The 57,671-nt window shown below is 71.0% G+C and carries 35 protein-coding genes and 1 pseudogene (2 of these 36 running past the window's edge); 27 read left to right on the forward strand and 9 right to left on the reverse strand.

The genetic code is table 11. The features are described from left to right. From WMF17_RS03230 to WMF17_RS03250, 5 genes are all read right to left on the reverse strand, one after another. Window positions 1-433, reverse strand: partial view of a hypothetical protein gene (locus WMF17_RS03230; protein ID WP_437648032.1) — the 5' end (the start) only. The gene continues 608 nt to the left of window position 1, outside the view; 433 of the gene's 1,041 nt are visible here — the first part of the coding sequence; its start codon is at window positions 431-433; the stop codon falls past the left edge of the window. Beyond that, window positions 426-1,655 carry a tyrosine--tRNA ligase gene (gene tyrS / locus WMF17_RS03235; protein ID WP_437600510.1) on the reverse strand — a complete coding sequence of 410 codons (1,230 nt, stop codon included), beginning with the start codon at window positions 1,653-1,655 and terminating at the stop codon, window positions 426-428. Before tyrS ends, WMF17_RS03230 begins: the two co-directional genes overlap by 8 nt. A gap of 70 nt (window positions 1,656-1,725) precedes the next feature. Beyond that, window positions 1,726-2,067 carry an HU family DNA-binding protein gene (locus tag WMF17_RS03240; protein WP_437648034.1) on the reverse strand — a complete coding sequence of 114 codons (342 nt, stop codon included), beginning with the start codon at window positions 2,065-2,067 and terminating at the stop codon, window positions 1,726-1,728. A gap of 135 nt (window positions 2,068-2,202) precedes the next feature. Further along, complete coding sequence (locus WMF17_RS03245; RefSeq protein WP_437648036.1) at window positions 2,203-4,629, reverse strand: hypothetical protein; 2,427 nt, start codon at window positions 4,627-4,629, stop codon at window positions 2,203-2,205. Window position 4,630: 1 nt separating this feature from the next. After that, the gene (locus WMF17_RS03250) at window positions 4,631-6,955 is read right to left on the reverse strand and encodes a hypothetical protein (protein ID WP_437648038.1); all 2,325 of its coding nucleotides are present in this window, start codon (window positions 6,953-6,955) and stop codon (window positions 4,631-4,633) included. Window positions 6,956-8,033: 1,078 nt separating this feature from the next. Between WMF17_RS03250 and WMF17_RS03255 the strand changes: the two genes are divergently transcribed. From WMF17_RS03255 to WMF17_RS03360, 22 genes are all read left to right on the forward strand, one after another. After that, window positions 8,034-9,842 carry a GAF domain-containing protein gene (locus tag WMF17_RS03255; protein WP_437648040.1) on the forward strand — a complete coding sequence of 603 codons (1,809 nt, stop codon included), beginning with the start codon at window positions 8,034-8,036 and terminating at the stop codon, window positions 9,840-9,842. A 12-nt stretch (window positions 9,843-9,854) separates the two neighbouring features. After that, window positions 9,855-11,537: a sensor histidine kinase gene (locus WMF17_RS03260; RefSeq protein ID WP_437600515.1), complete on the forward strand. Its 1,683-nt coding sequence runs from the start codon at window positions 9,855-9,857 to the stop codon at window positions 11,535-11,537. After that, on the forward strand, window positions 11,534-12,454 hold the full coding sequence (locus tag WMF17_RS03265) for a TIGR02757 family protein (protein ID WP_437600516.1): 921 nt from the start codon (window positions 11,534-11,536) through the stop codon (window positions 12,452-12,454). Before WMF17_RS03260 ends, WMF17_RS03265 begins: the two co-directional genes overlap by 4 nt. An 836-nt stretch (window positions 12,455-13,290) precedes the next feature. After that, on the forward strand, window positions 13,291-14,490 hold the full coding sequence (locus WMF17_RS03270) for an alpha/beta fold hydrolase (protein ID WP_437648042.1): 1,200 nt from the start codon (window positions 13,291-13,293) through the stop codon (window positions 14,488-14,490). A 219-nt stretch (window positions 14,491-14,709) separates the two neighbouring features. Then, window positions 14,710-17,634, forward strand: a complete 2,925-nt coding sequence (locus tag WMF17_RS03275; protein ID WP_437648044.1) for an MXAN_6577-like cysteine-rich protein — start codon at window positions 14,710-14,712, stop codon at window positions 17,632-17,634. 111 nt (window positions 17,635-17,745) lie between these two features. Then, on the forward strand, window positions 17,746-20,244 hold the full coding sequence (locus tag WMF17_RS03280; protein ID WP_437648046.1) for an MXAN_6577-like cysteine-rich protein: 2,499 nt from the start codon (window positions 17,746-17,748) through the stop codon (window positions 20,242-20,244). A 501-nt stretch (window positions 20,245-20,745) separates the two neighbouring features. Then, window positions 20,746-21,867, forward strand: coding sequence for a hypothetical protein (locus tag WMF17_RS03285; RefSeq protein WP_437600520.1), 1,122 nt, complete (start codon window positions 20,746-20,748; stop codon window positions 21,865-21,867). A gap of 246 nt (window positions 21,868-22,113) precedes the next feature. Beyond that, window positions 22,114-22,470 (forward strand): NADH-quinone oxidoreductase subunit A, encoded by a 357-nt coding sequence (locus WMF17_RS03290; RefSeq protein WP_437600521.1) that lies wholly within the window; start codon window positions 22,114-22,116, stop codon window positions 22,468-22,470. Next, window positions 22,458-23,042: an NADH-quinone oxidoreductase subunit B gene (locus WMF17_RS03295; protein WP_437600522.1), complete on the forward strand. Its 585-nt coding sequence runs from the start codon at window positions 22,458-22,460 to the stop codon at window positions 23,040-23,042. The genes WMF17_RS03290 and WMF17_RS03295 overlap by 13 nt, the downstream gene beginning before the upstream one ends. After that, window positions 23,039-23,719, forward strand: coding sequence for an NADH-quinone oxidoreductase subunit C (locus WMF17_RS03300; RefSeq protein WP_437600523.1), 681 nt, complete (start codon window positions 23,039-23,041; stop codon window positions 23,717-23,719). The genes WMF17_RS03295 and WMF17_RS03300 overlap by 4 nt, the downstream gene beginning before the upstream one ends. A gap of 3 nt (window positions 23,720-23,722) precedes the next feature. Then, window positions 23,723-24,937, forward strand: a complete 1,215-nt coding sequence (locus WMF17_RS03305; protein ID WP_437600524.1) for an NADH-quinone oxidoreductase subunit D — start codon at window positions 23,723-23,725, stop codon at window positions 24,935-24,937. A 69-nt stretch (window positions 24,938-25,006) separates the two neighbouring features. Next, a complete protein-coding gene (locus WMF17_RS03310) occupies window positions 25,007-26,701 on the forward strand; it encodes a 2Fe-2S iron-sulfur cluster-binding protein (protein WP_437600525.1) in 1,695 nt (564 codons plus the stop codon). Then, entirely contained in the window at window positions 26,698-28,464 is a 1,767-nt protein-coding gene (locus tag WMF17_RS03315; protein ID WP_437600526.1) for a complex I subunit 1/NuoH family protein, read from the forward strand. Before WMF17_RS03310 ends, WMF17_RS03315 begins: the two co-directional genes overlap by 4 nt. Before the next feature lie 11 nt (window positions 28,465-28,475). Continuing rightward, complete coding sequence (locus tag WMF17_RS03320) at window positions 28,476-29,150, forward strand: NuoI/complex I 23 kDa subunit family protein (RefSeq protein WP_437600527.1); 675 nt, start codon at window positions 28,476-28,478, stop codon at window positions 29,148-29,150. Window positions 29,151-29,216: 66 nt separating this feature from the next. After that, window positions 29,217-30,674 (forward strand): Asp-tRNA(Asn)/Glu-tRNA(Gln) amidotransferase subunit GatB, encoded by a 1,458-nt coding sequence (gatB, locus tag WMF17_RS03325; RefSeq protein WP_437600528.1) that lies wholly within the window; start codon window positions 29,217-29,219, stop codon window positions 30,672-30,674. A 28-nt stretch (window positions 30,675-30,702) separates the two neighbouring features. Then, on the forward strand, window positions 30,703-31,554 hold the full coding sequence (locus WMF17_RS03330; protein WP_437600529.1) for a lysophospholipid acyltransferase family protein: 852 nt from the start codon (window positions 30,703-30,705) through the stop codon (window positions 31,552-31,554). 121 nt (window positions 31,555-31,675) lie between these two features. Beyond that, complete coding sequence (locus WMF17_RS03335) at window positions 31,676-35,068, forward strand: GAF domain-containing protein (protein ID WP_437648048.1); 3,393 nt, start codon at window positions 31,676-31,678, stop codon at window positions 35,066-35,068. Window positions 35,069-35,399: 331 nt separating this feature from the next. Beyond that, window positions 35,400-37,181, forward strand: a complete 1,782-nt coding sequence (locus tag WMF17_RS03340) for a DUF2169 domain-containing protein (RefSeq protein ID WP_437648050.1) — start codon at window positions 35,400-35,402, stop codon at window positions 37,179-37,181. Between the two features lie 208 nt (window positions 37,182-37,389). After that, a complete protein-coding gene (locus WMF17_RS03345; RefSeq protein WP_437648051.1) occupies window positions 37,390-37,800 on the forward strand; it encodes a hypothetical protein in 411 nt (136 codons plus the stop codon). Between the two features lie 11 nt (window positions 37,801-37,811). Beyond that, complete coding sequence (locus WMF17_RS03350) at window positions 37,812-38,792, forward strand: DUF2169 family type VI secretion system accessory protein (RefSeq protein ID WP_437648053.1); 981 nt, start codon at window positions 37,812-37,814, stop codon at window positions 38,790-38,792. An 8-nt stretch (window positions 38,793-38,800) separates the two neighbouring features. After that, window positions 38,801-39,874, forward strand: a complete 1,074-nt coding sequence (locus tag WMF17_RS03355; RefSeq protein ID WP_437648055.1) for a hypothetical protein — start codon at window positions 38,801-38,803, stop codon at window positions 39,872-39,874. Next, a complete protein-coding gene (locus WMF17_RS03360) occupies window positions 39,874-41,031 on the forward strand; it encodes a DUF2169 family type VI secretion system accessory protein (protein WP_437648057.1) in 1,158 nt (385 codons plus the stop codon). The genes WMF17_RS03355 and WMF17_RS03360 overlap by 1 nt, the downstream gene beginning before the upstream one ends. Window positions 41,032-41,035: 4 nt before the next feature. Here the strand turns inward: WMF17_RS03360 and WMF17_RS03365 are convergent, their stop codons facing one another. Further along, on the reverse strand, window positions 41,036-41,959 hold the full coding sequence (locus WMF17_RS03365; protein ID WP_437648059.1) for a hypothetical protein: 924 nt from the start codon (window positions 41,957-41,959) through the stop codon (window positions 41,036-41,038). Between the two features lie 9 nt (window positions 41,960-41,968). Further along, window positions 41,969-44,137 carry a type VI secretion system Vgr family protein gene (locus tag WMF17_RS03370; protein ID WP_437648061.1) on the reverse strand — a complete coding sequence of 723 codons (2,169 nt, stop codon included), beginning with the start codon at window positions 44,135-44,137 and terminating at the stop codon, window positions 41,969-41,971. A gap of 914 nt (window positions 44,138-45,051) precedes the next feature. On the opposite strand from WMF17_RS03370, the gene WMF17_RS03375 reads away from it, so the two are divergent. Together WMF17_RS03375 and WMF17_RS03380 are read left to right on the forward strand one after the other, a co-directional pair. Next, window positions 45,052-46,635: a serine/threonine protein kinase gene (locus WMF17_RS03375; RefSeq protein WP_437648063.1), complete on the forward strand. Its 1,584-nt coding sequence runs from the start codon at window positions 45,052-45,054 to the stop codon at window positions 46,633-46,635. Window positions 46,636-46,794: 159 nt separating this feature from the next. Continuing rightward, on the forward strand, window positions 46,795-47,868 hold the full coding sequence (locus WMF17_RS03380) for a hypothetical protein (protein ID WP_437648065.1): 1,074 nt from the start codon (window positions 46,795-46,797) through the stop codon (window positions 47,866-47,868). A 1,596-nt stretch (window positions 47,869-49,464) separates the two neighbouring features. Here the strand turns inward: WMF17_RS03380 and WMF17_RS03385 are convergent. Together WMF17_RS03385 and WMF17_RS03390 are read right to left on the reverse strand one after the other, a co-directional pair. After that, the gene (locus WMF17_RS03385; RefSeq protein ID WP_437648066.1) at window positions 49,465-50,943 is read right to left on the reverse strand and encodes a hypothetical protein; all 1,479 of its coding nucleotides are present in this window, start codon (window positions 50,941-50,943) and stop codon (window positions 49,465-49,467) included. Beyond that, window positions 50,930-51,940 (reverse strand): hypothetical protein, encoded by a 1,011-nt coding sequence (locus WMF17_RS03390; protein WP_437648068.1) that lies wholly within the window; start codon window positions 51,938-51,940, stop codon window positions 50,930-50,932. Before WMF17_RS03390 ends, WMF17_RS03385 begins: the two co-directional genes overlap by 14 nt. A 155-nt stretch (window positions 51,941-52,095) precedes the next feature. On the opposite strand from WMF17_RS03390, the gene WMF17_RS03395 reads away from it, so the two are divergent. The 3 genes and pseudogenes from WMF17_RS03395 to WMF17_RS03405 form a co-directional block, all read left to right on the forward strand. Continuing rightward, window positions 52,096-52,530: a DDE-type integrase/transposase/recombinase gene (locus WMF17_RS03395; RefSeq protein ID WP_437648070.1), complete on the forward strand. Its 435-nt coding sequence runs from the start codon at window positions 52,096-52,098 to the stop codon at window positions 52,528-52,530. Between the two features lie 87 nt (window positions 52,531-52,617). Beyond that, on the forward strand, window positions 52,618-53,895 hold the full coding sequence (locus tag WMF17_RS03400; protein WP_437648071.1) for a PAS domain-containing protein: 1,278 nt from the start codon (window positions 52,618-52,620) through the stop codon (window positions 53,893-53,895). Window positions 53,896-54,315: 420 nt separating this feature from the next. Next, window positions 54,316-57,671 (forward strand): annotated as a pseudogene (locus WMF17_RS03405) (AAA family ATPase); it runs 1,887 nt beyond the window's last position.

Raw genomic sequence — 57,671 nt, forward strand, 5'->3', positions numbered from 1 at the left:
TGCCCGTGAGCCGCCGCCGGAAGCGGCGCTCGATCGCCCGCGGATCGCCGCTGTGACGCGCCACGTAGAACCTGGCCTCGCCCGCCGCCCCCGCGTACGACGCGATCGCGGCCTCGCGCACCTGCCGCAGGTCGACGCCGGTCGCGCGGGCGTGCCGGGCCAGGTTCTCCTCCGGCGCCACGAGCGCGATCGACGGGATGAGCCACGGCACCGCCGCGAGCTCGCGGGGCCGGACGAGGATCAACCACCGGAGCCCCGCCTGCGGCAGGAGGCGCGCGAGGTCCGCCGTGCCGAGCGGCGTGAGCGGCGGGCTCGTCCGGGCGGGCGGCCGCGGCGCGCCGCCGCACGACGGCAGCGCGAGGCCGAGGACGCAGCCCAGGACGCCGCCGAGCGCGCCGCGACGGTGGAGCCCCCGCCCGGGCGCGTCAGCCAACGACGAGGTAGGCGAAGCGGCGGTTCTTCGAGCCGACGCGGACCAGGAATCGCTTCCCACGCTCGAGCTTGAGCTGCTCGTCCTTGACCACCTCGCCGTCGAGGTGCACCGCGCCGCCCTTCACGAGGCGCCGCGCCGCGGAGGTCGACTCGGCGAGCCCCGCCTGCGCGAGCGCGTTGCCGATGGGGATCGTGTCGCGGTCGCTCGCCACGTGGAGCTCCTCGATGACCTCGGGCAGGCCGCCGGCCGCGACGCTGCGGCGCCGCTCCAGGGCCGCGCGCGCGTCCTCGGCCGCGTGGAAGCGGGTGACGATCTCCTGCGCGAAGAGCTCCTTCACCTCGATGACGCTCTGCTCGCCGCGCCGCACCGCGTCCCGCAGGCGGGCGACCTCCTCGGGCGGGCGCGACGACAGGAGCTCCATGTACCGCCAGATGACCCCGTCATCGACGAGCATCAGCTTCTGAAGCATGTCGAACGGCGGCTCGGTGATGCCGACGTAGTTGTCGGCGCTCTTCGACATCTTGGCGCCGACGACCTTGCCGTCCTCCACGCGGGCGTTCGTGCCCTCGAGGAGCGGCATCGTCATCACCATCTGGGCGCGCTTGCCGTAGCGGGGCATCAGATCGCGCGCCACGAGCAGGTTGAAGAGCTGATCGGTGCCGCCGAGCTCGATGTCGGCCTCGAGCTCGACCGAGTCGTAGGCCTGGAGGAGCGGGTACATGAACTCGTGCACGTAGATGGGCCGCGCCTCCTCGTAGCGCTTCTTGAAGTCGTCGCGCTCGAGCATGCGGGCCACGGTGTACTTCGCGCAGAGCTCGATCATCTGCGTCGGATCGAGCTTGTTCAGCCACTCGGAGTTGTAGCGGACCTCGGTCTTGTCCCGGTCGAGGACCTTGAACGCCTGCGCCTGGTAGGTCTCGGCCGCGGCGACGACCTCCTCGCGCGAGAGCCGCGGGCGCAGCTCGTTCTTGCCGGTCGGATCGCCGACCATCGCCGTGAAGTCGCCGACCACGAAGATGACCGTGTGCCCGAAGTCCTGGAACTCCCGCATCTTCTGCATGACCACCGTGTGGCCGAGGTGGAGGTCGGGGCGGGTCGGGTCGAAGCCGGCCTTGACGCGCAGCGGCTTGCCCTCGCGGAGCCGCTCCTCGAGCTCGGCGCGGACGTGGAGGTCGACGGCACCCTTGCAGAGGATCTCGAGCTGACGTTCGGCGGGGACCATGGGGCCCCGCTTCTACCGCGCAGCGGAACGGCCCGCCAGGGGGGGCGAGCGCGCGCCGGAGCGCGCCGCCTCATTCGTCGTCGGCGTCCTCGTCGTCGTCGTCATCGTCGTCGTCGCCCGAGATGGCGTACGCGCGGCTCGCGTTGACGAGCTCCTTGAGCTCCTTGCCGACCTTGAAGAACGGGAGCCGCTTGGCGGGCACGGGCACCGGCTGGCCGGTGCGCGGGTTCCTGCCGCTGTACGGCTTGTAAGGCCTGACCGTGAAGCTACCAAACCCGCGGATCTCGATGCCTTCGTTGCGCTGGAGCGCCTGCGTCATCGCGTCGAAGACGCAGTTCACCACGAGCTCGGCTCGAGCTTTGGTGAGCTCGCCACGTCCCGCGATCGCGTCGATGAGCTCGCTTTTCGTCATGGTCCACCTCCCCCACCCGAGCGGACCGCCGCCGGCGCGCGGCTTGCCGCTTTCCCACCGCAAAGCTCCAGGGGCTGCGCCGGTCCAGGAGCCGCATGACAACAGAATCCTATGAAAAGCTCGCATGTTACGGGACTAGCGGTCAACCGAATTCCCGCCCGCGACCGAGACCGCATCGAGCGCGAAGAGGCCGCCGGTCGCGGGGCGGTCCGGGCCCCGCGGAGCGCGCTCGGCGGCGGCCTCGACGCGGATCCGTGCGGCATCGGCGACCGCCAGGGCGGGGGCGCGGGCGGCGGCGGCCTTCCCGCGCGCGTCGCCGGGCGAGAGGGAGAGCTCGATTCCGACGGCGTCCTCGGGGATCGGGTGGGGCGGGAGCTCGGCGCAGGCGAGCGGCGCGCCGGGGGCGTCCGCTGTGGCGGGCTCGACCCGCCAGACGTGGAGCAGGGCGCCGTCGACGACGAGGCGCACCTCGCCCGCGCCATCGCCCGCGACCGCCACGCGCGGGCTGATCCGGGCGCCGCGGAGCCACGGGGCGGGCAGACCGACGCGGACGACGGCCTCGCCGCTCGCCGCCGCGTGCACCGCGAGGAGACGCCCTCCGGACGCGCACGTGCCGCCGGCGTGCTCGGGCAGCGCCCAGGCGCCGCGCTGGGCGCGCGGCGGCCACAGCGACTCGCCCTCGATGAGGTGCTCGCGGGGCGGCGCTGCGTCGAAGGCGAGCGGCGCGATCGAGACCGACGCGAGGCCGCCGTCGTCCGGGATCGCGAAGCCGTAGCGGTAGGCGGGGGGGCGACCGCGGGCCTCCCAGGCCATCCGGTCGAGCGCGTCGCCGCGGTAGCGCAGCACCGCGACGTCGCCCGGGGCGGGGTCGAAGCCGAGGTTGAAGCCGTGGTCGGTGTCGACGAACACGAGGCCGCGCGCGACGCCCGCGCGCGCGACCGCGGCGGGGTCGAACATGGGCAGGCCGCCTTCGCGATCGCGGAGCGCGGCGTGGTCGAAGCCCGCGCGGAAGGCGAAGCCGGCGAGGGGGAGCGCCGCCGCGAAGAGCGCCGCCGGGAGGAGCGCGGTCGGGACGAGCGACCCCGGGACGAGCGACCCCGGGACGAGCGCGCGCAGTCGTCGCGCGAGGCCGCCGCGCGCGGCCGGCGACCCCGCGCGCTCCGCGAGCGCGGCGCAGGCCATGGCGGCGAGGACGTGCTCGACCGGCAGCACGTCGGCGAGGAAACGAGCGCCGCCGCCGGGGTAGTTGCCATCGAAATAGAAGGGGGCGTAGGCGGCGATCTGGAGGAGCGGGGCGACCGCGAGGGCGCGCGAGCGCGGCCGCCGGAGGGCGAGCGCGGCGCCGGCGATCACGAGCAGCACCAGCGGCTCGGCGTTGAGCGCGTCGACGAGGTGGAGCTTCAGGCGGCGCAGCGTCGTGCCGGCGGCGGCAAGAAAACCGTATCCTTCCGATAGGTTATGGCGGACGAAGTCGCCGTGCTCGCCGAGGCAACCGACGCCGGCGCCGAAGCCGTAGCGGAAGCAGCCGAGCGGGCCGTCGGAGACGGCGTAGTAGGCGCTCTGCGACGAGGCGAAGGCGCCCGTCGCGGCGCGCTGGTGCGCGGCGAGCAGCGCGAGGCCCGGGAGGGCGCCGATCGCGAGCGCGGCGGCGAGCCTCCCGAGCCGCGGCGACGGGCGCGGCGCGGGGTCGCCGTGGCGAGGGCCGGCCGGCGCGCTGACCGGCAGCACCACGAAGAGCAGCGCCGCGGCGAGGGCGAGCGCGCTCGGCGGGCGCGTCGCCGCGAGCCAGCCGGCCGCGAGGCCGGCGAGCGCGGCGGCGCCGACGGCCGGATCGAGCCGCCTCCTCGAGGCCCCCGCCGTGGGGATGGCGCGGGCGTGGTCGAGCGCGCGCCGCGCCGACGCGAGCGCGACCGTGAAGCAGAGGGCCGCGAGCCCGTGCGACATCGTGTCGGCCGTGTGGTAGCGGAGCGCGGCGCAGAGCGCCGAGAAGAGCGCGGCGAGGAGCGGCACGAGGGGGATCCGCGCGGCGCTCCCGGCCGGGGCCGGGGCCTCCGGCGCGAACCGCGCGGCGAGGTCGTATGTGGCGATCGTCAGCGCGGCGGCGAGCAGGGGACCGACCGCGAGCGGCGCGCCCGCGAGGAAGCCCAGCGAGAGGAGGGCGGGGTAGCCCGGCGGGAAGATCACCGCGACCTCGCCCGCGCCTTGCTGAGCCGCCGCGCCGCTGCGGACGAGGAAGCGGCCGAGCACGGAGGCCTCGGGCTCGTCGAGCGGCCACGCGAGGTACCCGGCCGCCATGGCGCGCGCCTCGAGCCAGTAGCTCGTCGCGTCGATGATGCGGGGGCCGCCCCGCAGGTAGACCGCGACGTACGCGGCCGAGATCAGCGCCGCGAGGAGCGCGAGGGCTGCGGCGACGGCGACGCCGGGGCGCGGGGACGCCCGGCCGGAGCGCGCGACGCCGGGCGAGCGGCCGCGGCGGAGGAGCCAGGCGCCGCCGAGCAGCGCGGCGACCGAGAGCGCGAGCGCGAGCCACTGCGCGGGGTCGCGGGGCAGGCCGGCGCGCACGTCACGGCCCGGCGAGCGAGCGCGACTCGGAGCGCGCGGCGCGCTCGAGGACCCAGATGTGGTGATCGATCCACTCGCCCTCGACCGGCGTGAGCGTGAGCGTGAACGTCTCGGGCAGCCCTTCGGGCAGGTCGAGCGACGCCTCGGTCCAGCCATCGCTCTCGCGGATGGCGAGCTGGCCGAGCTCCCGGCCGTCCGCGGTCGCGCGGATCGCGGCGGGGCGGGGCGCGGCGGTGCGGACCACGAGCCTGCCCGGGCCCACGCGCGGGGCGCGCAGGCGGGCCGTCTCGCTCCTGCCGCCCGGGATGACGCGCCCCGCGTCGAAGCGATCGCGCCCGGATCCGTGCGGATCCGGCAGGACGCTGAAGCCGACGAAGCCGGCTTGCGGCTGCGGGAAGGTGTAGCCGTGCGCGCGCTCGCTCACGAGGTCGGCGACGTCGAGCTCGTCGAGGACCTGCTCGCCCGCGCGCATCGACGCGGGCGGCTCGCCGTGCGCGAGCGGGCTCCAGTCGGCCTGGTAGATGACCTTCTCGATGCCGCCGCAGATGACATTCCCGAAGACGGGGATCCCGACGATCCGCTTGCCGAAGATGGCCGGGAACTCGCCCCACCAGGTCGGATAGATGGCCAGCGCGTCGGGGCGGTCCTCGGCGGGGATGCGCTCGATGAGCTCCAGCGACGCGCCGAGGCCGTGGACGCCCGCGCGCGCGAACGGGAGGTCGTGGTAGCCGCCGAGCCCGATGAGGTCGAGCCCGGGCCGGTCCGACGCGTAGAGGAGCGCGCCCGCGTCGCCGACGAGGACGCGGCGCACGTCGAGCTGGGCGAGGACCTTGCCGGCGACGAGGTGCTGATCGCGGATGTTGCGGCTGGCGCGGCCGAAGAACCAGATCTGGTCGCGCATCCTGGGCAGCTGGTGGACCCAGAAGAGCGCGGCGAGGGCGAGGGCGAGCGCGACGCGCGCGCCCCAGAGGCCGCGGGCCGGGCGGCTCGTCTCGCCCGCTCCGCCGCCCGGCGCGGTCCATGCGGCCCGCGCGACGAGCAGCGCGAGCCCCATCGCCGTGAGCACGAGCAGCCAGGCGACCGAGGGCATGGTGTAGCGCTCGTTCTGCCAGCGCACCTGGCCGTTCAAGGCCACCAGCGCGAGCCAGCCGGCCACCTGCACCCAGAGCAACGCCGCGATCCCGCGCGTCCTGCGCGAGGCGAGGGGAACGAGCGCGAGGGCGGGGACGATCCACCCCCAGGGCAGGGCGTCCGAGAAGTGGTGGTTTGCGTTGCGGCCGATGACGTAGCTGACGAGGGACACGTAGGTGTCCCATTTCTCCTGCGACGTCATGTACGGGTTGTTCAGCGCGAGCTTGGCGATGGCGCCGCTCGCCGCCCACTCGCCGGTGAACACGCGGTTGGCGACCGCCTGGGCGACGCACACGATCGCGCCGGGCACCGACGTCCGGAGCAGGGTCGCGATCGCGGCGCGCGCGCCGTGGGCCCGCCCCACGGCCACGGCCGCGTAAACGCCGAGGGCCGCGACGCAGACGACCGACTCCGGCCGGGTGGCGTAGAGGAGCGCGCCGGCGAGGCCCGCGGCCCAGCCGAGGTGGGCGAGGCGCGCCGGCGGCGCCGCGGCCCGCTCCCCAGCGCCGGCCGGCCCGCGCGGGGCGCCGGCCGCGCGGGCGACCGAGAGCGCGGCGAGGGTGGCGAGGGCCCAGACGCCGAGGTGGAAGGCGTTCTCCATCCCGCTGAACAGCGACCAGTCGAGCGCGCCGATGGAGAGCGCCACGGGCGGCAGCAGGTACTTCGCCCAGCGCCCGATCGGATCGAGGAGCCGCGCGCCGACGAGCAGGAAGCCGAGGGTCGAGACGCACGCGACGATCGCCGCCCATTGCATGAGCAGGAGGCCGCGGAAGCCGATGAAATAGCCGAACGCGAGGACGAACGGATAGCTCAGGCTTGTGTTCCCGCTCGAGAAGCCGTTGCCCTCGGACCACTCGAACGGGTACCCGCGCGCCGTCGCGCGGGCGTAGTCGAAGTGGATGAAGACGTCGTCGAGCGGCGCCGACCACATGCCGCCCGTCTGCTGGTGCATCGCGCTGTAGAACGCGACGGCGGCGTAGAGCACGCATGCGCCCGCATAGACGGCGAACAGGACCGGATCGATGCGCGGCCAGGCGGCGACCACGCGATCGAGCCGGCCGGGGGGCGTCGCCGGGCCGGCGCCCTGCGAGGCCGCAGCCTCCGTTTCGCCGGGGGAGTCGCTGCTCGGCCGGAACGGAGGCGCAGCTCCTCCGGGCGGCGCGGAGGGCACGGGGTCGGCGCTGGACGGTGACACGCGGCTCTTTTACACGACTTTCACGCGACCCGAGCCCGCGGAGCCCCGTCCGCCGGGAAGCCGGCCCCGGCCGCAGCCGTCCAGCACCCGCCCCGAGGAGCACGGCGGGGCGGGTGAAGGCGAGCGCTCCCGAGGCCACGTCGGGAGCGTCCCAGGCGCGTCCGTCCGGCGGACATGAAAGCGTTCGTTTCAAGGCTGAACGACGCAGACCGTCCTTCCAGGAAGATCTCCATGAAATATGGAGAGAATGCTCTTGGTCCGCGACGTGCTTGATGTCTGGACCAGAGCGCCCGTGACGGTCTCCCCCCCCGACCGTCGAATGGGCGCTCTGTTTTTTGTGCTGGTTCCTGCCAGCAGGTGCTGAGAGACGCGCCCGCCCGCGGTTGCGGCGCGGTCCGGGCGACCTGAGCCTTGGCTGTCCGTGCAGGATCCGTCCGTGGACCGACACCCGAGGGGGCCCATGGCTGCGCCGGTGCCCCGGTGCCGTCGTCTGGAAGCACTCCCCGCTGCCGTTCCACAAGAACGCACCTCGCGGCCGAGACGGTGTTCCGGCTCGGCGGGCCCGAGGCGTTCTGGAAGTTCCACGCGATCGCCTTCGCCAACCAGCGCGCGCTCGCGCCGGAGCGCGCTCGCGCCGGAGTCCGCACTGCCGAGCGCGCGCACGCCCCGCGAGGGTGGATCAGCGCGCGAGTGGACATGCAGAGTCGAGCATCACAGATCGTCCCCTGGGCCGGGATCGCCGTCTACCTCGTGATCGAGCGGGCTTGCATGTTCAGATGACCCCACCACGCCGCGGGCGTGACAGCGGGGATCTCCTGCCTCTACAGGAATACCCGGCGGCCGTTCAGTGCCTGAGCGGATGCGTCTGCGCGGCGCCTCGCCGCGCGCGGCGATTCCAGGACAGGCCCGATCTCCTCGCCGGTCCAGGGTTGAGAAGTTTTCGGGTCCTCCGCCAAAGGCGCCCGCGTGCGCTCCGTGTGGCCAGCGCGTTGACCCATCTCGTGAGCGTCTAGTAGAAAGATCGTCGCGCCACAGCGCGCGACCCGGTCGGCGCCAGCGCGGATGGGAACCGCAAACGATGCGTTGGTTCGTCGAGATCTCGTCGCTAGGGCAGAACGCACCGCCGACCAGGAAGGTGTGCGTCGAGGCCCCGCAGTGGCAGCCCGCGCTGCAGAAGGCCCGGGCGTTCCGCGGCGATGGCGGGCCGCTCAACAATTTCTCCGTGGACCTGCTGGAGAGCGGCTACCGAGCGATCGACCCGACGACGCGCGTGCGGTACGTCGTGCAGCGCGCGCCGGACGACGAGGCGCTGACGGACGGGCTGGACGCTCCGGCGGGCGCGCCTCCGGCCGGGGCAGCGTCTCCCACGCCCGCCGATCCGGGGGAGCGTCCGCCGAGGAAGCGTCCGACGGCGGCCACGGTCCCGTACATCTCGATGGGGACCGCGCTTCTCGTGCCGGAGCCGGCGGGCGCGGCGGCGCAGGCGAAAGGCGGAGAGGCCGCGCCTGAGCGGGAGGCCGCGCCTGAGCGGGACGCCGCGCCTGAGCGGGAGGCCGCGCCTGAGCGGGACGCCGCGCCGGAGCGGGAGGCCGCGCCTGAGCGAGAGGCCACGCCGGAGCGGGAGGCCGCGCCTGAGCGAGAGGCCACGCCGGAGCGGGAGGCCGCGCCGGAGCCGGCCCCGAGCGCGCTGCCTCCGTTCGAGCTCGTGTCGCAGCGCGAGGAGAACCCGTCCGAGCGCTCACCGCTCACGTACCGAGAGCTCGTCTATGCGGTCCCGACGGGGACTCCGCGCGATCTCGTGAACGCACTGCTGCTCGACCGGCTCGAGAAGGTACGGGAGCTCATCGACGACGCGCGCCCGGGCAAGTTCATCCAACTCGCCGTGTTCGATCACGCCTTCCGCGGCCGGCCTCAGCGCAGCCCGCTCGCGACGCTCGCCTGGAAGGACTGGCGCTCGGCGGAGCCCGAGATCCAGTTCCGCCCGCGCACCGGCGCCACCACACCGCCCCCGGCGGCCGCGCCGGCGGCCGACGCGTCGCCTTCTGCCGTCGCGCCGCCGGTCGCCACACCGGCCGCCGCGCCGGCGGCCGACGCGTCGCCTTCTGCCGTCGCGCCGCCGGTCGCCACACCGGCGGCCGCGCCGGCGGCCGACGCGTCGCCTTCTGCCGTCGCGCCGCCGGTCGCCACGCCGGCGGCCGACGCGTCGCCTCCTCCCGCCGCGCCGCCCGAGGAGCCGAGCGGGCTGCCTCGTCCCGAGGCCGCTTCGGCGTTGGCCGAGATCCCCGTCCCCGCGCCGAGCCAGCCGCCGCGGAGGCGCTCCTCCTTCCCGCCCAGGAGCGGGCGCCTCTCCGGCGACGACCTCATCGCCGAGCTGTTCGAGGCGTGCAGCGATCTGCACTTCCTCCAGGACACGCTCGCGGGCGCCGACTTCATCCTCGCGCTCACGCTCGACAACATCCCGTGCGCCCTCGGGCTCGTGTCCATGTTCGACATCAACCGGCGCGAGTTCGTCGTCGTCCGGCAGTACGGCGGCAAGAACGCGCTCCTCGCCAGGGTGTCCGAGCGGTCGCCGCTCGCGCTGGCCGCCATGCGGTCCAGGCGCGCCGTCGTGGTCCCCGACGCGTCCAGGGACGAGCGCGTCATGGACGACCGGTGGAAGGCGATCGGCGCCGAGCTCCGGAGCGTCATCTGCGCGCCGGTGGAGATCGCGGGCCGCTACCTCGGCCTCCTCGAGATCGGCAACCCGCTCGACGGCAAGCCGTTCTCCGAGAGCGACGGCAACGCGCTCACCTACATCGGCCAGCAGTTCGCCGAGTTCGTCGGGGCGCGCGGCGTGGTCCTCGACCCCGGCCTCGTGACCGCGGGGGCGAAGAAGGCCGCCCGCTAGCGGAGCTCAGCGATGGACCTCCTCCCCTCGGCCGGGCAGCGCCATCGCGTCCCGTACTTCGCCCTCGTCCCCGCCATCGTCGTCGCCGTGCTCGTCCTCGGCGGGATCGCCCTGCGCACCACGCTGCAGATCGAGAAGGCCCGCCAGCAGACCGTCTTCGACGCGACGCTCACCCTCGCCGACGAGCGCGTCGACCGGCTCGACAAGCTGATCATCGCCCAGGACAACGTCGTCGCCGCGCACGTCGACGTGGCGAACCTCTCGGTCATCGCGCGGAGGTGGCTCCCCACCGCGGCCCGCGAGACGCCGACCGTGCGCGCCATCCTGGTCCTCGACATGGACCACGAGGCCCACGACGTGCTCGCGTTCGCCTCGCGCGGCGCGTCCGGCCGGGAGGACGACGCCTTCCGCAAGCTCCTGCTCGCGCGCCTCGTGCCCCAGATGAACTTCTCCGGCGACGCGACCGAGCTGCGCCACCTCCACCACGTCATCGACCAGCAGAGCTTGCTCGTGAGCTACTGGCAGCGCGAGCACCTCGGGCGCCGGTACCTCGTGGTCGCCTGGCACGAGGTGCCGCGCCTCGTCCACGAGGTGATGCCCCGGCTCTTCCGCGACCTCGATCGAGAGAAGAGCCGGATGAACGTCATCGACGAGGAGGGTCGCATCGTGTTCGGCCCCCCCATCATCGGCGGCGAGTTCACGGTCGGGCGCCCGTTCCCCACCACGCTCTACAACTGGCGCCTCCAGATGGCGCTCACCACGGCCGAGGAGCTCGGCGAGAAGGTGGAGCGGCAGCGCCTGATCGAGATCCTGATGGTCGGCTTCTCCGCCCTGGTCGCCCTGGCCGGGCTCGCGATCGTTGTGCTCGCCTCCGTGAACGAGCGGCGGCTCGCGGCGCTGAAGAGCGACTTCGTCGCGAACGTGTCCCACGAGCTCAAGACGCCGCTCTCGCTTGTCCGCATGTTCGGCGAGCTCCTCCTCGGCGACCGCGTCCCCAACGACGAGAAGCGCCGCCAGTACCTGCAGATCATCGTGAGCGAGAGCGAGCGGCTCACCGCGCTCATCGAGAACGTCCTCGATTTCGCCAGGGTCGAGCGGGGCAAGGCCGCCTACGAGTTCGCGCGCGGGAGCGTCGCCGAGGTGGCGGCGCGCGTCGTCGACATGTACCGCTACCGCGCCGAGCGCGAGGAGATGACCGTGGAGCTGACGATCGCCGAAGGGCTGCCCGAGGCGCTCATCGACGCGCGCGCGCTCGAGCTCGCCGTCGTGAACCTGCTCGACAACGCGCTCAAGTACGCGAAGGACGGCGGCTGCGTCGCGGTCGAGGTCGAGGTCGAGGGCGGGGGCGGCGGGCGGCTCGCCGCGCTGACGCGCCAGGCGAGGCGCGTCGCCATCCGGGTGAGCGACCGGGGGCCCGGCATCGATCCGGACGAGCAGAAGCACATCTTCGAGCGCTTCGCGCGCGGGCGGCGGGCGAGCGAGCGGCAGGTGCGCGGCAGCGGGATCGGGCTCGCGCTCGTGAAGCACATCGCCGAGAGCCACGGCGGCGCCGTGCGGGTCGAGAGCCCGCTCACGGAGGACGGGCGCGGCAGCGCCTTCGTTGTGTCGCTCCCCGCGCTGGAGCACGACCGCGAGGCGCCGGAGCGGGACGAGCCGCTCGCGGCCGACGCGGCGCCGGGCGCGGGGGCGGCGTGAGGGCGCGCGGGCGTGGCGGGAGCGGCGAGACGGCCCCCCGGCGGAGCGAGACGGCCCCCCGGCGGGACGCCGCGCGGAGCGCCGCCCTGCAGGCCGCGCTCGACGAGGTGCGCGCGCGGTGCGCCGTCGAGGAGCGCCGCGCGCAGGACCCGGTCTCCTTCGTTCACCGCTACATGGATCCGGCCGATCAGGAGCTCGTGGCGCTCATCGCCGCGTCGCTCGCCTTCGGCAACGTGAAGGCGCTGCGCGCCAAGATCGGCGACGCGCTCGAGCGGCTCGGGCCGCAGATCGCCCTCATCGCGGACGATGCCCGGGCCGTCTCGGCGCGCCTGCGCGGCTTCCGGCACCGCGTTTACCGCGACCGCGATCTCGCGGAGCTCCTCGTCGGCGCGCGGCGGGTGCAGCGCGCCTCGGGCTCGCTCGGCGCCGCCTTCGCGGCCGAGCTCTCGCGCAGCGGCGACCTGCGCCAGGCCCTCGGCGCATGGGTGCGCGCGATCCGGCGCGCGGGCGGCCTCGACCGGCGCCCGGACGACCGCGGCGCGGCGCACATCCTCCCCGACCCCGAGAAGGGCAGCGCCACAAAGCGGCTCATGCTCCTGCTGCGGTGGATGATCCGTCCCGCCGACGGCGTGGACCTCGGCCTGTGGCCTGTGTCCCCGTCCGCCCTCCTGATCCCAGTCGACACCCACATCCAGAAGCTCGGCTACAACATCGGCCTCACCGACCGCAGGGGAGCCACCTGGAGGACGGCCGAGGAGATCACCGCCTCCCTACGCGCCTTCGATCCGGCCGACCCGGTCAAGTACGACTTCGCCCTCTGCCATCTCGGCATGCTCCAGCAGTGCCCGTCGCGGCGCGATCCGGTCCGCTGTCAGGGGTGCGGCGTGAAGCCCGTCTGCCGCCACTGGGACGAGTGAGCACGCCGTGTACAGTCGTTTCGTCCGGGACAACGGTCGACGTTGTGAGATAAGGCCGCGGAATCATTCGGAATTGCACCCGATTTCAGTTTTGTTTTTCAAAAATGAAATATCAGTCTGATTCGTGCGCGGTAACTATCTGAAATCTGGTATCCGGAAGGTCGGCACAGAGCCTGCACTACAGGTGGGCGAGCGCCGTCGCGGAGACCTTCCCCCCCCAGGTCCGCGAGGCGCTTTTTTCATTTTGTTCCAGCGGGCGCCAGGGCGCTTCCGCTCGTCGTGGTCACCGGCGCGGCAAGCAGAGCGCCGCAGCGGAGCCCCCCCGAGCTCCGCTGCGGCGCTCTGCTTGCCCCCGTTGCACCGGGGCTCTTACGGAACCCTGTCCACTTCTCTCTTCTCCCTGGTCTTCTCCGTGGTCTTCTCCGTCCGATGCGACGCGCATGCCACGCCCCGGGCCGGCAGGGCTGGAACCTTTGTGCACGCCTGCGCTGAAGGCTTCGCGCGGCTCGCCGCCTGGTTTCTGGACACACGGCCATGCCACCGCGCGATGCGATGAGGGGCAAAACAAGCCGCCGCCGACATGTGCTTCCGTCAACGGTACTCGTTGCGTGCCCGCTACGCGATCGAAGCGGCGGAGTCGAGTCGAGCGCCGTGTGTGATTTTCTCGCGCGCTGAGAGCAACGATCGTGAAACAGCCTGTTCACATGGATTCGTGATCATCCGGATCCGCGAGCGGTAAGCGGGCTCAGCAAGCGGCTGACCTGCGCTCCGTCCTCGCGCCAAACTTGTCGAGATTGCTCGCATGCGAGAACGGCGGAAGCGGGTAGATTGGGCGTATGGTCTGGACATTCGGGGCTTACCTCCTGGTCGCGCTGGCCCTCGTGGTGCTGGGGGCGATCGGGCTGTGGGCGCACCTCTTTTACTGGGTCAAGCGGCTGACCTTCCCGCTCGAGTACAGCGTGGAAGAGGTCCTGCGGACCGAGGACGGCGCGCCGATCGAGATCCGCCGCGTCCCGGTCCCGCCCGGTGCGGCGGTGCAGCCGGACCTGCCGCCGATCCTCCTGGTCCACGGGATCGCCGCGAACCATAGAAACCAGGACATCCACCCCGATTACTCGCTGGCCCGACACCTCGCCACGCTGGGACGCGACGTGTGGCTGCTGACCTTGCGGAGCGGCCGCCTCCTCACCCGCCTTGAGCGCCGCAGCGTCCGCTTCTCGGCCATGGTCCGGTACGATCTGCCCTGCGCCTTCGACGCCATCCTGAAGCGCACAGGCGCCCGTTCGCTCGACTATGTCGGCTTCTCGATGGGCGGCATGCTCCTCTATGCCGCGCTGGGCCGGAGCGTGCCGGAGGGTCGGGTGCGCCGCGTCGTCGTCGTCGGGTCTCCGGGCCGCTTCACCACGCCGACGCGCCTCATGCGCTTTCTGCCGGGCCGGCTGCTCCCGGGCGTGCCGCTCCGCTTCATGGCACGCAGCGTCGCGTTCGCCTCGGAGTGGCTGCCGACGCCGATTCACCACGCTGTTGCCAATCCGCGCAACGTGCCCCCCGGCGTCACGCGGCTCGCGCTCGTCAACTGCATCGAGGACATCCCCGCTGCGCTGAACGCGGACTTCGCCGCCTGGCTGGCGAGCGACGGAGAGATCCGCGTCGACGGAGAGAGGGTCCTCGACGGCCTCGCGTCCGTCGCGGCGCCGGCCCTGTTCATCGCGGGCAGCGCCGACAGGATAGCCCCCGTCTCGTCGGTGCGCGCCGCGTTCGACGCGTGGGGGCGCGAGCACCCGGAGACGCCGAAGCGGTTTCTCGTGCTCGGGCGCGATTTCGGGGCGCGGGAAGATTACGGACACGGCGACCTGGCTGTAGGCGCCTATACCGGTGTCGAGCTCTTCGAGCCGATCGCCCGCTTCCTCGGCCCGGAGCGGCAGCCCGAAGACGCGCCGGGGCCCGAGACGGGCGCTCCGGCGCTGGAGGCCATCCAGGCACGTCAACCGACCTCCGACGAGGCCGAGCCGCTGCCGGACGTCCCGGCCGCGTGACGCCTGTGTCCCGCGCGGTCGCCTCACGTATTCCGCCGGGCCGCTCCTCGTGCGCGGCCCGAGCGCTCCATCTCACCTAGGCCCGTCCGAGTGCGTGGAGGTCGAACGAGCGCGCGCCCCATGCGCGGTGATCCCTGATTGCAGAGCGAAAGCGAAGAGGCGTACCCTCGGAGTGCCTCAAAGCCACAAGGTGACCGGGGTATCCGCCAAAGGAAGTTCATGAGTCAACCCGGATTGCGCTCCAGGTTCGATCTGTCGTCCACAGCGCTCCGGCTGACGGCAGCTGCCCTCCTCGTCTGCTCTGCGTCCTGCGCGCAGGAAGTCAGCTCGAACATCTCGTGCGATGACGGCCTCGCGCTGTGCGGCGGCGCGTGCACCGACACGCAGGCCGATCCCGGCAACTGCGGCGACTGCGACAGCGTCTGCGCGAGCGGGCAGCGGTGCGAGGCGGGCGAGTGCGTCGGCGCGGACGACGGAGCCGGCGGGAGCGGCGCGGGCGGCGGCGATGACCTCGGATCGAGCGGGACCGGCGGGGCGCTGTGCGCACCCGGCCTCGCGCTGTGCAGCGGGGACTGCGTCGACCTCGACATCCACCCGCATCATTGCGGGGGCTGCGGCCAGGCGTGCCCGATCGGGCAGCCGTGCGAGCACGGCGCCTGCCGCTGCGACGCCGGCCTCGCGGCGTGCGACGGCGGCTGCGCGGACCTGTCGAATGATCCGCTGCATTGCGGGAGCTGCGAGGTCCGGTGCGCCTTCGACCAGACGTGCATGGACGGGGCGTGCCTCTGCAACGAGGGCCTCACGGACTGCGACGGCAGGTGCGTCGTTCTGGCGAGCGACCTGGCGCACTGCGGCGCGTGCGGCGCGGCGTGCGACGCGGGGCTGGTCTGCCAGGCGGGCACGTGCACCTGCGTCGTTGGCGAGCACGAGGACATCGGCTCGACGGTCCCGCAGGTCGTGAGGGGCACAACGCTCGACGCAGGCACCTATTTCGGGCTCGCCTGCGTGGCCGCCGGCTCGACCGAGGTCGTCTACAGGTTCAGGGCGGAGGAGCTCGGCAGGTACAGGTTCGATACCGCCGGGTCGAGCTACGACACCGCCATCGCCGTCCTCGGCTCCGCCGTCTGCGACGAGCTCGCGTGCAACGACGAGCGCGGGGACGCCGAGGCGGCCGTCTCGGTGGTCCTCGATGAAGGGGAGGAGGTCCTCGTCGTCGTGTCGGGCTACAACGGCGCGCAAGGCGACTTCGTTTTGAGCATCGACCGGGCGGCGCCGCCGGTCTGCCCGGTGGGCAACATCGATCCGACTCTCCCGCAGGCGGTCAGCGGCGACACCTGGATGCGCGACGATGCCCTCGTGCCGAGCTGCGGCTCGCTCGACACCCCCGACGCGAGCTACACGTTCACCGCGCCGCACGCCGGCAGGTACATCTTCGACACGGCCGGCTCCTCGTACGATACCGTCCTCGAGCTGCGCAACGGGACCTGCACCGGCTCGGTGATCTCCTGCAACGACAACATCTCGGCGGGCACGACGTCGCGCATCGTCACGAACCTCACCGCGGGCCAGACGGTGGTCGCGATCGTCGATGGCGTCGCCGGCGAGTCGGGGCCATTCACGCTCAACGTCACCGAGTACGCGGGGCCGTCGTGCCCGGAGCTCGTTCTCGGCACCACGTTCCCGCAGCGGGTGACGGGCACCACCGCGATCCTGGATCGCGAGAGCGCCCTCTCGGCGTCCTGCGGCAGCGGCGCCGGCCCCGAGGTCACCTATGCGTTCACCGCGCCGGCGGACGCGCTCTACACCTTCGACACCTTCGGCTCCGCCTTCGACACGGTCCTCCACCTCCGCGACGGCACGTGCAGCGGGCCGAGCCTCGGGTGCAACGACGACTCGTCCGACCTGCAATCGCAGGTGAAGGCGCTGCTCGAAGAGGGGCAGACGATCGTCGTTGTCGTGGACGGCTTCAGCAGCTCGGCCTCCGGCGCCTTCACGCTCAACGTGAGCCAGACCATGGCCCCTCCGTGCCCGCAGATCGATCTCGGGTCGACGGCGCCTCAGACCGTGACCGGGACGACCGTGGAGGCGGTGGACATCCTGCGCCCGACCTGCGGCAACGCCGGCGGCCGCGAGGCGACCTACAGCTTCACCGCGCCAGTGACCGGCACGTACATCTTCGACACGTTCGGATCGAGCTTCGACACGACCCTCTCCGCGCTCGAGGGCACCTGCTCCGGGGCCACGATCCGATGCAACACCGACGCGGCGGGAGGCCAGCAGTCGCGGCTGACGCTGGAGCTCGAGGAGGAGCAGACGATCCTCCTCCTCGTGGACGGCGGTTCGGCGAGCGCGTCGGGCGATTTCACGCTCAACGTCGATCGGTTCGCCGGCGGCGGGATCTGCTCGGCGCCCATCGATCTCGGCTCCCGCTTCCCGCAGGTCGTCACGGGGAGCACCGTGGAGCAGCCCGAGTCGGTCACCCCGACCTGCGGCTCCTCGAACGCTCCAGAGATGATTTACAGCTTCACCGCGCCGGACCGCGGGACGTACATGTTCAATACGTTCGGCTCGAGCTTCGACACGATCCTCCAGATCTTGAATGGGAGCTGCGGGGGGACGTCGCTCGGGTGCAACGACGACTCGGGCGGTCTGCAGTCGCGTGTCTTCGCCGATCTGGCCGCCGGTCAGACCGCCTTCATCGCCGTCGACGGTCGCGACACCAGCGCCGGCGACTACGTGCTCCAGGTGGACCGGTTCCTCGGCCCGGGGACCTGCTCGACGGCGATCGACCTCGGATCGGAGCTGCCGCTCACCAGGACCGGCACGACGTCGAACCATCCCAACTCGGTGGCGCCGAGCTGCGTGACCGGAGCGAACGCTCCTGAAATGGTGTTCACCTACACCGCCCCGGTCAGCGGCAGGTACGTCATCGACACGATCGGCTCGTCGTTCGATACCGTCCTTCACGTGCACACGAGCGGCTGCAGGGGCCTCGAGCTCGGCTGCAACGACAGCTCGGGCGACTCCGGAGCGTCACGGCTCATTCGAAGGTTCAACGCCGGTCAGGTCATCACCGTGGTCGTCGACGGATACGGCGCGGCGTCGGGCAACTTCACGCTGCACATCTCCCCCGCCGATCCGTGAGAATGCGCCGCGCGCCCCCGCCCGTTGCGGATACCTCGGCCATGGGCGTATTCTGGGATGCGACTCGTTATCCGCTCCGCCTCGAACGGCCAGGTACCCCCAAGGATGGATATGAACAGACCCGGATTGCGCCCCAGGCCCGCCCTGTCGTCCGCTGCGTTGCTCCTGGTCGCAGGGGTTGTCCTGGCGGCGTCCTGCGCCGAGAGCTCCAACGCGCCGAACCCGTGCACGGACAGGCAGTCGCAGTGCGGAGGCCTGTGCGTCGATATCCAGACGAGCGATGAGCATTGCGGCGGATGCGGCAACGTCTGCGAGGCGGAGCATCGCTGCGCGGAGGGCCGCTGCGTCGAGGACGACGACCTCGGAGAGGGCGGGGGGACCGACGGGTGCAGCGAGGGCTGGGCCGAATGCGGCGGCCGCTGCGTGGACCTCGAGGCCGACCCGCGGAACTGCGGCGATTGCGAGGTCCGGTGCGCGGCGGAGCAGGTCTGCGAAGACGGCGCCTGCGCCTGCGCCGCCGGCCTCACGGAGTGCGCCGGCGCCTGCGTGGACGTGCTGAGCGACAGGACCCACTGCGGTACCTGCGCGTCCAGCTGCTCGCCCGCCCAGCTGTGCGTCGAGGGCGCCTGCTCCTGCTCCGAAGGTCTCACGGACTGCGGCGGCTCGTGCGCCAACCTGCAGACGAGCGAGCAGCACTGCGGCGCCTGCGGGGTCGCGTGCGAGCGAGGGGCGTCCTGTCAGGAAGGCGCCTGCTCCTGCGTCATCGGCACGCACGACGTGATCGACGACTCGTTCCCGCAGACCGTGATGGGGACCACCGTCGCGGGCGAGGCGAACTACGGGCTCGCGTGCGTGGCGGCCGGCTCGTCGGAGCGGGTCTACCTCTTCACGCCCGCCGAGGCGGGGAGATACACGCTGGACACCTTCGGATCCAGCTTCGATACGGCCCTTGGCGTGGTGGGGGCGACCACCTGCGCTCAGCTCGCCTGCAACGATGACAGCGGGAGCCCCCAGTCCAAGGTCCGCGCGGTCATCGGGGCGGGTGAGCCGGTCTTGATCGTCGTGACCGGCTTCGACGGATCGGATGGCGACTTCACGCTCCACCTGTCGAAGGCCGGGCCGCCGGTCTGCCCTTCGGGGGACGTCGGCGACGCGCTCCCGAAGACCTTCACCGGCGACACCGACCTGCTCGGCGACGCCATCACGCCGAGCTGCGGCCACACGGGCGGCCCCGACGCGAGCTATACCTTCACGGCGCCGGCAGACGGGAAATACGTATTCGATACCTTCGGCTCCGAGTTCAACACCATCCTGGAGCTGCAAGACGGCGGGTGCAATGGTGAGGTGCTCGCCTGCAACGACGACTCGCGAGAAGGGTCGCAGTCGCGCGTCGCGGTGGATCTCCACGCCGGTCAGACGATCGTGGCCGTCGTCGATGGATTCGAGACCGCGGGGGGGCCCTATAAGCTGAACATCGCCGCGTGGGAGCCGCCCCCGTGCCCCATGCTGGATCTTGGCTCGACCTACCCGCAGTCGGTGACGGGCAACACGTCGGGCCTCGACAACCACCTCGAGTCGCCCTGCGCCATGAGCGACAGCCCCGAGGTCAGCTACAGCTTCACGGCCCCCATCGACGGCCGGTATACATTCGACACGATCGGGTCGAGCTTCGACACGGTGCTCCACGTTCACGACGGCAGCTGCACGGGCCCCTCCCTGGGCTGCAACGACAACGGGATGGCCTCGTCCCAGGCGGTGGTGGCAACGCCGCTCTCGGCGGGACAGACAGCGTATGTGGTCGTGGAAGGCGCGTCCGGTGACTCCGGCGCCTACAAGCTCAACGTGAGCGGCATCCCGGCGCCCCCGTGCCCGGCGAACGAGCTCGAGCCGGCCGTCCCGCTGGTCGTGACGGGGACGACCGACGGCCTCGGCGACTTCGTGATCGCGCCCTGCGGCGTGCCCGGCGGCGCCGAGGCGACCTACAAGTTCGTCGCCCCGGTCGATGGAGTCTATGTCTTCGATACGTTCGGCTCGAGCTTCGACACGGTCGTTCACGTGCACGACGGCACGTGCCGTGGCCCGTCGCTCGGTTGCAACAACAACACCACGGGCCCCCAGTCGCGGGTGGCGGTGCCGCTCGTCGCGGGGCAGGAGACCGTCGTCGTGGTCGATGGCTCCGGGCCGGCCGCCTCGGGCACGTTCACGCTCAACATCAACCTGTTCGACGCCGAAGCCACCTGCGCGAAGCCCATCGACCTCGGCTCGACGGTCCCGCAGACCGTGTCGGGCTCGACGTTGCTCCAGCCGAACTCCGCCGCGCCGAGCTGCACGACGTCGAGCGGCAACGACCGGGTCTACCGCTTCACCGCGCCGGCGGACGGGACGTACATCATCGACACGGTGTCCTCGACCTTCGACACCGTCCTCCACGTGCACGACGGCGACGGATGCACCGGCACCGAGCTCGCATGCAACGACAACGCGAGCGCGTTCGCCTCGCGGGTGAGCGTGACCCTCACCGCGGGCCAGGTGATCACGATCATCGGCGACAGCCGGCCGTCCTCCTCCGGCAACCTCGTGCTGCACATCAACGCCGAGCCCGAGCCCTAGACCCGGCCTGGCCGGTCGGGGATCGACCCGGAGGAGGAACCGCCAAGGCGCCAAGAGCGCCAGGAGACAAGAGAGCTGGAAAAATCTCTTCTTGGCGTCCTTGGCGCCTTGGCGGTTGATTTCCCTCTCCTCTGAGAACCATTGCTGGCCCGCGTCGAACAGAGCCGGGGTGGGGATCGGCTCATGCGACGCTCGCCGGCGGCGCGCCCTCGACCGGTTCGGCCCTTGGCCCCGGGGGGTGAGGTGTCTGGCTGGGCCGGGCCGCCCGCTGCGCCGCCTCGGCCGAGGGGCAAGCGGAAAAGGCGAAGCTCGAGGCGCGGTGGGGGCAGGTGGACCGGCGTGGCGCGATGGATGACGGATGGCGGCGGCGGCCCGCGATGCGCGTGCGCGATGCGCGTTCCCTAGGAGTTTTCTTGAGAGAAGCGCGCGCCCGTGCGAGTCTCGCCCCCTGGGACACGCGTCCGTCATCCGGGACGCGCCCCCTGTGATCCGGGTCGAATCATGCCAAAGGAACGCGTGTTCTCCCTCGATGCCGTCCGGACCGACGGCTGGTTCGAGCGCATAGGCGACGGCATCGGCAGCTTCCAGGCGCTCTGTGAGATCGTGGGCGAGGCGTTCTTTGCCTTCTCGATGATTACCGGCGCCCGCATCACGGCGCTCACCGTCGACCGCCGCAACCCGGACAACACGCTTGTCGACTTCGTTATCGCGCCGCCGGGCGAGGAGGAGATCGACGGCGACGTCCAGCGGCTCACGCTCGCCGACTTCCGCCACCGCCTCGTCGGCGCCCTCCTCACGGAGGACACGACGCCGCAGGCCCCCGAGCGCGACACCGACCTCGAGGGCATCCAGCTCCACATCGGCGTCCGCTACCTGCTGCTCGCCCCGCTCTACGGCTACAGCCTCCGCAAGCTCTCGGTCGAGGGGAAGACCTCGCGCCTCCTCTTGCTGCGCGACGGCATCGAGGAGACGCACGAGCTCAACGAGTTCCGCGCCCGCATCCGCTCGCACGTGCGCGACGAGCTCGAGCGCGCCTCGGCCGGCGCGCGCTCCGCCATCGACCTCACCAAGGTCGCGGAGGCCGAGGTCGCCTCGCAGCGCGGCGACTTCCCGAAGGTGATCCAGCTGCTCGGCACCTGGCCGGCGCCGCTCGCGATCTTCCTGCGCACCCCCGAGGGGCAGATGCTCACCCCGGACGCCCGCAGCCTGATCGCCAAGGGGCTCGGCCTGCTCGGCACCGCGTGCGTCAAGCTCGGCGAGGAGCACCAGGGCGAGGAGGTCATGCGCCTCGCGGTCCAGTACGCGCACGACGGGGCCGCGGCGGGCGACATCTTCCGCCGGCTGGGCGAGGCCATGCTCGAAGACGGCCGGGCGGGCGAGGCCATCGGCCCCCTCCGGCGCGCCGCGAACCTCGGCGCCCCGCCGAAGCACATCTGGCCGCTCCTCGCGCGGGCGTTCGTGCACCGCAAGAAGTACGTGGCCGCGCTCGCCTGCGTCCGCGAGGCGCGGAGCGTCGGCGTGGCGGACGCCGAGATGGTGGAGGAGATCCGGGAGATCGAGGCCAGCCTGGGGACGGCGCTCACCGCGTGGAGAGGGCTGGTCCTCGTGGCGAACCGCTCCTAGGGTTACGGCCCCGCCGGTTGACCGACCGCCTCCATTGACACCCCCGCGGCGGCCGACTAGATCCGGCGCGGATTAAGCCGGGATCGCTCGGATTTTTGCTGTTTCAGGCAGCAATCGCCGCGTCGCTCTCACCTTGTTGGTCTGCATGGTTCGGGGCCGCGGGCCCTGAGGTCTCGCCCGAGACGCCGCGCGCCGCGGCGAGGCGGTCGACCCTCCCCGGGGCCGACCCGTAGGAGTGCTCTCTCGATGGCCACCTACATCCCCTTGTTCCTGCTGTTTCTCGTCGCCGCGGTCATCGCGCTCGCGATGTTCACGCTGACGTCGTTCCTCGGTCCGAGGAACCCGACGCCCGAGAAGATGATGCCGTACGAGTGCGGCAGCGACTCGACGGGCGGGCGATTCGTCAAGCCGAGCGTGAAGTTCTACCTGACGGCGATCCTCTTCGTCGTGTTCGACATCGAGGCGGTGCTCATCTACCCGTGGACGGTCCAGTTCCGCTCCCTGGGGTGGACGGGCCTCGCGACGATGAGCTCGTTCGTCGCGATGCTCGTCGTCGTGCTCGTGTACGTGTGGAAGAAGGGAGCTCTGGAATGGGAGAAGTGAAGGGCGGAGGCTCCTCGACGCGGGTGTTGGAGGGCTCCGAGCACGGGTTCGCGACCACGCGCCTGGACGCTTTGCTCAACTGGGCGAAGAAGTACTCCCTGTTCCAGTACCCGTTCGTGACGGCCTGCTGCGGCATGGAATACATGGCCATGGCGAGCCCGCGCTTCGACATGGCGCGGTTCGGCGCCGAGGTGCCGCGCTTCTCGCCGCGCCAGGCCGACCTGCTCTGGGTGGTGGGGACCATCAGCCAGCGCCAGGCGCCCGCGCTCCGGCGCATCTACGAGCAGATGGCGGACCCGAAGTGGGTGCTCGCCTTCGGCACGTGCGCCTCGTGCGGCGGCTTCTACGACAACTACACGACCGTCGCCGGCATCGACAAGATCATCCCCTGCGACGTCTACGTGCCGGGGTGCCCGCCGCGCCCCGAGGCGGTGCTCGACGGCCTCTTGCTGCTCCAGGACAAGATCGCGCGCGGCGACCGCGCGCCGGCGATCGTCAAGCCACGCGAGGACCCGGCGCAGACCGCGGAGCGCCTCGTCACCCTCCAGCGCAAGGAGCGGAGCCAGCCATGAGCAAGAAGGTCCTCGAGATCCTCACGGCGCAGTTCCCCGGCGCCGTCCTGGAGACGCACTCGCAGTTCGGCGACGACACGGCCGTGCTCGACCCGGCGGTGTGGCGCGACGCCGCCCTCTTCCTCCGCAACGACCCGCGGACCCGGATGAACATGTTCATCGACCTCACGGCGGTCGACTACCTCTGGCGCGGCGACGTGCCCCGCTTCGAGGTGGTCTGCCACCTGCGCTCGCTCGAGAAGAACCACCGCGTCCGGATCAAGGCGCGCGTGGGCGACGAGGAGGGCAACGGCGCCGAGATCGACTCCGTCGTGTCGGTGTGGAAGGGCGCGGACTGGTTCGAGCGCGAGTGTTACGACCTGCTCGGCATCGTCTTCCGGGGGCACCCGGACCTCCGGCGCATCCTGATGTACCCCGAGTTCGAGGGGCACCCGCTGCGCAAGGATTACCCGGCCGACCGCATCCAGCCGCTCATCCCGTTCCGGGAGGTGCCGAACATCGGCAAGCTGCCGCCGTTCGGCCCGGACGAGGGCATGGCCTTCGGCCGCCAGACGCACGACTTCGCGCGGCTCGACCCCGGGACGGGGGCGTCGCTCGAGTCGACCGGCGGGGATGAGGCCGCAAACAACGGCAAACCGCAGGGCATCGGCGTGGGTGCGCTGCAGGAGCGAAGCTGACCGATGGAACCCCTGGATCGCGATCTGGACGAGGCCGCGCTCGATCTGCCGAGCGAGCCGATGCTCCTCAACATGGGGCCGTCCCACCCGGCGATGCACGGCACGGTGCGGATCGTGCTCGAGCTGTCCGGCGAGACGATCAACAAGGCCGACGTGCAGATCGGCTACCTGCACCGCGGCTTCGAGAAGATGTGCGAGCGCGGCACGTGGACGCAGGTCTTCCCGTACGTCGACCGGCTCAACTACGTCTCGCCGATGCTCAACAACGTCGGCTTCGCGCTGGCGGTCGAGAAGATGCTCGGCGTCACGGTCCCCGAGCGCTGCCAGTACTACCGCGTGATCCTCGGCGAGCTGGCGCGCATCTGCGATCACATGATCTGCAGCGGCGCCATGGCCATGGAGCTCGGCGCCTTCACGCCGTTCCTCTACCTGTGCCGTGCGCGCGAGATCTTCTGGGAGATCTTCGAGGAGGAGACGGGGGCGCGCCTGACGCACAGCTTCGGCCGCGTCGGCGGCATGGCGCGGCCGCCCACGCCCGACTTCAAGGCGATGGTGCGGGTGGGCCTCGCGCGCGTGCTCACGCTCATCAGCGACGCCGAGAAGCTCATCCTGAAGAACCGCATCTTCCTCGATCGCCTCGACGGCATCGGGCGGATCTCGCAGGAGGACGCCCTCGCGCTCGGCTGGACCGGCGTCGTGCTCCGGGCGACCGGCGTGCCGTACGACGTGCGCCGCGCGAACCCGTACATGGTCTACGACCGCTTCGAGTTCGACGTGCCGGTCGGCACGCGGGGCGACAACTACGACCGGTTCATGTGCCGCCAGGAGGAGATCCGCCAGGCGGCGAGGATCATCGAGCAGGCGCTCGATCAGATGCCCGACGAGGGCCCGATCAACATCGACGATCCGCGGATCGTGCTGCCGCCGAAGGAGGAGGTCTACACGACCATCGAGGCGACCATCCAGCACTTCAAGATCGTCATGGAGGGCATCAAGGTGCCCGCCGGCGAGTGCTACTCGTACACCGAGGCCGGCAACGGCGAGCTCGGCTTCTACCTGGTGTCCGACGGCAGCGGCACGCCCTACCGCGTCCGCATCCGCCCGCCGTGCTTCGCCACGACGCAGGGGCTCTCCCAGCTCATCACCGGGCTGATGATCCCCGACGTCGTGCCGACCTTCGGCTCCCTCAACATGATCGGCGGGGAGTGCGACCACTAGCGACGGCGCTCCCGTCATCGACCTAAGGAAGCTGGGGCCCCCGCGGCCCCGCCGGGAATCGAGAGCACGATGCCTACGATCAAGATCGACGGAAGGGAGATCCCCTTCGAGAGCGGTGACACGATCATCCGGGCGGCGCACCGCGCCGGGATCGACATCCCCCATTACTGCTGGCACCCGGGCCTCAGCGTCGCCGCCAACTGCCGGATGTGCCTGGTCGAGGTGCTGCCGCCGCCCGGGAGGCCGGCGATGAGCCTCGACATCCTCCGGTGGGACGCGGCGAAGCAGGACTACGTGCCGGCGGCCAAGCCGAAGCTCCAGCCGGCCTGCCAGATGGCCTGCGCGAACGGCATGGAGGTGCTGTCCGACGGCAGCGATCACGTGTCCGAGGCGCGCTCGGCGGTGCAGGAGCTCCTGCTCCTGAACCACCCGGTCGACTGCCCGATCTGCGATCAGGCCGGCGAGTGCCGCCTCCAGGACTACTGGCTCGAGCACCAGCGCAAGGGCAAGCGGATGCACCAGGAGCCGGTCCACAAGCCGAAGGCGGTCACCTTCGGCCCGACCATCGTCTACGACGCCGAGCGCTGCATCGTCTGCACGCGGTGCATCCGCGTCTGCAACGAGCTCGCGCGGGATCCGGTGCTCTCGATCCGCGAGCGCGGCAACCTCGGGGAGATCACGGTCTCGCCGGGGCGCGAGCTCGACCACAACTACACGCTGATGACCGAGCACGTCTGCCCGGTCGGCGCGCTCACGTCGCGCGACTTCCGGTTCAAGGCGCGGGTCTGGTTCCTCCGCAGCGCCCGGACCATCTGCCAGGGCTGCGCGACGGGCTGCAACGCCTACCTCGACTACGATCCGCGCAACAACACGCCGTACCGGCACCGCCCGCGCGAGAACATGGCGGTCAACACGTACTGGATGTGCGACGACGGCATGCTGTCGTACCGGCACGCGGTCGACGGGCGGCTGCTCACGGCGCTCGTCGGCAACGACGACGCGAGCATCGAGGACGCGCTCGCCGCGGCCAAGGAGCAGCTCGGCGGCCACGCCGACGACCCGTCGCGGGTCGCGATCGTCCTGTCGGCCCAGCACTCGAACGAGGACAACTTCGCGCTCTACCACCTCGCCACGACCTACCTCGGCGCGACCGATTTCTTCGTGTCGGGCAGGCCGCTCGGCCAGGGCGACGACATCCTGATCAGCGAGGACAAGAACCCGAACACCCGCGGAGCCGTGCAGATCGCGGCGGTGACCCCGCCGCGCCCGGTCGCGGAGCTGCTCCAGGGGATCGCGTCGGGGCAGTACGCGTACGTCGTCGCCCTCGGGTCGGACCTCGAGGTCGACGCGGGCGAGGCGCAGCGGGCGCTCTCGCGGCTCAAGGGGGTGGTGACGATCGCCGCCCACGAGGGGCCGCTGGCGAAGGCGGCGCGCGTCGCGCTGCCGGCGTGCTCCTGGGCCGAGGCCGAGGGGACGTACGTGAACAGGAACGGCCTGGCGCAGCGGAGTGAGCGGGCGTTGCTCCCGCACGGCGACGCGCGCCCGGCCTGGGAGCTCATCGGCCGGCTCGGGCGCACGCTCGGGTACGAGACCGGGTGGAAGACCCTCGCCGAGCTGCGCCGCGCGATGCCGCCCGGCGCGGTCGCGGGGGCGGGCGCGCCGGCCGCGGTGCTCGGCGCCGCGCCCCCCGCGCACACCGCGGCGGCGACCGCTGTCGCCGACGGGTCGCGCGTCGAGCCGAAGAAGACGGAGGCCACGGCATGACTGTCGTCGAGCTCGTTCTCGCGATCGTGAAGATTCTCATCGTCGTCATGTTCCTGCTGAACATGGCGGCGATCGCCACCTGGGCCGACCGGCGCCAGGGCGCGATGGTGCAGGACCGCGTCGGCCCGAACCGGGCGGTCGTCTACCTGCCGGCCATGATCGTGCGCGGCATCGTGTTCTTCCCGCCGGCGCTGCTCGGGGCGCTCGCCGTGTTCACGGCGACGCGCGCGATGTCCGCGCCGGCCGCCGTCGAGGCGCTGGTGATCGGCGCGCAGTTCGCGGTCTTCGTGACCTGGCTCGGCCTGCTCGTGTTCTGCGCGGCGGCCCGCCGGGGCGGCCCGATCAACGCGGCCGAGGAGGCGCTCGCCCGCTTCGACCCCCGCAGCATCTTCTACGCGGGCGTCATGGCCCACGTGCTGGCCTTCTTCGTCACGCAGGCGGTCCCGCTCTCGGCGGCGCCCACCGCCGCGCGGGTCGTGTGCGTGCTGCTCGGCGCGCTGCTCGTCGTGACGGGCGCGTACACCGCGCTGCGCGTGCCCGAGGGCAAGGTGCCGCTGCGCCTGCTCGGCACGCTCCACGCCGCGGCCGACGCGATCAAGATGATCTGGAAGGAGGACTTCATCCCGCCGAAGGGCGATCGCCTCCTCCACTCGCTCGCGCCGCTGCTCGCGATGTTCCCGGCGCTCGTGACGTTCGCGGTCATTCCCTTCGGCGACAAGCTCTGCTTCGAGGACAACGGCGACGGGGTCTTCGGCTTCGGTGACCTGCCGCTCCTCAAGCGGACGGTCGACCAGGCGTTCACGTGCAGCGGCCACGTCGCGAACCTCCAGGTCGCCGACCTCAACGTCGGCATCCTCTACATCTTCGCGATGGCGGGCACCGGCATCATCGGCGCCGCGCTCGCCGGCTGGGCGAGCGACAACAAGTTCTCGCTGCTCGGCGGCCTGCGCGCCGCGAGCCAGATGGTCAGCTACGAGGTCGCGATGGGCCTCAGCGTCGTCGGGCTGTTCATGATCTACAGCAGCGTCCGGCTCGGCGACATGGTGCAGTGGCAGGCCGAGCACGCGTGGGGGATCTTCGTCCAGCCGTTCGCGTTCTTCCTGTTCCTCGCGGCCCTCGCGGCCGAGACGAAGCGCATCCCGTTCGACCAGCCCGAGGGCGAGAGCGAGATCGTCGCCGGCTACTTCGTCGAGTACTCCGGGATGAAGTTCGGCATGTTCATGACGGGCGAGTACGTGGAGCTCATCACGTCGAGCGCGCTCCTCGTGACGCTCTTCTTCGGCGGCTACCACCTGCCGTTCCTGGACCGCGACGGCATCAACGTCGTCTTCGGCGAGACGGTGCTGTTCCAGTACAAGATGACCCACCTCGCCGTGAGCCTGACGTACGTCCTCGCGTTCTTCGGCAAGACGATCCTCATGACGTGGGTGCAGGTCTTCTTCCGCTGGACGCTGCCGCGCTTCCGTTACGACCAGGTGATGCGGCTCGGGTGGACGAAGCTCCTGCCGCTCACGCTCGTCAACATGATGGTGACGGGCATCGTGCTGCTGGCCGTCGACTCGGCGCCCGAGGGGCTCCGCAGCGGCCTCCAGGTCGCCGCGGACGTCTCCCACGCGGTCGTCGCCGTCGGCGGGTTCGCGGCGGTCGTGGCGCTCATCGCCGGCCTCCTCGAGCCGATCGAGCGCCAGCGCACCCTCGCTTCAACCTCTGCCCGGTTCGCCGCCGCGGCGGGGGGCACCAAGGCGTCGCCGCAGCAGGCGTAGAGGAGGATCCCATGGCGAGAGCTACCCCGAGCAACCCCTGGACGAAGCCGGCCGGCAGGCCGGTCGTCGGCAAGCCGGTGCCGCGTCCTGTCCGGAGCGCCGACGTGCAGGCCTACATCCCCGAGATCGTCAGGGGGATGGGGATCACGATGAGGCACTTCTTCAAGAACACGAAGGAGATGGTGCTCGGCCAGAAGCCCGACCCGGTGCTCCACTCGCTCGAGCCGGGGGTGACGACGATCAGCTACCCCGAGGAGAAGCGCCCCTACCCGGAGCGCTTCCGGGGCATCCACCGGCTCACGCTGCGCGACGACAACTCGCCCCGCTGCGTCGCGTGCCTCTGCTGCTCGACCGCGTGTCCGGCGCAGTGCATCGCGATCGAGCCGGCCGAGTACCCGGCGGGCGATCGGCGGCAAGGCTACGAGCGGTACCCGAGCAGCTTCGTCATCGACGAGCTCCGCTGCATCTTCTGCGGCTACTGCGTCGAGGCGTGCCCCGTCGACGCCATCCGCATGGACACGGGCCTCCACGCGGTGCCCTACGACTCGCGCGAGCAGTTCATCTACCGGCGCGATCTCCTCATGAGCCTGTCCGATCGCACGGGCTCGCGCCTGACGGCGAACACGCGCCACGAGCCGGGCGACCCCACGCACCCCGGCCTGTCGCGCGAAGCCGCGGATCACTGAGCCAGCCTCGCCCGGCGGCGCCGGGGGGCCTCTCGCCGGGGCGTGGTTCTGCTAGAAGAGCGGGCCATGGCGACGACGTACGGCTCCTTCGAGGCGGTCATCGGGCTCGAGGTCCACGCGCAGCTCCTCACCCGCACCAAGGCGTTCTGCGGCTGCGCGACAAGCTTCGGCGACCCGCCGAACACGCACACCTGCCCGGTCTGCCTCGGCCTGCCGGGCGCGCTCCCGGTGCTGAACCGCGAGGCGGTCCGGATGGCCGTGAGCGCCGCGCTCGCGCTCGGCTGCGCCGTCCAGGAGAGCAGCATCTTCGCGAGGAAGAACTACTTCTACCCGGACCTCCCCAAGGGCTTTCAGCTCAGCCAGTACGACCGGCCGCTCGCGCTGCGCGGCGTGCTCGAGATCGAGACCGAGGCGGGGAAGCGGCGGGCGGGGATCACGCGCGTCCACATGGAGGAGGACGCCGGCAAGAACCTCCACGGCCTCGGGGGCCTGTCGGTCGTCGATCTCAACCGCGCCGGCACGCCGCTCATCGAGATCGTCGGCGAGCCCGACCTCCGCTCGGGCGTCGAGGCGGCCGAGTACCTGAAGCGGCTGCGCGAGATCCTGATGTTCATCGGCGTGAACGACGGCAACCTCGAGCAGGGCAGCTTCCGCTGCGACGCCAACGTCTCGGTCCGCAAGGTCGGGGAGACGAAGCTCGGCACGCGCACCGAGCTCAAGAACATCAACTCGTTCCGCTTCGTCGTCGAGGCGATCGACCTCGAGATCCGCCGGCAGATCGCGCTCATCGAGCAGGGCGGCCGGGTGCGGCAGCAGACCCGCGGGTACAACGCCGAGAAGAAAGAGACGTACCTCCTCCGCGACAAGGAGAACGAGTCCGGCTACCGCTATTTCCCCGAGCCGGACCTGCCGCCGCTCGTCGTGGACGAGGCGTTCCTCGCCGAGGTGCGCGCCGCGCTCCCGGAGCCGCCGGCCGACAAGCGCCGCCGCTTCGCCGAGTCGCTCGGGCTCACCCCGTACGCGGCCTCGGTCCTGAGCGGCCACCCGCGGATCGCGGCGTTCTTCGAGGAGGCGGCGCGCCTCCACGGCGACGCGGTGAAGGTCGCGAACTTCGTCCAGGGCGAGGTGCTGCGCGACACCCGCACCACGGGCCTGTCGGCCGCGTTCCCGGTCTCCCCGGCGCAGGTGGCCGCGCTGCTCCGCCTCGTCGACGAGGGGGCGATCAGCGGCAAGCAGGCCAAGGAGGTGTACACGGAGGTGGCCGGCACCGACAGGGCGCCCGGCGACATCGTCCGCGACAAGGGGATGGCCGTGATGAGCGACGCCGGCGCGATCGAGGCGATCGCCGCGTCGATCATCGCCGCGAACGAGAAGCAGGCGGCGGCGTACCGCGCCGGCAAGACCGCGCTGCTCGGCTTCTTCGTCGGGCAGATCATGAAGAAGACGGGGGGCAGCGCGAACCCGGCCGTCGTGAACGACGTGCTCAAGCGCCTGCTCGAGGGCGCCCCCGTCGCCGGCGCCTGATCCGCCCGGCGACCTGGAGATCCGAGGCATGGCCAGCGCTCTTCCCCTCGACGCCCTCCGCTTCCCCCTCCGGGCCGCCGGCTTCGTCGGCCTCACCTTCGGCATGTACGGCCTGCTCGAGATCGACACAGCGCTCTCCAGCGCGCCCGATCGCGAGGTGGTCCTCCATACATGGATGCGCCGCTACGGGCGCGCGCTCCTGAAGTTGTACGGCCTCGACGTGCGCGCCGGCGGCCTCGTCCAGGCGGAGCCGGTGCAAGGTTCCACCGGGGGCGCGGTCGACCCCGCCATGGCGAGCGGGGCGTACTACCCCGGCCGCGATCCAGCCGGCCTCGGACGGCTGTTCGTGATGAATCACCGCTCCGCGCTCGACATCATGGTCACGCTCGCCTTCTTCGAGGCGACCGTCGTGAGCCGCGCCGATCTCGCCGGCTGGCCGGTCATCGGCATGGCGGCGCGCCGCGTCGGAACGCTCTTTGTCGACCGAGCGAGCAAGCGGAGCGGCTCCGCGGTCGTGCAGGCGATGTCCACCGCGCTCAGGCGTGGCCGTGGTGTGATGGTCTACCCCGAGGGGACCACCTTCTCCGGCGATGAGGTGCGGCCGTTCCGCGCGGGCGGCTTCACCGCGGCGTGCCGCGTCGGGGCGGAAATCGTCCCTGTCGGGCTCGCGTACGGAGGCGACGGCTCCTCCTACGCGGACGAATCGTTCGCGGCGCACATGGCCCGGGTGAGCCGTGCGCGACATATCCCCGCGGCGATCGAGGTCGGCACGCCCATCGCCACGGCAGGCCAGGACGTCGGCGCGGTCCGTGACGAGTCGCATCGGGCCGTCCAGACGCTTGTCCACCGCGCCCGCGCGCGGCTCAGCGCCGACGGTTAGGCGTCGTTCTCTGTTCCTACGCCGCTGGCTTCTGCGATCGGCCCTCGCTACGATGCGGCCGCCGGCGACCATCATGGAGCGTGAAGGCCATCCCAGCGAGACCGCCATGGCATGGCAGGTCGTGAAGCATCCCCGCGGTGGGGCGATCCATAATGAGCTGATGTTCCTGGCGGACGCGAGCGAGCAGCTCACCGGATCGCTTGATCCGCACACGATCCTCGAGCGGCTAGCGCGCCTGTCGGTGCCTTACCTCGCGGACTGGTGCACCGTCGACCTGATCGAGCGCGGCGCCGCCGACGCCATGGGCCTCGTCGGCTCCGTGCCGCCGCCGCCACCGACGCCGCCGTCCGAGGCCGGCGGGCCGCCGTTCGCGCCCGGGGTGAGCGCGCTCGACCTCACGCCCGCGCCGGGGATCCACGCGCAGCGGCGCCAGCGCGCAGCGGCCGAGGCGGCGGGCTCCGATCGGGCGGGGCAGGCGGGCGCGGCGAAGCACCGGTTCTGCCGGGTCGCGGCGAAGCACGTGAACCCCGAGCGCGAGGGGCTCCTGCGCGCGATCTCGCCCGACGCCGAGGAGCGCCTCGGCATCGCCAAGGTGCTGCACAGCGGCGAGTCCGAGCTCCTGCACGAGCTCGACGGCGAGCAGGGCGAGGAGGCCGCCGAGCGCGCCGCCGCGCTGGAGCAGCTCGGCACGCGCTCGGCCATGGCGGTGCCGCTCATCGCGCGCGGCCGCAAGCTCGGCGTGCTCTCGTTCGGCGTCTCCGAGTCGAACCGCATCTACTCCGCGGACGACCTCGTGCTCGCGGCCGAGCTCGCGCACCGCGTCGCGCTGGCGCTCGACAACGCCTACCTCTACCGGAAGGCGGAGGAGGCGCGCCAGTCGGCGGAGCGGAGCGCGGATCGTGCCGCCTGGCTCTTCGCGGTCACGGCCGCGCTGTCCGACGCGATCACGCCGCCCGCGGTGCTCCGCGTGCTCGCGAGCGACGTCGTCGCGGCCGCCGGCGCGATGACGGGCATGGTGGCGCTGCGCGCCGGGCTCGGCGGCGAGCTCGAGACGGTGCGCTCGACGGGCTACCTCGAGGCGCAGATCGCGCGCTTCAAGACGTTCGATCTCAGCGCGGAGCTGCCGCTCGCGCGCGCGGTCCGCGAGCGGCAGCCGATCTTCCTCGAGTCGGAGGGGCGCTTCCGCGAGTTCGAGCCGGGCTTCGCGTCCTGCTGCGACGCGACGGGCGAGCGCGCGTACGCCGCGATCCCGCTCTTCCTCGAGGGGCGCGTGCTCGGGGCCGTGGGCTTCGGCTTCTCGGCGCCGCAGTCGTTCTCCGAGGACGACCGGGCGTTCATGCTCGCGCTGGTCCAGCAGAGCGCGCAGGCGCTCGAGCGGGCGCGCCTCTCCGCGCTGCAGACGGAGGAGGCGATGCACCTCTCGCACGAGGTGCTCAAGCAGATGCCCGAGGCGATCCTCGTCACGGACGTCGAGGGCAACATCCGGTACTGGATGGGCGAGGCCGAGTCGATCTTCGGCTACCTCTCCGAGGAGATCGTCGGCAAGAGCATGGCGCTCCTGCACCGCGACGACGTCCGCGAGGAGACCACGCGCCGGATCCTCCAGCAGATCGAGGACGCGCGCACCTTCGTCGGCGATGTCCCGTGCGTGCGGCGCGACGGCTCCGAGGTGCCGATCGAGGTGACGGCGTACGCGGTGCACGACCAGGAGGGTCGCCCGCTGTTCCTTGTCGGCATCCACCGCGACATCACGGATCGCAAGCGGGCCGAGGAGGAGCGCGCCCGGCTGATCCGGGTGCAGGCGGCGCGCGCCGAGGCCGAGGAGGCGGCGCGGCGCTTCGCCTTCCTGGCCGAGCTCAGCACGGCGCTCGCCGCGTCGCTCGACTTCACGGCCACGCTCCAGTCGCTCGCGCGGCTCGCCCTCCCGGTGCTCGCCGATTTCTGCCTTGTGGACATCGACGACGGCCTCGGCCTGCGCCACGTCGCGGTCGCGCACGTCAGCCCGCTGAAGGAGCCGCTCCTCCGGTATTTCCACCCGAGCCGCGTCGACGGCGAGCCGGGCCCGGTGGCGCGCGTGCTGCGCACGGGCCGGTCGGAGCTCTACGTCGACGTGCGCGGGGACGTGCTGCTGCACGAGGCGATGACGAGCGAGGAGGCGGCGGCCAACCGGGCGCTCGCGCCGCTCTCCTACCTCGTCGTGGCGCTCCGGGCGCGCGGGCGGATCCTCGGCGCGATCTCGCTCGTCTCGTCGGAGTCCGGTCGGTTCTTCGAGCGGCCCGACGTCGCCTTCGCCGAGGAGGTCGCGCACCGCGCCGCGCTCGCGCTCGACAACGCGCGTCTTTACCGCGAGGTGCAGGACGCCAACCGGCTGAAGGACGAGTTCCTCGGGACGGTGTCGCACGAGCTGCGCACGCCGCTCAACGCGATCCTCGGCTGGGCGCGGATGATGCAGGCGGGCTCGCTCGATCGGGTCGCGGAGACGCGGGCGCTGTCGGCGATCGAGCGCAACGCCGAGCACCAGGTGACGCTCATCGACGAGCTGCTCGACGCGTCGCAGGTCGTGACGGGCACGCTCAAGATCGAGCGGCTCGCGGTGGAGCTGACGTTGCCGATGCAGACGGCGGTCGAGTCGATCCTCCCCTCCGCGGCCGGCAAGGGCGTGGCGATCGAGACGAAGCTCGACCCGGAGGGCGTGTTCGTGGAGGGCGATCCGGCGCGGCTCCAGCAGGTCGTGTGGCACCTGCTGTCGAATGCGGTGAAGTTCGCGCGCCCCGGGGGTCTGGTGCAGGTGCAGCTCTCGCAGGACGAGCGCTTCGCCGAGATCCGGGTGACCGACGACGGCGAGGGCATCTCGGCGGACGTGCTCCCGCACGTCTTCGAGCGTTTCCGGCACGAGGACGGCGGCATCGGGCGCCGCCACGGCGGGCTCGGCCTCGGGCTGTCGATCGTGCGGCACCTCGTGGGGCTGCACGGCGGCACGGTGCGCATGACGAGCCCCGGCCCCGGCCGCGGGACGACGTGCGCGGTGCAGCTGCCGCTGTCGACGGGCGCCACGGCGACGGCGCTGACGAGCGCGGGCATCGCGCCCGATCCGCGCAACCCGTTCCCGCGGCTGACCGGCGTGCGCGTGCTCATCGCGGACGACGATCCCGACACGCTCGCGATGCTCTCGGCGGTGCTCCGGCGCTGCGGGGCCGAGGTCAGCACGGCGACATCGGGCGCCGAGGCGCTCAGGCTGCTGGAGACGTCGGAGCCGGCGCTGCTCGTCGTCGACATCGGGATGCCGGGCGAGGACGGGTACTCGTTGATCCGGAAGGTGCGGGATCTGCTGCCGCGCAAGGTGGGTCGTACGCCGGCGCTGGCGCTGACGGCGTATGCGCGGACCGAGGACCGGGTGCGGGCGCTCGCGGCCGGCTACCAGATGCACGTGCCCAAGCCGATCGAGCCGATCGAGCTGGCGGCGGCGGTGAAGAGCCTGGCGACGGGGCTCTTGCCCTGGTCGCGGGACGAGTGACGGGGGCTCCGGGGGGCGCGCGCCGGGCTCCAGGGAGAAAGAAGAAGGGGGGCGGAGGCAACCGTGCAACGAGAGGAGATGGCGCACCTCGTCGGCAACCTGGGCACCGACGGCAGCTGACGCCGATCGAAACGGCGGGCGCGCCCTGGGCGCAGCAGCCCTTGCCAGCGCCGGCGGTCACGAACCGTGGTGAGGGGCCGGAGGTATCGAGGGCAGTTGACGCGTGAGGAGCACGAGGGCACCGCGATGCCCCCTGAGAGAAGACTCGATGTCTCGAGGCCGCGCCGCGCCCGCGGTGACAGGAGAGCGCCTCCTTGATATGTTGCCGCGGATGCAGATCGTGGCCCGCTGTCCACTGAAGACCGCTTCGCTCCAGTGGCACCCGCGGGCGGGGGCTACCGCGCTGACCCTCCTCTGCAAGGCGACCTTTGCGCTCCGGCCAGGCAGATCGCGGCTGGCCGCAGAGCAGGATGCGCTGTCGACGCTCGATACCTACGCGGACGATGCGCGCGCCATCCTGATCACCGCGAGCGACATGTGCCCCTTCAAGCGGCGGGCGGACGTCCTCTTTCACGGCCACGCGTACGCGCCGAGCGGGCACCGGGCCCCCTCGATCGTTGCGCGGCTCGTCGTCGGCAAGCTCGACAAGTCGATTGAGGTCCATGCGGACAGGGGATGGAACGGACAGCAGCGGTGGTCCGTGGCCACCTTCAGGCCCGTCGCGCCGAGCTCGCCCCTGCGCGCGGCGCTGCTCGGGCGGCACGCGAAGGCATGGGATCCACAGACGTGGAATACACGGCCGCTGCCCGATGACTTCGACGGCGCGTTCTTCAATGCAGCGCCAGTGGACCAGCAGATCCCGGAGCTCACAGGCGATGAGATCATCGTGCTCGAGCACCTCTCGCCCGTCCATCCGCGGCTCGTGACGCGGCTTTCGAGGATCGTCCCGCGAGCGAGCGTGCAGCGGGAGAACAGGGACGTGGAGCTGGTGCGGTTGCGCTGCGACACGTTGAGCATCGACGGCGACAGGGGCGTCGCGTCGCTGGTCTTTCGCGGGCTGGTGCCGCTCTCGCCTCCAGACGAGCCAGGGCTCGTCGCCATCACGGCGGAGGCGGAGGAGGCCATCCCCGAGGACGAGGGCATCGACGCCCGCGCGAATGACGCCCGCTCGAGCAAGGAGCAGCCAGGGACGATGGTTCTCATGGCCAGTCAGCTCGTCGGAGCGGCGAAGCCGGCGCTTCCGTTCGTCTCCGGTGCGTCCGGTGCGCCCGCGCCGGGGATCGAGCGGGGGTCTACGGCACCGCTCGAGGATCCAGCCGTGATGTGCCGCATAGGCACGGACACGGGTCCGCTGAGCCCGACGCTCAGCCGAGGCGCCCTGCCGTTCCATCCCTCATTCCCGGAAAGGCCGGGTACGCTGCCTGCTCCTCCCGGGTCGATGAGCTCCGTCGCGGCGCTCGAGCTCGAGCCGGAGCTCCCCCGGACGCGCCCCGCTGCGCCCGAGGCAGAGGTGGAGCGCGAGGTGCCCATCGACATCCCTCCGCCGCCGATGTTCGGCCCGCTGCCGGTGCCGGCGAGACCTGCTCCGGGGGAGGTGGCCGCCGGCGTGCTCTCCGCGGGCGCGGGAGCCGCCGCGGAGAGCACGCCGGCCGTGGCGGAGGACAGGGAGGCTTCTGCGCCGGAGCCGCCACCGTTCGAGCTGTCGATCGAAAAGGTCGCCGCGATAGCGGCGGAGATCGCCGAGCGCAGGCAGGACCAAACCGTGGTGTTGGACGCGCACGGACTGCATGAGCCCGGGTGGAGCGAGAACCAGCAGCGCTGGACAGCGGCGATCGAGGAGCAGGCGTCGCGCGGATCGCACGCGCTGCGAGCGGCGTACGACGCGGCGTACGTGGCCCAGGTGGAGCAGTTCCGAGGAGCGATCACCCCGGAGGAGTACGCGAGGATCCTCCTCGCGCTCGATCGACGGCGCACGGACGAGACGCTGGATGCGCTCAAGATCCAGCGTCCCGCGTTGATGCCGATCGTCCGGCTGTGGACGAGGGCGCTGGCCAGGGACGCGACGCTCGCGGACGCGGTCTCGGACGCGTTGCGAGCGGCGCAGCGCGCCTAGGAGCAGGCGTCATCGACGCGCGATGGACCACGAGGGGCCGGAAGTGCCACATCGGGGAACGGGTCGTGCCCGCACGTGCCCTGAGCGACGGCGCTGCGAGCGTTGCGAACGCCGGCTCCACGGCGAGGAACTGTGCTAGAGACGCACGAGCGTCGTCGCCGGCGTGCTGCGCCGGCGCGGCGGTCGAGCTCTCAAGGGGGATGTCCTGATGGATGCAGTCAGGCCTGACGAGCCTACACGCGAGATCGTCGAGCTCACGGGGCGGCAGCGGCTGGTCGTCGTGCGACAACCGGACGGCGACGTCGTCCGGTTCCTGAGCCCGAGCGGCGCGGTCACGCTGTCCGTCTCTCTCACCGAAGGCGGACCGGTGCTGCGCTTCGAGGGGGCGTCGCTCGTCCTGCAGGCGGCCGGCAGCCTCGCGATCGAAGCAGAGCAGCTGCAGCTCCACGGGCGCGCCGGCGTCTCGCTCAGCACGGACGGGGATTTGACCTTGCAGGCGGCCGGAGACCTCCACAGCGAGGCGCGCATTCAGAACGTCACTGCCACCCTCGGCGACGTCAACGTGCGCGCCAACGACGATGTCAAGCTGTCCGGAGAGCGCGTCCGGGTGAACTGCTAGCGCGACCCGAGATGGAACTCGTCAACCACACGGGCTTTCCGGCCGGCATCTTCCGGACCGTCATCGACGACGACCGGCTCGCGGCGTCCGTCCTGGCCCGCATCACGTTCGACGTGAGGAGGGGCGCGCTCACGCCCAGCGAGGAGCAAAGCTGGATCGTGTCGGGCCCACCCTGGGAGTCTCCCTGTGGGCCGATGGACAGCGACGAGGTCTTCCACAAGGGCGGCGTCGATGTCTTTCTCTTCGGCCACGCGCGGGCGCCGCGCGGTCGGGAGGTCTCCCAGATGGAGGTGAAGATCGCCGTCGGAGACTGGTGCCGCACCATCCGCGTGATCGGCGACCGGGTGTGGCGGCGGAGCGGCGACCAGCTCAGGCCCAGCGCCCCGATGCCTTTTCTCGAGATGCCCCTCACGCTGGCGCATGCGTTCGGCGGCAAGGACGAGTGGGACGGATTGAGCGTCGGATATCCCGAAAACGAACAAGGGAAGGGGTATTACCTGGAGGAAGACCACGCCGAAGGGGGACCGCTCCCGAACCTCGAGGAGCCGGACGCGCTCATCGCGGCGTGGACCGACCGCCCCGAGCCCATCGGCCTGGGCGCGTGCCCGATGACATCCGGCCAGCGCCTCCGCAACGGGCTGGGATTCGACGACCAAGGAAGGATCACGGACCTGCGTCCGACGCTCTTCAACGCTGCCTTTCCGGGCATGATCCTCCCCGGCGCACGCCCCGGCGATCCCGTGCGGGTCGACGGCGTGCTCATCGAGGGTCCGCTCGCGTTCCAGATCCCCGACGCAGCGCCGCGCGTCCGCCTCACCTTCGGCGACGAGGTCATCGAGCGGCCGCTCGCGATCGATCAGATCGGCATCGACGCGGATCGCTACCGGGTCTTCATCGCGTATCGCTACCCGTTCCGGTACGTCATCCACCCGCTGCAGCGCCGTCGCTGCGAGCTCTTCGGACATCCATCCACAGTGACCGCGAAGGGATAGGCGAGCCCGTGCAGTTCAACGTCCTGAAGCACTACCACCCCATGATCGCCATCCCGTGGCTGGAGATGCATCAGGCCGTCTTCCCTCCCGTGCTGGCCCCGGTCCCGAAGGTCCCTCACCTCGCCGGAGGGGTGCCCCTGTGCTGGGGCCCCTGGGGGATCCTTTCGGGGAAGCGAAACGACAACGAGGTCAGCGCTTCCGGGGGGATGATGATGAGCCAGGGCACCGACATCGGTCCCCTGATCCCTCACTACAACCTCACCCCGCCCGCACCCCCGAACTCGCTCCTCGTGGTCATCATCCCGACGAGCGGCTCGAAGTCCCACTTCGGCGCGCACGGCCATGTCGCGCCCGAAGGGCCTATTGCGTTCGCTTGCGCGAAGGTCGTCAACTTCAACCTCAACTGCGCGGGACCTCTCTGGCCTCCGCTGCCTTCCGGCGTCGTCCCCGCCTTCAACACGCACACGGTTGGCGTCACGGTCGGTGATCTCGTCGCGGGCGCGCTCCACATGGGCGTGGATCTCCTGGTCCAGTTTTTCCTGAACAGGTTGTTCTCCCGCCCCGCCATCGGGAATCTCTTCGAAAACGTGGCGCAGAGGGCGCTCGGGCCGGCACTGAGGGCGCTCGGCTACGGGAACGTGCAGGCGCTCATCGAGTACGGGATCCCGGGGCTCGGCAGGCTGGGAAGGTACGTCGGCTCGGCTGCCGAAGAGTTTCTTTTCAACTTGCCGGGGACTCTCGTCGCGGTGGGTGTCGGCAGCCCGCTCGGGTACTCGCCTGGATGGTCGCCTGCCGGAGGATGGCTCGGACAGAAGGAGACTGAAATATCCGGCAAAAAAGTGAATCGTGAAAACGATGCGCACCGCGCCGTTCAGCGGGCAGTCGACAACTATTTCAATTCACCGGACGTGGAACAACATCCGTCTCAACCGCCGGCTTCTGCTCAACCGTCGGCCAATCAGCCGCCCGCCAATCAGCCACCGGCCAATCAGCCACCCGCCAATCAGCAGCCATCCGCGCCGGGGGACTACCCCATGCCTGGTGACCCGACCATGCCGGACGACGGCACCAGGACCGCATAATGGAAACCCTGACCGCGCCGTCCCCGGTGGTGCGCCAGATGTCGGGCACCGATCCCGAAGGGCGCAACATCCTCGCCGTGCTCTTCAAAGCGACGTACACCCTGACGAACGAGGGTCGCGCCCATCGGGCCCCAGAGCAAGCTCCTCTGATCCTCCCGGTCGTGAATGACCCGGAAAACAAGAACCTGCTCGCCGCCGACACCGACCTGTACCCGCACAAGCTCGCCACCGATGTCGTCCTCAAGGGACACGCGTACGCCTACAACGATCCCCGGTCGTTCGATGTCTCGCTCCGCGTCGAGGGCGTCCGTAAAACCATCCGCGTCGTCGGTGACCGGCGATGCACGTTGAGCAGCGCCGGCCGGATTGTCTTCTCGCCGTCTGAGCCGGTGAGTCGGGTCCCCCTGCGGTACGACCGTGCCTACGGGGGACAGGACACTGCGGCGACGGCAAAATACGGCAACCCTTTTGACGGGCTGCGACCCTTCCTTTCACGCGAGCTCGCCTCCCTGGAGGCGAATCCCTACGACTACCCGCGGAACCCGGCAGGCCGAGGCTATCTGATCGAGCCGACCCCCGCCGCGATCGAGCAACTCGTGCTTCCCAACCTGGAAGACCCGCTCGATCCGCTCACGCCTGAGCGTCTGGTGTGTGGACACATCGATAACTGGCCGAGCATGCCGCTGCCCCAGGCGATGGACTGGGTAGGCCTCGGGTGGTTTCCGAGGCTCGCCTACTTCGGTATCATCCCGGAGCACAAGCCGCTTGCCTGGCTCGTCGCCGAGGCATCTCGCGGATACGCGCCCGCGGACATCCTCCGGGAAAAGCCGATCGTCGAGAAGTTCGATTTTCGTTGCGCCAGCGGAGCCTCGTTGGGCCTCCAGCTCCCGTACCTGACGGGAGGAGAACAGATCGAGCTCATAAAACTCCATCCGAGGCGCCCGCGGCTCGTGTTTCGCCTTCCCACGGAGCGCCCGAAGATCTGGACCGATGGCCGGAAAGGCAAGCTCAATGAGACCGAGCCGGTCATTCACACGGTGCTCATCGAGCCGGATGAGGGAAGGCTCTCGGTTCTGTGGAGAGGCTCGGCGCCCGCGCTTCGCCCGTACCTGCCTGACGAGCTCGAGAAGATGCCCCTTCGCGTCGAGATCCCGTAGCCTGTCACAACATGGGCAGACTGAGGGCCTTCGCGAGGGCGATCCGCGCGCGTTCGTGCTCATTTTCACCCCGGCGCAGCTCGGGGATGACCGGCAGCGCGGCGCCCGTTCCGGTCCGCAGGACGAGACGCCGACCTCTGGGCGTAGCCTGACCGCGCACGAGGAACCAATCCGGCGCGGGTCTCTGTTCGATCTCGACCTCGGTGACGTCGGACGGTACCGCGAGCTCGTGTACGCGCAGCGGAATGCCGAGAACCGTTCGCGTCACGCGCAACCGCAAGCGCTCGCGCGGGCTGTCTTGAGCTTGGACCCGATATGCGCCCGTCGCGAGCGCGGCGGCGCTCGTCCCGGGCTGCTCGCGCGGGTCGTCGCGAACCTCGATGCGATACCCCCCGAGATCGCGACAGCCGTGGACGACGGTGGTTATCGTGAGACCCAGCGCTAGAACCGCCCACAACGCCATCCATGCTACTTCCCAGTACGAAGGGAGCACCTCAATCAGCAGGGTGGAGCCATCCTGGCCTTGCAGGAACCGCTGGATTCGCTCGGTGTTGAGCCGCGCTTGCTCGACCGTCGTGCTGCCGAAGCCTGTCTCGTGCCCGCGCACGTCCACGAGCACCGTGTACCCACCGACGACGGTGCCCTTGGAGAACTCGTCACGATATCTCGCCTCGCGTACGGCGTCGGCATCGAAGCGCGCGCTGAGCGCCGGAAGGGGGGCGATCGACCGCGTCTCGCACGTCGCCACCTCGCCGGGCGGACGCACGCACTCGAGCGTCTCGGTCCGACTCGCGTCAACGGCGACCCCGAGCAGAAGGGACGTCAACAGCGCGCCGCCCAGCGCGAGGGGGACGAACCGGAAACGCCCCTCGAACGGCCCGTAATGGATCTTGGCCACAAGCTCGCCAGCTCGGGTATTCATGGTCATCGCGAGCCCTCAGTTGACCTTCACGACGTCGCCGGTGATGGTGACGGAGCCACCCGAGACCTTGATGAGCGGGCCGCTGACCTCGACCCCTCCACCGTTAATCTTGATCACGGCGCCGCCGGCCGAGAGCACGATCTCACTCGCGTTGATCTTGACGCTCGATCCGTTCAGCTCGAACGCCGGCGTGTCGATCGTCGCCGCGCTGCTGGCGCTCACCGCCAGGTTCGCCGACTTCAGCGACTGCTTGCCCGTCGCGCCGATCTCCTGCGTCGGCGCGGTGATCTTCTGGCTCGCCGACGAGTTGAGCACTTGAGCCCCGGTCGCGTCCACCGTCTGGCTGCCGCCGACCTTCACCGTCTGGTTCGCGCCGACGGTGACCGACTCGCTCCCGGCCACGACCTCCGCGTTGTCCCCGCCGACCGCCGTGCGGCGGTTCGAGCCGGTGCTCTCGCCGCGGTCCGTGCCGACCTTGGAGTCGCTGTTGTTGTCGACCTTCTCGCTCCTGTCGTTGCCCGCGTGGGAGCTCCAGTTGTACGGCGTGTGCATCTTGATCTGCTCCTTGCCCGCCGTGTCGTCGAACGTGAGCTCGTTGAAGGCCCCTGTCGCCGGGCTCGACATGGTCTTGAAGGTGCTCACCGTCTTCGCCCCGCCCGGCGGCTTGTTCCTGCCGTTGTAGACTCGCCCCACGACGATCGGCCGATCGGGGTCGCCCTCGTCGAAATCGACGATCACCTCCACGCCCACGCGCGGGTGCCAGACGCCGCCCTCCCCGGCGCCGGCGAAGACCTGGCTGACCCGGACCCAGCAGGACGTCGGTTCCTTGGCGTGACGGTCTGTCTCGTTATCCCAGTGGAACTTCACCCGCACGCACCCGATCTCCGCCCCAGGAGGACCGCCGACGTTGATCTCGGCGCCCTGGGCGTCAGGCTCGGCCGTAACGAAGGCTGTCTGGGTGCCGTGAATGCCGGGCTTCGGGGTGACGCGGGCCGGGCGGAAGCGGGACTCGGCGACGGCGCCCTCCTTGCCGCGACGGGCGCACTCGAACGTGGCAGTGTACGGCCCGTCGAGCGTGGCGTTCTGCAGGAGGGCAGAGCGCGCGGAGGGCGCCAGGACGCCCTCCTGTCGGGCGCGGACGTCGAGCTGGGTCACGAGGTACTCGCCCGCATGGCGGGGCTTGAGGCTCTCCAGCGCAAAGATGGATCCGGCCGCGAGGACGCGGCAGGGGCCCTCGCCGACACCGTAGCTGGCCTCGACACCGAGGCGATCCAGGCGGGCGGCGGCGAGGGGGCGGCCCTGATCGGGGGTGTCAGGGTAACGGCCGGGATAGGCATGATCGACGAGCTCGGCCGCGCCAGGCCTGGCGGGCGCGGCGACGGCCATGTCGAGGGCGGGGTTCTTCCAGTTGTAGTCCGCGAGCGAGACCTTGCGGGGGCGGAGGCGGGCGCCGAGCTTCATGCCGGTGACGGCGCGGCCAGCGATGTTGGGGCCGAGGGGAGCGAACGGATCGAGGCGGGTGCGGCCCGCGTCGGAGTCGGAGAGGACCAGGAGGCAGACGCCATGGCCGTGCTCGAAGTGGTACGCGATACCCTCCTCTTCGAGCAGGCGCGCGACGAAGGCGAGGTCGCTCTCGTTGTACTGGACGCAATAGGGGCGGGCCGCGACCTGATCGACGCGGGAGGTGTCGACGACGCGCCAGGCAAAGAGCTCGCGGGCCGGGCTGAAGACGTGCTCGACGTCGGCGGCCGGCGCTGTGGCGCCGTCGTCACGGCGGAGCTGGGGGTCGCCCTGGAGGACAGCGTCGATGATCTGACGGGTGGTCTTCTCGAGGAACACGCGGCAGCGCGTGCGGTACGCGGCGCGCGCGAGCGGGGGGACGAGGACGACGCGGTAGAGCGTGCCGTCCTGGACCGAGCCGAGCTCCTCGGCCTCCGCGACGATGCCGTGGACGAGGCGGACGGGGGGCTCGGCGCCCGTGACGATGCGCAAGGTGGCCCGCGCCTGGATGAGCTCCTCGGGATCGATGTCGGGCGCCGGCTCGCGCGCGAAGAGGATGATCTCATAGCGGTAGGGGCGCGAGAGGGCCTCGGTGCCGCGGAGCTCGACGACCTGGAGGTGAGCCCAGGGGCCGATCGCCTCCAGGGCACCTTCCCATGCGAACGCGAAATCGACTTCGCTCATGCTCTCCTCGCTCGTCGGCCGCTCAGGCGGCGCGCCAGGCGGCAGGGTGTGCGGCCGCACCCCGCGAGGAGAACGGTACACGTCTTCCGCCGCAGCGTCTCGGGCGCAGCACAGGTTCCAGGGCTCGGCCAGGCCGCAGCGTCACGTCGTCTCGGGGACATGCGCGACACGGTGCGAAGCTCGCTCCCCGGCGCCCCCACGACAGAGCTACGTCACCGCCGCTTCGCGCACGCCGGGCACGCGATCCTGCCCTGCGCGTTCGGCGCGCACGCCTCGCACAGCAGGCGCATGCGATCGTCGCAGGCCGCCGGCCTCGCCGTGGCCGCGCCGCATGCCTCGCACGTTCGCCCTGTCCACGTCGGCGTCCGGTGAAGGCTCGGCCTCGGGCTGTCGATCGTGCGGCACCTCGTGGGGCTGCACGGCGGCGACGGGGCTCTTGCCCTGGTCGCGGGACGAGTGACGGGGGCTCCAGGAGGCACGCGCCGGGGTGGGGGTGTGCGTGGCAGCGCGCCGGGGGGGCGCTCGGCCATCCGTCAAGACGGGGGCGGGGGAGCTTCCGCTGAGAACACCGCCCGGCATGTCTCACTTCGGGACATGCCCTCCGAGACGTCTCGTTGCGCGCCACATGAGGCACGCCTGAGACGTGGAGCCCGCTCGGCGCCGCCGCGTGCGCTGGTCATGCGACGGAGCATGGACGCCTTGAACATCCACGGAGGTGCGATGACGCTGCACGCCTGCCCGTGGCACGTGTCGTGTTTGCTCCATGGCGAGCGTGTGACCGGACCGCGATCGATCGCAGGGCGCCTGGAAGGGGCGCAACGCCGCCGAGAATCGACCTGCGTTCAGCGCGGCTGACGCGGTGCGGTCCGTTCATGGCGCACTGGTTCCGGTGCGAATGAGCGCGAGAGAGGCTTATGTCAACGCTGAAGGCGCACACACCCGCCGGCGCTGGTGTGGTGATCAATGGCAAGTACAAGCTCGTCGAGAAGATCGGCGAGGGCGCCATGGGCTCCGTCTGGTCGGCGGTCAACCTCGCCACAGGGCGCGAGGTGGCGCTCAAGCGGATGATCCGCGCGGAGCCGGAGCTCCGGGTCCGGCTCGAGCGGGAGGCGCGGAGCTGCGGCGCGCTCCAGCACCGGAACATCGTGGATGTCTATGACCTGGCCGAGACGGACGCCGGCGATCCGTTCCTTGTGATGCAGCTGCTCTCGGGCGAGACGCTGGCCGAGCTGCTGCTGCGCAGGCGTCGGGTCGAGCCGGAGATCGGCGCGGGTATCGGCAGAGACGTCGCGAGGGGCCTCGCGGCGGCGCACGAGCTCCACATCGTCCATCGGGATCTGAAGCCCTCGAACATCTTCTTGCACCGGGAGGCCGGCGTGGAGGGGTGGGTCGTCAAGGTGCTGGACTTCGGTGTCGCCAAGAACCTGTCGATCAACGACGGACTCCACACCATGCCAGGCGGGATGGTCGGATCTCCGCTGTACATGAGCCCGGAGCAGGTCAAGGCGGACAGGACCATCGATCATCGCACCGATATCTGGACGCTCGGCGTCGTGCTGTTCGAGATGCTCACCGGGGAGCGGCCGTTCCAGGGGGACGCCACGGAGGTCTTCGCGGGGATCCTGAGCGGTGAGATCCCCACCCTGGCGCGGACCCTGTGGCGCGTGGACCGGCGGCTCGTCGACATCGTCGCCCGCTGCATGCGGCGAAACCGCGAGGAGCGGTTCGGGACCGCGGCGGAAGTGGCAGAGCTGCTCGACCCGATCGCGACGGCACGAGGAGCGCTCCCCTCCGCGCCAGGGAGCACGCGGAGCACGCGCGAAGCGAAAGAGGCGGCGCTGCCGCAGAGCATCGCGCGAAGTCCGCTCTCGACGGCGCCCTCCTCGCGGACCTCGGGCGCCGACGGTACCGCGAATGCCAGGGACACCGACAAGGCCACTCCGAGCCACCGGCGGGACCCTGAGAGCTCGACAACGCCGCTGGTCACGAGCTCGTCCCAGGTGAACCTCGCCGTCAGGGTCATCCCGCCCCGAGCGCCCGAGCCCCCGCGACAGGACGTGAGCTCGAGGTGGAATACCAGGGTTGCGGCCGCAGCCGCGGCGGTTGCGTTGACCGGGCTCGTGGCGGTGGTGCTGGTCTTACCGGGGAGACGTGCGCAGCGCCCTCCTGAGCTTCGCGCGATGGCGTCCGAGCCTTTCGTCACGGCATCGAGCCCACCGGCGCTGGCCCCGCCGGGCCCGGCGCGGACCGACGGAAGCACAAGGCGGATGTCGGCGGATGGAGCGAGCCTGGAGCCTGAACCGCCTGCGCCAGTCCCGACATCCAAGCAGCGCGTGGACGCACCGTCTGCTGGCACGAGCACCCAGAAGCCGCTTTCGCCCCGCCAGCCTTCAAATAGACAGCCGAAGGCCGAGCCTTGCGCGGGGGAGAAGGGATTTCTACGGGTCCTCTGTCTGGACAAGGAAAAGCGAGGGCGCAGCCCCTCTGGCCCGCAGTGATGGGAAGCGGTGAGCTCCAGGCGGAGGCGCTCTGGCGGGCCTCCTGGGCCTGTCGCACTGCAGGGGTCGGCGCCGCGGCGCGATGACCGAGACGGCGGTGTCCCTGCGCCTCCCGAGCCCCCTCATGAACCCATGTCATCGACGCGCAGGAGGTACACCATGGCGGGTGTCTTGACGACTTCTGGCCGGCGTGCGGCCGGAGCGATGCTGGGCGCGTTCCTCTGCGCGGTGACCGTGGAGGCGGTCGCCCTGGCGCAGACCCGTGATGCGCCAGGGGCGCCACGCGACGACGGCGCGCGCGCAGCACGCATCTACAGCGACGGGGTCGCGGCGGCCAGGCAGGGCCGCTGGCAGGAGGCCTACGCGGCCTACCTCGAGGCATGGAAGCTCAAGCAGCATTTCCAGATCGCGGCGAACCTCGCTCGGGCGGAGCTCAAGCTCGGAAAGCACCGCGACGCCGCGGAGCACATCTCGTTCTTCCTGCGCGAGGCAGAGGGCGTGAGCGAGCTCGATCGGGCGCGGGCTCGGCAGATGCTCGACGAGGCGAAGGCGAGCATCGGAACGCTCACGCTGATCGTGAGCCGGGCCCAGGCCACGGTGCTCGTCGATGGCGTCTCCGTGGGGACATCCCCGCTCGGGCGAGAAGTGTACGTTGAGCCGGGGGAGAGGAGGATCGAGGCGCGGCTCCAGGGCGAGACCCCGGCGATGACCTCGGTGGCGCTGGCGCCGGGAGCGTCGCAGGAGATAGAGCTCCGGTTCGTGGGGCGCGCCGCTGCGGCGGCGGCGATTCAGCCCCGGACACCGCAGCATCGCCCGCCCACGGCTCCGGATCGCGGCGCCGCCGGGCCGAGCATGGCGCTCGTCGCAGCCGGCGGCGCGGCCACGGGGCTCGCGGCGGGAACGGCGGTCGTCCTGAGGATCCTCGCGGATCGGAGCGCGCGAGCGGGCAGCAACGCCGCGGTGCCCGGCGCGGACTCCTGCTATGCGAGCGGACCTGCGACGCGCGAGACGCCCGACGACGCGAGGTGCCTCGAGGTGCACAAGCGCCGGACCGAGGCCGCGCGCCTGTACAATGTCTCCACCGGGGTCTTCGCCGCAGCGGGCGTGCTCGGCGCGGCGACCGTGGGCTATGCGCTGTACGGATCGTTGCGGGCCGATGGAGGACCCGCGGTGACGGCCGTTCCCGTGGCGCTGGCGCCCGGGGCAGGAGTTTCGCTGAGCGCACGATGGTGACATCGAGGATGTGACACTGGGGAGTGACACCATGCGAGTTCGTCTGTTCGAGGAGGTTCGTCGATTCCGGTGTGCCGCCGTGCTCGCCGCGGCGCTGCACGCGACCGCGTGTCAGCAGGTACCGGATTGCCGGCACTGTCACGATGGGGAGGGGGATTCACGTCCGGTTCCAGTGGACGGGTGCGGCGTGTTTGCGAGAGCGGGCGAGGACGCTGGAGGCTCCGGGAAGAGCGACGATCCTTACACGCGCCTGCAAGACGCGATCGACCACGCGGAGGGAAGGAAGGTGTGCGCGTGCACCGACGAGGCGTTCGCCGAGGCGGTGACGCTACGCGCAGGGATCGAGGTGCACGGGGGTTACACGTGCAACGGGGAGTGGGAGAAGAGCGCGGACAGGAAGAGCACGATCGTGGGGCCAGCGGGGCAGGTCGCGCTGACGCTGACGGGCGAGGCGGGCGGGGCGAAGATGCAGGGATTCGAGATCCGGGCGGCGGACGCGACGGAGCCTGGCGCGTCGTCCATCGCTGTTGCCGTGGCGGACATCGCGGCGGAGCTGACGCAGATCGACGTGCTGGCCGGCAACGGGAGGGCCGGGGAGGACGGCGAGGCGGCAGCGGGCACGGCGGCGGCAGGGGCTGACGCGCCGGCGAGGGGCGCGGAGGGCGCGCCGACGGATGGCTGGATCCCGACTGCTCCGATGGGGGGCAAGCCCGGACGGACTACGTGCGATGGCGTGGACACCGACGGTGGCGCGGGCGGGGATGGGGGGCTGCCGCCCGCGCTCGGCACGGACAGCCGCGGGAGGCCAGGGGAGGCTGGCAAGCCGGCTCCGGAGGCGATGGTGAACGGCAATGGGGGCAGGGTCGACAATGTCGGATATGGCCAGAATGGTTCCAATGGTGCTCCCGGAGGCTACGGAGGCGTCGGCGATAGCGGCCATGGCGGGAGGCTAGCCCTCGCCGGGATAACGGACGGCGACGGCGCTCGCGGCAAGCCCGGGAATCCGGGTCAAGGAGGAGGAGGGGGAGCAGGTTCAAAAATGCTTTGGGTACAGGGCGTTGGCGCTGGTGCTGGCGCGAGCGGTGGCGGCGGAGGCGCGGGTGGATGCGGCGGCAGAGGTGGCGCTGGCGGGAAAGCCGGAGGGTCCAGCATCGGAATCATTAGCCTCGGGACGCGGCTGGTCCTGTCAGAGGTAAGCGTCACCCTTAAAGAAGGCGGCAAAGGGGGAGACGGAGCGGCTGGGCAAGAGGGCGGACCGGGGGGGCTCGGTGCACCAGGTGGTGTCAACACGAGCGATCCGGCCCGTCGTTATGCAGGCACTGGAGGGAATGGCGGTGATGGCGGCAGCGGCGGGCCAGGACGCGGTGGGCGCGGCGGACATGCGATCGGCATCGCCTACGACGCTGAGCGCGTTGCCATGCCGTCGTTGACGACGTTTTCCCCCGGATCTCCGGGAGCCGGCGGTCTGAGTGGACCGGGCGGTTTGTTCGAAGCAGGCGCCCGCGGTGAGGGCGCCGCGTGCTGGAACTTCAAGACGGGGACGAGCTGCACGCCGTGAGCGGCGGCCTGCCATACGCCGAGCTCCTTGAAGAAGGCCTATTCGAACACGGGTGGGCTGTCGAACACCGTCGGACCTGCGGTCTCCGAGGTCTCTGCGGCCGGAGGCGGTGTCCTGCGTTGAGTCCACCTCGCCGGACCTCGCTGCGTCCCCCGGCGCTGCGCCCGGGCGCCTCCCGTGGCCGCCGGCGGCGCCTCCGGTGAGCTCGTGCCCACCCGCGCCGGCGGAGGCGGAGGCGCCGCCGTCGGCTCGATGTCCGGCTCGTCCTCCATCACCGCTGCCGGCGGCGCCGCGACATCCCCTCTCCCCTCCTCCTCGCGCGCGGGATCCGACAGGACGCCGAGCACCGATGCCGCGGCCACCGCCGCGCTCGCGCCGACGACCGCCCTCCGGATCCAGCGTCGCGCGAGCGGCCTCTCCACGTCGGGCGCTCTCTCCTCCTGCTCGCCCTCCGCCGCCTCGACGCGCGCGCCGGCGGGCGTCGCAGCGGCCGCGGCCTCCTCGCGCCGCACCGCCTGGGCCTCGGGTCCTGTGCGCGCGGCGCCCTGGGGCGCGCCGGCAGCCAGCGCGCCCTGCGCCGCGTAGCGCTCCCGCCAGCCCACCGGCTTCGACCTCTCCAGCTCGGCGCCATACGGCCTCGCGCTGAACACCGCCCGGGCGATCTCCGCCTCGTCCCCGGGCACCTCCTCGAGGCGCAGGAGCCGGCCCTGGCGCTCCTCCGTCGCGACATCGCGCTCGGCCACGAGCCGCACCGACAGCCCGCCCGGGATACCGGTCTCTCGACCGGTGGTGATCGCCGTCCACTTGATGTTCGAGCGGAACAGCACCGCCGCGAGCCTCGACGCGACGCTCGCGACCGCCTCGAACGGCTCGTCGTCGCCGTGCACGATGACCACCCGCCTCGGCTGCGCGGCCGCATCGGCGACCCACGCCCAGGACAGGTCGCTCCGCGGCAATCGCGGGAGATCGTCGAACGCCTCCACATAGCGCGCCAGCACGCGGGACACGCCGTCCGGATGCTCCAGGACCGCGCGCACGTACGCGCGGTAGAAGGCGCTCGCGGGAGAGCCGGACTCTCCTGCGTTCATCGTGTGGCGGTGGAACGTGATCGCCGCTTCGAGCAGCGACGCAGGGCGCACCTCGCGATCGACCGCCGCGATCCCGTGCGCGAACGGCGGGTGCCCCCTGCCCGCGTGATCCGTCGCGCCGCCGATCCGGAACGCGAAGATCAGGGAGATCGCGCCGTGACCGGCCTCGTGCTGGGTGTCGTCGCGCGAGAGATTGCCGATGGCGAACGCGTGCGTGCCGTTCGTCTGCGGCTCGATGTACTTCATCAGGCGCGCGAGGTGGCTCAAATGCGTCGGCGTGAGCGGCCCCTGGGGGACCTCGGGGCCATACATGAAATCGATCTGGTGCTCCGGGACGTTCCCGTGGAGCACGTGGTACCACGGCGCGTCGTCCGCGGCGCGGTAGCGCGGAGGCTCGTACCCCGCGGCGCTGGCTTCATTTCTGCGCATGGGGCCCGACCTGCTGAGCCGAGAGTCGCGCTGTCTGGGAGATGGCCGTCGGCGCGAGGACCTCCTGCTTGATGCGCTGGAGGAGCTGACCGTCGTAGGCGTGCTTCGGCAGGATGCGCTCGACGAAGTGCGAGAACAGGTGGTGCGTGCTGTGGCCGTAGCTCGCCGAGCCCACGAGCACCCGCGTGCTGACGTGGTTCTTGAGCCGCTCGATCCCCTCGATCAGCGGCCGGTAATGCCTGTGCGCCTCCAGCTCGATCTCGGCGGGCGTCCCGGAGAGGACGTCCGACTTGTTGATGAACAGGACGACCGCCTTGCAGGCGGTCAGCGTCTTCGAGCCGAAGAAGTAGCGCAGCGACTGCGGCTGAAATTCCCGGATCTGCTCCTCTACCCGGGCCGGATCCACCTGCCGTCCGTCCTTGGACGCGAGATCGACCACGAGGAGAAGGCCGTGGATCTCTTCCACGACGAGCTCGTGCTGGGCCTCGACGAGATGCTCTCCGCCCCAGTCGCCGATCTCGAAGATGTGCTCGGTCAGCTCTTCCTTCGTGGACACGTTGCTCACGGTTCGCTCGTAGCGCTCGATCTTCGTCCCTTGCAGCTTGCCGAGGTCGACGAGGGGATTGGCCCACTTCAACGTGAGCGAGGTCTTCCCGGTCCCTTTGATGCCGAGCGTCAGGATCTTGTACCGTTTCTGCGTGATCTTGGGCCGAGCGTCCAGCTCCCTCCGCAACCACTCGATCTCTCGCTGCTGCGCGTCGAGCCATTCGATCTTCTGTCGATCCTCGCTCCGGGCGCGCTCGAGCGTCTCTCGGTCCTGGGCGTGCTCCGAGCGCAGCTGCTCGAGCTGCACGTTGGATTGACGGAAGGCCTCCGCGTTCCGTGCGGCCTCGCGCAGCTGTCCCTTCAACGAGGCCGTCCGGGCCGCGAGCCAGGTCATGCCCGCACCGCAGCCGAGCGCGCCGAGCCCGAAGAGGATCGATAAATCTACTGTCATCTCCACGCCCCTCACCCCCGCCGACCGGGTGGCCTGCGTCGCGCCGTTCCCGGCGGACGGTCCCCGGGCCGCGGCGGCGCCCATGGGCTCAAGTGCTATCACAGCGCGCCTCGACGACCAGCCGAGTCCCGGCGTCGCCGCCCGTCCGAGGCGCCGTGTCCGGGGCGTCGCGCGCCGCTCCGCGCACGGTCATGTCGCCAGTGCGTCCAGGCCCGCTGCGCCAAGAGGGGCAACTGACGCACCGAGGGCGCGCCAAACAGCCGGCGCGCACCGAGGCCGAGGAGCATCTCGCGACCGGCCCCCCCAACCAGCTCTGGAGCTGGGACACCAGCTATCTCAAGACCACCGTCTGTGGTCGGTTCTACTCTCTGTACATGATCGTCGACACCTGCAGCCGGCGCATCATGGGCTGGGTGGTGCACGACGAGAAGGCGCGCGCGAGCCACCGCCGTGTCTACATCATGCGCGCGAGCGACCTTACACGACTCAGAGCGCATGTCCGCGCAGGCGTGAGCGTCGCCACGCGCCCGGTCGCAGGCAGCCGAGTTCAGGATCAAATCAGCTTGGCAATGCTGGACAGATCATGTTAAGGTCCAGTATGTAATAATGGATACACTCGACGCGAGCGCGATGGTCACGCGTGAGCTGGAAGTGTGGGTGCGATAACCGGGGGCGGCGTGGATATCGAGGAAATGCGGGCCGAGCTGGAGCGGCTCCGCCGTGCGGTCGAGGCGCTGGAGCAGCGCGCCCAGGCCGCGGAGGCGCAGGCGGCCCTGTACCAGGGCGTCTTCGAGCACCTTCCCGTCCCGTCGGCCCTCTACCGCGCCGACGGCGTCCTTTCAGACATCAACCGGCGGAACCGCGAGATGCTGGCCGTGCCGTCGAAGGAAGCCATCGTCGGCAAGCATAATATGTACGAGGACCCGATGGCCGTGGCGGGCGGATACACCGCCCATTTCGATCGGGTGATCGGAAGCGGCGAATGCGTGATCATGGCGCCGACGCCGTACGACACGGCCGACGCCGGCCTGGAGCGCACCGAGGACCGCACCGTCTGGACCGAGAGCAGGATGTCGCCGGCTGACGTGGGCGGCGCGCGCTACGTGATCGGGATCAACCTCGACGTGACGGACAGGATGCACGCCCAGCAGGCGTACCAGGACAGCACGGCATTTGTCACCGCAATCGTCGAGCACGCGCCCAGCGCCGTCTACGTTAAGGATCTGGAGGGCCGCTACGCGCTCGTCAACAGGCACTTCGAGCGGCTCATGGGCGTCTCCCGCGACGCAGTGCTCGGGCGCACCGATCGCGACGTCCTGCCCCCGGAGCTCGCCGAGGGGTTTGCACAGTCGGAGCGGCGGGTCATCGCGACGGAGGCGCCGCTCGTCAAGGAGGAGCAGCTCCTGCTCGAGGGCCGCGCCCATTGCCTCATGACCACGAGGTTCCCGCTGCTGGATTCACGAGGGAGGCTGTACGCGGTGTGCGGCATCTCCGCGGAGGTCACCGAGAGCCGAGCGGCCGAGGCCGAGGCCCAGCGGCTCCAGGACGAGATCCTCCGCCTGCAGGAGGCCAGGCTGCGCGCGCTTTCCACGCCGCTGCTGCCGATCGCGCGCGGCGTGGTGGTGATGCCGCTCATCGGCAACATCGACGCGCCCCGGGCGCAGCAGGTGCTCGAGACCCTGCTGGAGGGCATCGTCGCCCACCAGGCCTCGATGGTGATCCTCGACGTCACGGGCGTGCCGACCATCGACGCCCCGGTCGCCAGCGCGCTGGTGCGGACGGCGCAGGCGGTGAACCTGCTCGGCGCGCAGGTGCTCCTGACGGGGATCCAGCCCGCAATCGCGCGGACGCTCGTGGAGCTCGGGGCGGATCTGGGCGGGATCCTGGTACGGTCCACGCTCGATTCGGGCATCGCGTACGCCCTCGCGCGCGGCCTCGGGCGCGTGAGCGCGTGAGCGGGCAAGCCCGCAGGTGTGGCGTGGAGGCGGCCATCTTCGATGGGCGAATAAGAGAGCCGACCAAGACCGGACCGAGCCAGGCGTCGGTGGATTGAGGGTTCCGCCGCCCGCGTTCTCGACCTTGTCGTTGATCGTCCGGGCGATGAATTGGGCACCGTCCACGAAGGCGACGATCGAGCGCTTCCGCGCACTGCTGCGCGGGAGGCCGGGCGGACGGCGACGGCGTTCGCGAGCCAGCGTGCGGGGCGGGTCCTGCCACGATGTCATCGACAGGGTGGTCCCGGCGCGGGGCGTGGCGCGCGCTGGGGGTTCGCGGAGGAGGATGGATGATGTTCCGGTGCCTCGCCCGCTCAAAGCGATGGCGATGCGCGCCGACCATGGCAGCATGCGTCGCACATTCCCCGTAGTAGGGCTCCTGTGGGCACCAATCCCGTCTCGTCCGATCACGGGCCTTCGTCCCGTTACGCCATCATCGAGGTCCTCTACGAGGGGTCGGACACCGTCCTTTACCGGGCTGTACGCGAGGACGACGGCCGGCCCGTGGTGCTCAAGGTCCTCCGGCGCGACCACGCGAGCTCTCGCGCCCCCGAGCGGCTGCGCCACGAATACGAGGTCGCTCGGGCGCTCGACACCACCGCCATCGTCACGCCCTATGGGCTCGACATGCTCGGCGATCAGCCGGCGCTGGTCCTGGAGGATTTCGGCGGCGTGTCGCTCGATCGGCTCCAGAGAGGGCCGATGCCGCTCGAGCGCTTCTTCCCCCTCGCCATCCGCGTGGTCGAGGCGCTCGCCGGGCTGCATCGGCACGACGTCGTCCACAAGGACATCAAGCCTCAGAACGTGCTCCTCAACCCCGCCACCGGCGAGGTGAAGATCACCGACCTGGGTATTGCGTCCCGGATACCCCGCGAGCTCCAGCACCTCGAGCACATCGGGCTCATCGAGGGGACCCTGGCCTACATGGCCCCGGAGCAGACGGGCCGAATGAACCGCTGGGTCGACGAGCGGACCGATCTCTACTCCCTGGGCGTCGTCTTCTACGAGATGCTGACGGGCACCTTGCCGTTCCAGGCCGGCGATCCGGTCGCGTGGATCTATTGCCATATCGCGCAGAAGCCGGCCCCGCCGCACGCGCTCGTCCCCTCGATTCCCCCGCTCCTGTCGGAGCTCGTGCTCAAGCTGCTCTGCAAGGCCGCCGAGGAGCGTTACCAGAGCGCGGCCGGCCTGCGGCACGACCTCGACGAGTGCTTCGCGAGGTGGCGGGCGAGCGGCGCCATTCCGCCCTTCGCGCTCGGTCAGCGCGACCTCTCGGACCGGTTCCAGGTGCCGCAGCGGCTGTACGGGCGCGAGCGCGAGGTGGAGGCGCTGCTCGCCGTGTTCGAGCGGGTGGTGACGCAGGGCCGGCCAGAGCTCGTGCTCGTGTCGGGCTACTCGGGCGTCGGCAAATCGTCGCTCGTCGCGGAGCTGCACCGGCCGGTGGTGAGGGAGCGGGGCTTCTTCCTCTCCGGCAAGTTCGATCAAGCCGCGAGGGACGTCCCCTACCGCGCTTTCCATCAGGCGTTCCGGGCGCTTTTTCAGGAGATCCTCTGCGCGAGCGAGGAGCAGGTCGAGCGCTGGAGACAGCGTTTCCGGGAGGCCCTCGGCCAGAACGGCAGGCTGCTCGCCGACGTGCTCCCCGAGCTCACGCTGCTCCTCGGCCCTCAGCCGCCCGTACCCGAGCTGCCGCCGGCCGAGGCCCAGAGCCGGCTGCACGCGACGCTCCAGCGCTTCGTTTCGGCATGCGCCCAGAAGGAGCACCCCGTGGCGCTCTTCCTCGACGACCTGCAGTGGGCCGACGCGGGAAGCCTCCAGCTGCTCGAGCAGCTCGCCACCTACGCCGGGTCCGAGCGCCTCCTGCTGATCGGCGCGTACCGCGACAACGAGGTCGGCCCCGCGCACCCGCTGCGGCTCGCGCTGGCCGAGGCGCGGAAGCGCGGCGCCGCTGTCTCCGAGCTCGTCCTCGAGCCGCTCTCGGCCACCCATGTAGGGGCGCTCGTCGCCGAGGCGGTCCACGCGCCGCACGCGCCCGCAGAGCAGGCCGAGCCGCTCTCGCGGCTGGTTCATGAGAAGACCGGCGGCAACCCGTTCTTCGTGCCTCCACGCGTGCGACGTTGATCTGCCGCTCCACCCCACCGACGCACAGATCGAGAAGGAGAGCGAGAGCGTCTGGCAGGCCCTGGGCGATCGGGCCATCGAGGACTTGATCCACCTGCCCCCCCATGACGCACCCGGAGATCAAGATCACGATGGGCGTGCTGCAGAGCGTGTCCCTCCCTTCGTTCTTCGTGGACCCGAACCTGTACCACCTCGCCGTCATGCGCATGGTCAAGCTCAGCCTGCGCCACGGCAACGCCGAGCACTCCGCCCTCGCGTACGCCGCCTTCGCGATGGTGATGAGCTCGAGGTTCGGGCGATATCAGGAGGCTTACTTGTTCGGCAGGCTCGGCTACGACCTGGCGGACAGGAGCGGCCTCCTCACCACGAAATCGGTGGTGGTCATCCTCTTCGGACACTATGTCGTCTTCTGGACACGCCACTACCGAGAGACGTATCCGTACACGCGCGACGGCTTCAGCGCCGCGGTCGAGTCCGGTGATGTGAACAACGCGTGCCTCAACTGCATCTGGGCCGCGCTGTTCCCGCTGCTCGCTGGCGAGCCGCTGGAGGACGTGCTTCACGAGGTCGAAGAGCGCCTCGATTTCGTGCGCAGGGTCGGCCACGCGTTCGCGCACAACGCCCTCCTCGGCGGCCACGCCATGATCCAGACGCTGCGCGGGAGGCCGGTCCGCCTCTCGATGCGGGACGGGTCCGAGCTGGATCCGCCGGCCTTCGAGGCGCGGCTGGAGGAGCGGGGGAGCTGGAGACGGCTCGCGACTTCTATCACAGCTTGAAGGCGCAGGCGCTCTTCGTGCTCGGCGCTCACCGGGAGGCGCTCGCGGCGGCGACCCGCGCGATCGCCGAGCACCCCCCCAGGGTCGGGCCGCACGCGCTCATCGCCGAGAGCTTCTATTATCGCGCGCTCGCGCTCGCGGCCCTCTCGGACGGCGCGGACGAGGCGCAGCCATCCCCGCTGTGGGTGCTCCCCGAGGAGCTCGTCGAGTGCGAGCGGCAGCTCGGCGAGTGGGCCAGGAGCGGCCCCGACAACTTCCTTCACAAGCACGCCTTGGTCCGCGCCGAGATCGCCCGGCTCCTGGGGCGCGAGCCGGAGGCCAGCCGGCTCTACGAGCAGGCCATCGCGGCGGCGCGCGAGGGTGGCTTCGTCCAGCACGAGGCCATCGCCTGCGAGCTCGCCGCGGAGTTCTATCGCGCGCGCGGCCTCGCGACGCCCGCCGACAGCTACCTGCGAGCCGCCCGCGCCGGCTATTTCCGCTGGGGTGCCCACGCCAAGGTGGAGCAGCTCGATCAGCGCTACCCCCACCTCGCCCCGCGCAAGCCGATCGCCCCCACCGTCACCTTCGCCGTACGGGCCGAGCAGTTCGACGTCCTGTCGGTGGTGAAGGCCGCGCAGAGCATCTCCGGCGAGCTCAAGCTCTCGCGGCTGCTCGAGACGCTGCTGCGCACCATGGTCGAGCACGCAGGCGCCGAGGAGGGGCATGTGCTCCTGCTCCGGGAGGATCGCCTGTCGACCGCGGCGGCGATCGAGGCGCCCGGGGGCGCGGTACGGCTGCTCGATGCGGGCGAGGCGCAGTCGGCTGCGCTGCCGCAGTCCGTCCTCAACTACGTTCGCCGGAGCC

It is taken from the genome of Sorangium sp. So ce362, from assembly GCF_051519845.1.
Lineage (GTDB): Bacteria > Myxococcota_A > Polyangia > Polyangiales > Polyangiaceae > Sorangium.

Bases quoted from the DNA above. Each gene is read 5' to 3' on its own strand.
- tyrS (WP_437600510.1), bottom strand. From the start codon at position 1,655: ATGGTCCCCGCCGAACGTCAGCTCGAGATCCTCTGCAAGGGTGCCGTC.
- WMF17_RS03240 (WP_437648034.1), bottom strand. From the start codon at position 2,067: ATGACGAAAAGCGAGCTCATCGACGCGATCGCGGGACGTGGCGAGCTC.
- WMF17_RS03255 (WP_437648040.1), top strand. From the start codon at position 8,034: ATGCGTTGGTTCGTCGAGATCTCGTCGCTAGGGCAGAACGCACCGCCG.
- WMF17_RS03260 (WP_437600515.1), top strand. From the start codon at position 9,855: ATGGACCTCCTCCCCTCGGCCGGGCAGCGCCATCGCGTCCCGTACTTC.
- WMF17_RS03270 (WP_437648042.1), top strand. From the start codon at position 13,291: ATGGTCTGGACATTCGGGGCTTACCTCCTGGTCGCGCTGGCCCTCGTG.
- WMF17_RS03275 (WP_437648044.1), top strand. From the start codon at position 14,710: ATGAGTCAACCCGGATTGCGCTCCAGGTTCGATCTGTCGTCCACAGCG.
- WMF17_RS03280 (WP_437648046.1), top strand. From the start codon at position 17,746: ATGAACAGACCCGGATTGCGCCCCAGGCCCGCCCTGTCGTCCGCTGCG.
- WMF17_RS03285 (WP_437600520.1), top strand. From the start codon at position 20,746: ATGCCAAAGGAACGCGTGTTCTCCCTCGATGCCGTCCGGACCGACGGC.
- WMF17_RS03290 (WP_437600521.1), top strand. From the start codon at position 22,114: ATGGCCACCTACATCCCCTTGTTCCTGCTGTTTCTCGTCGCCGCGGTC.
- WMF17_RS03295 (WP_437600522.1), top strand. From the start codon at position 22,458: ATGGGAGAAGTGAAGGGCGGAGGCTCCTCGACGCGGGTGTTGGAGGGC.
- WMF17_RS03300 (WP_437600523.1), top strand. From the start codon at position 23,039: ATGAGCAAGAAGGTCCTCGAGATCCTCACGGCGCAGTTCCCCGGCGCC.
- WMF17_RS03305 (WP_437600524.1), top strand. From the start codon at position 23,723: ATGGAACCCCTGGATCGCGATCTGGACGAGGCCGCGCTCGATCTGCCG.
- WMF17_RS03310 (WP_437600525.1), top strand. From the start codon at position 25,007: ATGCCTACGATCAAGATCGACGGAAGGGAGATCCCCTTCGAGAGCGGT.
- WMF17_RS03315 (WP_437600526.1), top strand. From the start codon at position 26,698: ATGACTGTCGTCGAGCTCGTTCTCGCGATCGTGAAGATTCTCATCGTC.
- WMF17_RS03320 (WP_437600527.1), top strand. From the start codon at position 28,476: ATGGCGAGAGCTACCCCGAGCAACCCCTGGACGAAGCCGGCCGGCAGG.
- gatB (WP_437600528.1), top strand. From the start codon at position 29,217: ATGGCGACGACGTACGGCTCCTTCGAGGCGGTCATCGGGCTCGAGGTC.
- WMF17_RS03330 (WP_437600529.1), top strand. From the start codon at position 30,703: ATGGCCAGCGCTCTTCCCCTCGACGCCCTCCGCTTCCCCCTCCGGGCC.
- WMF17_RS03340 (WP_437648050.1), top strand. From the start codon at position 35,400: ATGCAGATCGTGGCCCGCTGTCCACTGAAGACCGCTTCGCTCCAGTGG.
- WMF17_RS03345 (WP_437648051.1), top strand. From the start codon at position 37,390: ATGGATGCAGTCAGGCCTGACGAGCCTACACGCGAGATCGTCGAGCTC.
- WMF17_RS03350 (WP_437648053.1), top strand. From the start codon at position 37,812: ATGGAACTCGTCAACCACACGGGCTTTCCGGCCGGCATCTTCCGGACC.
- WMF17_RS03360 (WP_437648057.1), top strand. From the start codon at position 39,874: ATGGAAACCCTGACCGCGCCGTCCCCGGTGGTGCGCCAGATGTCGGGC.
- WMF17_RS03365 (WP_437648059.1), bottom strand. From the start codon at position 41,959: ATGACCATGAATACCCGAGCTGGCGAGCTTGTGGCCAAGATCCATTAC.
- WMF17_RS03370 (WP_437648061.1), bottom strand. From the start codon at position 44,137: ATGAGCGAAGTCGATTTCGCGTTCGCATGGGAAGGTGCCCTGGAGGCG.
- WMF17_RS03375 (WP_437648063.1), top strand. From the start codon at position 45,052: ATGTCAACGCTGAAGGCGCACACACCCGCCGGCGCTGGTGTGGTGATC.
- WMF17_RS03380 (WP_437648065.1), top strand. From the start codon at position 46,795: ATGGCGGGTGTCTTGACGACTTCTGGCCGGCGTGCGGCCGGAGCGATG.
- WMF17_RS03385 (WP_437648066.1), bottom strand. From the start codon at position 50,943: ATGCGCAGAAATGAAGCCAGCGCCGCGGGGTACGAGCCTCCGCGCTAC.
- WMF17_RS03390 (WP_437648068.1), bottom strand. From the start codon at position 51,940: ATGACAGTAGATTTATCGATCCTCTTCGGGCTCGGCGCGCTCGGCTGC.